The organism is Pseudooceanicola sp. DL12 (genome assembly GCF_056270665.1).
The window spans coordinates 4,374,766-4,416,842 of the sequence record NZ_CM149884.1 but is presented as its reverse complement, the minus strand read 5'-3'; the positions used below and the strand labels follow the sequence as shown (position 1 = coordinate 4,416,842).

General features: G+C 66.4%; 34 protein-coding genes (1 of these 34 running past the window's edge). 22 read left to right on the top strand and 12 right to left on the bottom strand.

Annotated features, from left to right (window positions below; translation table 11 throughout):
* Positions 1-83: 83 nt before the first annotated feature.
* The 5 genes from AC0WR5_RS20640 (at position 84) to gyrB (ending at position 7,891) form a co-directional block, all read left to right on the top strand.
* Positions 84-2,162, top strand: coding sequence for a methyl-accepting chemotaxis protein (locus tag AC0WR5_RS20640; RefSeq protein WP_475865836.1), 2,079 nt, complete (start codon positions 84-86; stop codon positions 2,160-2,162).
* Between the two features lie 481 nt (positions 2,163-2,643).
* A complete protein-coding gene (gene dnaN, locus AC0WR5_RS20635) occupies positions 2,644-3,762 on the top strand; it encodes a DNA polymerase III subunit beta (protein ID WP_475865834.1) in 1,119 nt (372 codons plus the stop codon).
* A gap of 64 nt (positions 3,763-3,826) precedes the next feature.
* Positions 3,827-4,939 (top strand): DNA replication/repair protein RecF, encoded by a 1,113-nt coding sequence (gene recF, locus AC0WR5_RS20630; RefSeq protein WP_475865832.1) that lies wholly within the window; start codon positions 3,827-3,829, stop codon positions 4,937-4,939.
* Positions 4,936-5,367, top strand: a complete 432-nt coding sequence (locus AC0WR5_RS20625; RefSeq protein WP_475865830.1) for a VOC family protein — start codon at positions 4,936-4,938, stop codon at positions 5,365-5,367. Before recF ends, AC0WR5_RS20625 begins: the two co-directional genes overlap by 4 nt.
* A gap of 106 nt (positions 5,368-5,473) precedes the next feature.
* Positions 5,474-7,891, top strand: coding sequence for a DNA topoisomerase (ATP-hydrolyzing) subunit B (gyrB, locus tag AC0WR5_RS20620; protein WP_475865828.1), 2,418 nt, complete (start codon positions 5,474-5,476; stop codon positions 7,889-7,891).
* Between the two features lie 64 nt (positions 7,892-7,955).
* Here gyrB and AC0WR5_RS20615 read toward each other — a convergent pair whose 3' ends face one another.
* Entirely contained in the window at positions 7,956-9,029 is a 1,074-nt protein-coding gene (locus AC0WR5_RS20615; protein WP_475865826.1) for a bifunctional transcriptional activator/DNA repair enzyme AdaA, read from the bottom strand.
* A gap of 49 nt (positions 9,030-9,078) precedes the next feature.
* The gene (locus tag AC0WR5_RS20610; RefSeq protein WP_475865824.1) at positions 9,079-10,071 is read right to left on the bottom strand and encodes a pirin family protein; all 993 of its coding nucleotides are present in this window, start codon (positions 10,069-10,071) and stop codon (positions 9,079-9,081) included.
* A 129-nt stretch (positions 10,072-10,200) separates the two neighbouring features.
* On the opposite strand from AC0WR5_RS20610, the gene AC0WR5_RS20605 reads away from it, so the two are divergent.
* The 14 genes from AC0WR5_RS20605 (at position 10,201) to AC0WR5_RS20540 (ending at position 27,127) form a co-directional block, all read left to right on the top strand.
* Positions 10,201-10,848: a CerR family C-terminal domain-containing protein gene (locus AC0WR5_RS20605; protein WP_475865822.1), complete on the top strand. Its 648-nt coding sequence runs from the start codon at positions 10,201-10,203 to the stop codon at positions 10,846-10,848.
* The gene (locus AC0WR5_RS20600) at positions 10,845-11,789 is read left to right on the top strand and encodes an HlyD family secretion protein (protein ID WP_475865820.1); all 945 of its coding nucleotides are present in this window, start codon (positions 10,845-10,847) and stop codon (positions 11,787-11,789) included. Before AC0WR5_RS20605 ends, AC0WR5_RS20600 begins: the two co-directional genes overlap by 4 nt.
* Complete coding sequence (locus AC0WR5_RS20595) at positions 11,786-12,709, top strand: ABC transporter ATP-binding protein (protein ID WP_475865818.1); 924 nt, start codon at positions 11,786-11,788, stop codon at positions 12,707-12,709. Before AC0WR5_RS20600 ends, AC0WR5_RS20595 begins: the two co-directional genes overlap by 4 nt.
* A 34-nt stretch (positions 12,710-12,743) precedes the next feature.
* On the top strand, positions 12,744-13,880 hold the full coding sequence (locus AC0WR5_RS20590) for an ABC transporter permease (RefSeq protein ID WP_475865816.1): 1,137 nt from the start codon (positions 12,744-12,746) through the stop codon (positions 13,878-13,880).
* A 93-nt stretch (positions 13,881-13,973) separates the two neighbouring features.
* Positions 13,974-14,558, top strand: a complete 585-nt coding sequence (locus AC0WR5_RS20585; RefSeq protein ID WP_475865814.1) for an ANTAR domain-containing response regulator — start codon at positions 13,974-13,976, stop codon at positions 14,556-14,558.
* Positions 14,555-15,739 carry a CmpA/NrtA family ABC transporter substrate-binding protein gene (locus tag AC0WR5_RS20580; protein ID WP_475865812.1) on the top strand — a complete coding sequence of 395 codons (1,185 nt, stop codon included), beginning with the start codon at positions 14,555-14,557 and terminating at the stop codon, positions 15,737-15,739. Before AC0WR5_RS20585 ends, AC0WR5_RS20580 begins: the two co-directional genes overlap by 4 nt.
* A gap of 280 nt (positions 15,740-16,019) precedes the next feature.
* Complete coding sequence (locus AC0WR5_RS20575; RefSeq protein WP_475865810.1) at positions 16,020-17,387, top strand: CmpA/NrtA family ABC transporter substrate-binding protein; 1,368 nt, start codon at positions 16,020-16,022, stop codon at positions 17,385-17,387.
* A gap of 122 nt (positions 17,388-17,509) precedes the next feature.
* Entirely contained in the window at positions 17,510-18,604 is a 1,095-nt protein-coding gene (locus AC0WR5_RS20570) for an ABC transporter permease (protein WP_475865809.1), read from the top strand.
* A gap of 5 nt (positions 18,605-18,609) precedes the next feature.
* Positions 18,610-20,292, top strand: a complete 1,683-nt coding sequence (locus tag AC0WR5_RS20565) for an ABC transporter ATP-binding protein (protein ID WP_475865808.1) — start codon at positions 18,610-18,612, stop codon at positions 20,290-20,292.
* A gap of 4 nt (positions 20,293-20,296) precedes the next feature.
* On the top strand, positions 20,297-20,722 hold the full coding sequence (locus AC0WR5_RS20560; protein ID WP_475865806.1) for a globin family protein: 426 nt from the start codon (positions 20,297-20,299) through the stop codon (positions 20,720-20,722).
* Between the two features lie 45 nt (positions 20,723-20,767).
* Complete coding sequence (gene nirB, locus AC0WR5_RS20555) at positions 20,768-23,203, top strand: nitrite reductase large subunit NirB (RefSeq protein ID WP_475865803.1); 2,436 nt, start codon at positions 20,768-20,770, stop codon at positions 23,201-23,203.
* Positions 23,200-23,532: a nitrite reductase small subunit NirD gene (gene nirD, locus AC0WR5_RS20550; RefSeq protein WP_475865801.1), complete on the top strand. Its 333-nt coding sequence runs from the start codon at positions 23,200-23,202 to the stop codon at positions 23,530-23,532. The genes nirB and nirD overlap by 4 nt, the downstream gene beginning before the upstream one ends.
* Positions 23,532-26,165: a molybdopterin-dependent oxidoreductase gene (locus tag AC0WR5_RS20545; RefSeq protein WP_475865800.1), complete on the top strand. Its 2,634-nt coding sequence runs from the start codon at positions 23,532-23,534 to the stop codon at positions 26,163-26,165. Before nirD ends, AC0WR5_RS20545 begins: the two co-directional genes overlap by 1 nt.
* Entirely contained in the window at positions 26,162-27,127 is a 966-nt protein-coding gene (locus AC0WR5_RS20540) for a glycosyl transferase family protein (RefSeq protein ID WP_475865798.1), read from the top strand. Before AC0WR5_RS20545 ends, AC0WR5_RS20540 begins: the two co-directional genes overlap by 4 nt.
* On the opposite strand, the gene glmM is transcribed toward AC0WR5_RS20540, so the two are convergent.
* From glmM to AC0WR5_RS20510, 6 genes are all read right to left on the bottom strand, one after another.
* Positions 27,124-28,464, bottom strand: coding sequence for a phosphoglucosamine mutase (gene glmM, locus AC0WR5_RS20535; RefSeq protein ID WP_475865797.1), 1,341 nt, complete (start codon positions 28,462-28,464; stop codon positions 27,124-27,126). The two genes, AC0WR5_RS20540 and glmM, sit on opposite strands and share 4 nt — an antisense overlap.
* Positions 28,465-28,972: 508 nt before the next feature.
* Entirely contained in the window at positions 28,973-30,073 is a 1,101-nt protein-coding gene (locus AC0WR5_RS20530; RefSeq protein WP_475865795.1) for a flagellar basal body P-ring protein FlgI, read from the bottom strand.
* Positions 30,073-31,080 (bottom strand): flagellin, encoded by a 1,008-nt coding sequence (locus AC0WR5_RS20525; protein ID WP_475865793.1) that lies wholly within the window; start codon positions 31,078-31,080, stop codon positions 30,073-30,075. The genes AC0WR5_RS20530 and AC0WR5_RS20525 overlap by 1 nt, the downstream gene beginning before the upstream one ends.
* A 2-nt stretch (positions 31,081-31,082) precedes the next feature.
* Positions 31,083-32,537, bottom strand: a complete 1,455-nt coding sequence (gene flgK, locus AC0WR5_RS20520; protein ID WP_475865791.1) for a flagellar hook-associated protein FlgK — start codon at positions 32,535-32,537, stop codon at positions 31,083-31,085.
* 74 nt (positions 32,538-32,611) lie between these two features.
* Positions 32,612-33,916, bottom strand: coding sequence for a flagellar hook protein FlgE (locus AC0WR5_RS20515; protein ID WP_475865789.1), 1,305 nt, complete (start codon positions 33,914-33,916; stop codon positions 32,612-32,614).
* Positions 33,917-34,072: 156 nt separating this feature from the next.
* Positions 34,073-34,909, bottom strand: coding sequence for a flagellar motor protein MotB (locus AC0WR5_RS20510; protein ID WP_475865787.1), 837 nt, complete (start codon positions 34,907-34,909; stop codon positions 34,073-34,075).
* Between the two features lie 178 nt (positions 34,910-35,087).
* On the opposite strand from AC0WR5_RS20510, the gene AC0WR5_RS20505 reads away from it, so the two are divergent.
* Genes AC0WR5_RS20505 through AC0WR5_RS20495 form a run of 3 tightly spaced genes read left to right on the top strand, consistent with a single transcriptional unit; the run spans position 35,088 to position 38,564 of the window.
* On the top strand, positions 35,088-35,990 hold the full coding sequence (locus tag AC0WR5_RS20505) for an NAD-dependent epimerase/dehydratase family protein (protein WP_475865786.1): 903 nt from the start codon (positions 35,088-35,090) through the stop codon (positions 35,988-35,990).
* Positions 35,987-36,634 (top strand): sugar transferase, encoded by a 648-nt coding sequence (locus tag AC0WR5_RS20500; protein WP_475865785.1) that lies wholly within the window; start codon positions 35,987-35,989, stop codon positions 36,632-36,634. Before AC0WR5_RS20505 ends, AC0WR5_RS20500 begins: the two co-directional genes overlap by 4 nt.
* 52 nt (positions 36,635-36,686) lie before the next feature.
* On the top strand, positions 36,687-38,564 hold the full coding sequence (locus AC0WR5_RS20495; protein WP_475865784.1) for a polysaccharide biosynthesis protein: 1,878 nt from the start codon (positions 36,687-36,689) through the stop codon (positions 38,562-38,564).
* 3 nt (positions 38,565-38,567) lie between these two features.
* Here AC0WR5_RS20495 and AC0WR5_RS20490 read toward each other — a convergent pair whose 3' ends face one another.
* From AC0WR5_RS20490 to folD, 4 genes are all read right to left on the bottom strand, one after another.
* Complete coding sequence (locus tag AC0WR5_RS20490; protein ID WP_475869086.1) at positions 38,568-39,620, bottom strand: dipeptidase; 1,053 nt, start codon at positions 39,618-39,620, stop codon at positions 38,568-38,570.
* A gap of 84 nt (positions 39,621-39,704) precedes the next feature.
* Entirely contained in the window at positions 39,705-40,457 is a 753-nt protein-coding gene (locus tag AC0WR5_RS20485) for a siderophore-interacting protein (RefSeq protein ID WP_475865782.1), read from the bottom strand.
* Positions 40,458-40,720: 263 nt separating this feature from the next.
* The gene (purU, locus tag AC0WR5_RS20480; RefSeq protein ID WP_475865780.1) at positions 40,721-41,605 is read right to left on the bottom strand and encodes a formyltetrahydrofolate deformylase; all 885 of its coding nucleotides are present in this window, start codon (positions 41,603-41,605) and stop codon (positions 40,721-40,723) included.
* 39 nt (positions 41,606-41,644) lie between these two features.
* On the bottom strand, positions 41,645-42,077 hold the final stretch of the coding sequence (gene folD, locus AC0WR5_RS20475) for a bifunctional methylenetetrahydrofolate dehydrogenase/methenyltetrahydrofolate cyclohydrolase FolD (RefSeq protein WP_475869085.1). It continues 467 nt past the right edge of the window; 433 of the gene's 900 nt are visible here — the last part of the coding sequence; the start codon falls outside the window, past its right edge; its stop codon occupies positions 41,645-41,647.

The window sequence follows — 42,077 nt, the reverse complement described above, 5'->3', positions numbered from 1 at the left end:
CGGAAATAGAGTCAAGTTTATCGCTTAACGGCCCATAAATCGTCTGAGGGCTACGGTCCGCCTGCCGTGAATGGAGAGGCCAGATGCTCAAGCTGTTTCGCAAGAAACCCGACGACCATACCCTGATGCGCGAGGCCGAGCTGGCCGCCATCTCCCTCAGTCACATGATCGTCCGATACGACATGGATGGCACCATCCGCGAGGTTAACGAGGCCTTCTGCAAGACCACCGGGTTCGCCGCCGAGGACATCATCGGCAAGAGTTACCTGACCATCGTCCGCCCCAAGGACCATGACCTGCCGGAGCTCAAGCAGCTCTGGGCGGAAATGGCGCGCGGCAAGACGCAGAACCGCATAGTGCCCCGGCTGAACAGCGCCGGAGAGGAAATCTGGCTCGACGTCACCTATACGCCGGTGCCGGATGTTACCGGTCGGTTCACCCATGTGCTGGGCATCGCGCGCGAGATCTCCGATTTCCACCTGCGCCGCCGCGACAACCGAAGCCAGGTCGACGCCGTGCGTCGCACCATGGCGGTGGCCGAATATGACCTGCAGGGCAATCTCGTCGACGCAAACGAGAAATTCCTCAAGGTCATGGGCTATCGGCTGCAGGACATCCGCGGCAAGCATCACAGCCTGTTCATGCCTCCCGACCAGGCCGAGAGTGCCGAACATGCGGCCTTCTGGGACCGGCTGCGCAAGGGCGGTTCCGAACACGGCCAGATCCAGCGCCTCGACCGCTCCGGGCAGACCCGCTGGTTCGAGGCCACCTATGAAACCCTGATCGACCCCGAGGGGCGGCCCTTCAAGGTGGTCGAATATGCCTTCGACATCACCGAGGCCAAGAACCTTGCCGCCGACGCCAGCAGCCAGATCAACGCGATCCACAAGGTGCAGGCGGTCATCGAGTTCGACATCCGGGGCAACGTCCTGAGCGCCAACGACAATTTCTGTCAGGCCATGGGCTATGACCGGTCCGAGATCATCGGCAAACCCCATGCGATGTTCGTCTCTCGCGAATTCGCCGAGTCGCCGGATTACCAGGCCTTCTGGAATGACCTGCGCGCGGGCCGCGAGAAGGTCGGCAAGTTCACCCGCCTCGGCAAGGGCGGAAAATCCGTCTATATCCGCGCCAGCTACAACCCGATCTACAACGCCGCCGGCGAAGTGGTGAAGGTTGTGAAATACGCCATCGACACCACGATCCTGGAACGCGCGGTGAACCACATGCAGCGCGCCCTCGACCAGTTGGCGCGGGGCGACCTCTCGGTGCGAATCGACCGCGACCTGGGCGAGCTCGACGCAATCCGGCAGAAGTTCAACGAGGCTGTGAGCATCGTCGACGACGCCATGAAGGCCGTTCTGACCCGCGCCACCGACGTCCATGCCGAAACCGGCGCCATCACCGGCGCCACCAACGAGCTCTCCATCCGTACCGAGCATCAGGCCTCCACCCTCGAGGAAACCGCCGCCGCCCTGAACGAGCTTGCCGTTTCCGTGGAACATGCCGCCGAGGCGGCCATCGCCGCCCAGAAAAAGGCCGACCTGGCCCAGAACCAGACCGAGGACTCTGGCCGCGTCGTCGGCAATGCCGTCTCTGCCATGAACGAGATCTCCGAGAGCTCGAACCGGATCTCGAAAATCACCTCGGTGATCGACGACATCGCCTTCCAGACCAACCTCCTGGCACTGAACGCCGGGGTCGAGGCCGCCCGGGCCGGGGATGCCGGCCGCGGATTCGCCGTGGTCGCCCACGAGGTGCGCGCCCTGGCCCAACGCTCTTCCGAGGCCGCCAAGGAGATCGCCGAGCTGATTTCCGCCTCAACCTCCCAGGTCAACAAGGGCGTCGACCTGGTGGGCCAGGCCGGGACCTCGATCAAGACGATCGATTCCATGGTGCGTGAAATCAACGACAGCATCACCCAGATCGCCGGCTCGGCCCGCGAACAATCGCTCGGCATCAACGAGATGAACGCGGCCATCGCCCAGCTCGACCAGGCGACACAGGAAAACGCCGCCATGGCCGAAGAGACAAACGCCGCCACCCAGACCCTCGCCGAGGGGATCGCCGACGTGCAAAAGGCGGTCTCCTATTTCGGCGCTACCGAGGTGACCGAGCGCGACGGCGGCAGCCGCGGCGGCGGGCTCCGCCGCGCCGGCTGAACGGTCCGCGCAGCCCCGGAGGGGCCCTGCCCCTCCCGGCCCGTCGGGCTTTCCGCCCCACCGTATTTTTCCCAGGATGAAAAGGCGGCCGCGAGGGCCAGCCTCCGGTTGCGCGCGCAGCATTAACCGGGCGTCTCAGGCCCTGCCGCACCGACGCGATACCGACGTGATACCGACGTGATACCGACGGGCATGTTTCGGCCCCAATCGCCTTGTTAACCTGGGCGATGCGCTGATTCGCACGCTTCCCGTGCAGGGGTGTGTAGCGGCCCCGAAAGGATCCCTTCAGCCTTCCGCCGCCCCCGCAGGCGCCTTCCGCCGGCGACGACCGCCCTGTGGCAAAGGCGCCGCGCCCTGCTTGACCTCTCGACCGATCCGTCGGAAAAACGCAAAAACCCGTTGTGTTGCGGGCAGAAACGGGTAGCTTTCGGATCCCGGCATGACCCGGGCCGGAGCCGCGATTTGCACAGGGACGAACGCCATGAAACTCAGCATCGAACGCGCAGCACTGCTCAAGGCAGTGGCCCAGGCCCAGTCGGTGGTCGAACGGCGCAATACCATTCCGATCCTCGCCAACGTGCTGATCGAGGCCGACGGCAATGACGTGATGTTCCGCGCCACCGACCTCGACATCGAGGTCGTGGACAAGGCCCCCGCCATGGTCGAACGCGCCGGATCCACCACGGTCTCGGCCGTAACCCTCCATGAAATCGTCAGAAAATTGCCCGACGGCGCCATGGTCACCCTGGCGGACGACGGCACTGCGGGGCGGCTGACGGTGCAGGCCGGGCGGTCGAACTTCAACCTGGCGACCCTGCCCAAGGAGGACTTCCCGGTGATGGCCTCCTCGGAATACTCCTCGAACTTCAAGGCGCCGGCCCCCGTGCTGCGCCGTCTCTTCGACAAGTCGAAATTCGCGATTTCCACCGAGGAAACCCGCTATTACCTGAACGGCGTCTACATGCACGTGGCCGAGGCCGAGAGCGGCCGGGTGCTGCGCTGCGTGGCCACCGACGGTCACCGCCTGGCCCGGATCGATGCCGAGCTGCCCGAAGGTGCCGAGGACATGCCCGGCGTAATCGTGCCGCGCAAGACGGTTGGCGAACTGCGCAAGCTGCTGGACGATGACGAGATGGAGATCGCCGTTTCGGTTTCCGAAACCAAGGTGCGCTTTGCCACGCCGCAAATCACCCTGACCTCCAAGGTCATCGACGGCACCTTCCCGGATTATTCCCGCGTGATTCCCGTGAACAACGCCCGCCGTCTGGAGGTTGACGCCTCCGAGTTCGCAAAGGCCGTCGATCGCGTGGCGACCGTCAGCTCGGAGCGTTCGCGTGCCGTCAAGCTGAGCCTCGACGAGGATCGCCTGGTGCTGTCCGTCAATGCGCCCGACAGCGGCGCGGCCGAGGAGGAACTTGCCGTGGCCTATGGCGACGAACGGCTGGAGATCGGCTTCAACGCCAAGTACCTGCTGGAGATTGCCAGCCAGGTCGACCGCGAGAATGCCGTCTTCATGTTCAACTCTTCCGGTGATCCGACCCTGATGCGCGAAGGCAATGACACCAGCGCCGTCTACGTCGTTATGCCGATGCGCGTGTAAATCGCCGCGCGGCGGCGATGCCGCCGGCGGGGATATTTCTACAGGGAAACAAGGGGATTCGGTCGTGGGGAAGCTATGTCTGACCCGGCTGAACCTGTCGCACTTCCGCTCCTGGAGGCGGGGCGAGATCACCGCTGACGGACGCCCGGTGGCGATCTGGGGGCCGAATGGCGCCGGCAAGACCAATATCCTCGAAGCGGTCTCGATGTTTTCGCCCGGTCGCGGGCTGCGTCGTGCCGCGGCCGACGAGATGGTACGCCGCCCCGAGGGCCTCGGCTGGAAACTGACGGGGATCCTGCGCTCTCTGCACCAGGTGCACGAGGTCGAGATGCAGACCGAAGCCGGGCAGAGCCGCAGCCTGCGGATCGACGACAAGGCCGCAGCGCAAATTGCGCTCGGCCGGATCGCGCGGGTGCTCTGGCTGGTGCCTAGCATGGACCGTCTCTGGATCGAGAGCGCCGAGGGCCGGCGGCGGTTTCTCGATCGGATGGTGCTCAGCTTCTTTCCCGCCCATGCCGATGTCTCGCTGACCTACGAAAAGGCAATGCGCGAGCGCAATCGCCTGCTCAAGGACGGCATCGGCGACAATCACTGGTACGCCGCGCTGGAACGGCAGATGGCCGAAGCCGGAGCGGAGATCACCTCCAACCGGCTGAAGGCGCTGCAGCTGATCGCGGTGGCGACCGAGGAAGCCGAGACCGCCTTTCCCGCACCCGACCTGTCACTGACCCACCCGGAGGGCGATCTGCCCGGTTCGGAGGCCGAGCTGCTGGGCGCCCTGCAGGAAGGACGGCGCCGCGACATGGCGGCCGGACGCACCCTGATGGGGCCTCATCGCATCGACATGGAGGCCTTTTGGTCCACGAAGGGGATAAATGCGCGGGATGCCTCCACCGGCGAGCAGAAGGCGCTTCTCGTCAGCCTGATCCTGGCGAATGCCCGCGGGCTCTCGCGTGATTTCGGGGCCCCGCCCATCCTGCTTCTCGACGAGGTTGCCGCCCACCTTGACGCAGGCCGCCGCGCCGCGCTCTATGACGAGGTCTGCGCCCTTGGCGCGCAGGCCTGGATGACCGGCACCGGCCCCGAGCTCTTTGCCGAGCTCGGCGATCGCGCGCAGTATCTCGAGGTCGGCGAGGAGAACGGCGAGAGCCGGGCAGAGGAGAAGGACAGGGCATGACACCCCAGCGCGTCTCGCTGATCACCCTAGGCGTCGAGGACCTCGAAAGGGCGCGCGCCTTCTACGGCGCGCTCGGCTGGAGCCCCGTGGCAGAGCAGCCCGGCGTCAGCTTCTACCAGATGGACGGCATGGGCCTCGGCCTCTTCGGCCGGGCCGACCTCGCGACCGACCAGGGTCGCCCCGGGGCGACCCTCGGCACCGGGGCGATGACCCTGGCACAGAACTTCGACAGCCGCGCGGAGGTGGATACCGCATATGCCGCGGCGCTGGCCGCAGGCGCCACCGCCCTCAAGGCGCCGGAGGCGGTGTTCTGGGGCGGGTATTCCGGCTATTTTGCCGACCCCGACGGCCATGTATGGGAGCTTGCGCACAACCCGTTCTGGCCCCTCGACGCGGCCGGCAGGCTGACCATTCCCCCGGCGGGCTGAGGCCGCTCTCGCCGAGGCGTTTTTCCGCCTCCAAAATCATGTCGCAAGCGTGACATTCCCCCCGCAAACGCATAGATTGGCAACAGAAATTCCAGAGGGGACACGCATGGCCGAGGCCCAGCAGACTACGCCTGAATACAACGCAGATTCCATCAAGGTTCTCAAGGGCTTGGATGCCGTCCGCAAACGTCCGGGCATGTACATCGGCGATACGGACGACGGCTCGGGTCTGCACCACATGATCTACGAGGCCGTCGACAACGGCATCGACGAGGCGCTGGCCGGTCATGCCGACTTCGTGAAGGTAGTGATCCACGCCGACAATTCCGTTTCCGTGCGTGACAACGGGCGCGGAATTCCGGTCACGATCCACTCCGAGGAGGGGATCTCGGCGGCCGAGGTCATCATGACCCAGCTGCACGCCGGCGGCAAGTTCGACCAGAACTCCTACAAGGTCTCAGGCGGGTTGCACGGCGTGGGTATCTCCGTGGTGAACGCCCTCTCCGACTGGCTGGAACTGCGCATCTGGCGCGACGGCAAGGAGCATTACGTCCGCTTCGAACATTCCGAGACGGTCGAGCCGCTCAAGGTCGTGGGCGACGCCAATGGCGAGAAGGGCACCGAGGTGCGCTTCCTCTCCTCGACGCAGACCTTCTCGAACCTCGAATACAATTATGCCACGCTGGAAAAGCGCCTGCGCGAGCTGGCCTTCCTGAACTCCGGCGTGCGCATCGTGCTGGAAGATCATCGCCCGGCCGAGCCGCTGCACACGGAACTGCATTACGATGGCGGCGTGAAGGAATTCGTGAAATACCTCGACCGCTCCAAGCAGTCGATGATGCCCGAGCCGATCTTCATGACCGGCGAAAAGGACGGCATCGGCGTCGAGGTCGCGATGTGGTGGAACGACAGCTACAATGAAATGGTGCTGCCGTTTACCAACAACATCCCTCAGCGCGATGGCGGCACGCACATGGCCGGCTTCCGCGCCGCGCTTACCCGCAGCCTGACGAAATACGCCCAGGAACATGGCATCGGCAAGCGCGAGAAGATTTCCTTTACCGGTGACGACGCGCGCGAAGGCCTGACCTGCGTGCTCTCCGTCAAGGTGCCCGATCCGAAATTCTCCAGCCAGACCAAGGACAAGCTCGTCTCCTCCGAGGTGCGCCCCGCGGTCGAGAGCCTTGTGAACGAGAAGCTGAGCGAGTGGTTCGAGGAGAATCCGAACGAAGCCAAGATGATCACCGGCAAGATCATCGAGGCGGCCATGGCCCGCGAGGCCGCGCGCAAGGCGCGCGAGCTGACGCGGCGCAAGACCGCCCTCGACGTTAACTTTCTTGCCGGCAAGCTCAAGGACTGCTCCGAGAAGGATGCCTCCAAGACCGAAGTCTTCCTCGTCGAGGGTGACTCGGCCGGTGGCTCTGCCCAGACGGGCCGTGACCGCCGCACCCAGGCGGTCCTGCCCCTGCGCGGCAAGATCCTGAACGTGGAACGCGCCCGCTTCGACCGGATGCTGTCGAGCCAGGAGATCGGCAACCTCGTCATGGCGCTCGGCACCGGCATCGGCCGCGACGAGTTCAACATCGAGAAGCTGCGCTACCACAAGGTCGTCATCATGACCGACGCCGACGTCGACGGCGCGCACATCCGGACCCTGCTGCTGACCTTCTTCTACCGGCAGATGCCCGAGCTGATCGAGGGCGGGTACCTCTATATCGCCCAGCCGCCGCTCTACAAGGCGTCGCGCGGCAAGTCCGAGGTCTACCTCAAGGACCAGGCGGCGATGGACGACTTCCTGATCGATCATGGCGTCGACGGGGCCATCCTGCGCCTCGGCAACGGCAATGAACTCGCCGGCCAGGATCTCAAGCGCGTGGTCGAGCAGGCCCGCCAGCTCAAGCGCGTGCTGGAAGCCTTCCCGACGCATTACCCGCGTCACATCCTGGAGCAGGCGGCCATTGCCGGCGCCTTTGCTCCCGGCGCCGTGGCCAACGACCTTCAGGGCGTCGCCGATCAGGTTGCCGCCCGGCTGAACCTGATCGCGCTGGAATACGAGAAGGGCTGGCAGGGTCGCATCACCCAGGATCATGGCATCCGCCTGGCCCGCATCCTGCGTGGCGTCGAAGAGGTGCGCACCCTCGACGGTCCGATGCTCCGCTCGGGCGAGGCGCGCCGCACCGGCAGCTTCACCCGTGACCTGCAAGAGGTTTACAACGTGCCCGCCACGCTGGTCCGCAAGGACAAGCCGCAGGCGATCTACGGGCCTCTGGAACTGCTCAAGGCAATCCTGACCGAGGGCGAAAAGGGTCTCTCGATCCAGCGCTACAAGGGCCTGGGCGAGATGAACCCCGAGCAGCTCTGGGAAACCACGCTCGACCCCGATGCCCGCACCCTGCTGCAGGTCAAGATCGACGACGTGGCCGAGGCCGACGACATCTTTACCAAGCTGATGGGCGACGTGGTCGAACCGCGCCGAGACTTCATCCAGCAAAACGCACTGAACGTGGAAAACCTCGACTTCTGAGCCGGTTGACGGCCCCGAAAACCAAGCAGCCCGCCCTGTTTCAAGGGCGGGCTGCTTTGCATTTTCAGGCCATGGACCGGGCCGCCGGGGCCGCGTAATGGCGCTCGATCTCGAGCAATCTCTGCTTGCGCCAGAGCCCCCCGCCATAGTCCGTCAGTGATCCGTCGGCGCCGATCAACCTATGGCAGGGAATGACAAGCGCGATCTGGTTGGCTCCATTGGCCCGCGCCACTGCGCGCACCGATTGCGGCCGCCCGATGGCCCGCGCAATGTCGCTGTAGCTCCGGGTTTCGCCCGGTCCGATCCGCAGCAACTCGTCCCAGACCGCGCGTGTAAAATCCGTTCCGTGCATCGCCAGCGGCGTGGTGAACCCGGCCCCGTCACCCGCGAAATACCGGGCCAGCTCGGCCCGGATCCGTGCGCCCGGCGGGTGGCTGCCAAGGCCGAGGGAGCCCTTTGCGTGCAGGCTCAGCCGCTCGATTTCGCGGCGCAGCGCGCGCCGGTCGGCAAACTCCAGCAAGTGCAGCTGACTGGCCGAGGTGACGGCGATCATGTCGCCCAGCGGCGTCTCGATCCACTCCGCCCGCAGCAGGGCGTCCTTCGGCAGGCTGCCCGGACTGCGACCCAGCAGGCGCGCAAAAGCCTCGCGGAAGGCACTCGGCGAGTCGAACCCCGCGTCCAGCTGCGCCTCGATCACCTTGCCGCCACCGGCCAGCGTCAGAAAGCCGTCGCGTAGCCGTCGCTGCCGCGCCATCTCCAGGAAAGTCATGCCAAAGGCCCGCCGGAAACTGCGCCGTGCGGTCGAAGGGTCGATCCCCATGGCGGCGATGTCTCCCTCGCGCCAGCGATACTCCGGCCGCGCCTCCAGCGCCTCGAGCAACCGGGCCACCACCGGATCCGCCTGGGCCTGAGGGGTCAACGGATGACAGCGCTTGCAGGGTCGGAAACCGGCCTCGATACAGGCGCCGGGCGTCGCGTAGAAGGCGCAGTTCCGCGCCAGCGGCTTGCGCGCCGGACAGGTCAGCCGGCAGAAGATGCCGGTCGAGCGGACCCCCACATAGGCGCGCCCGTCATAACTGGCGTCGCGCCGCAACAGGGCATCATAGAGCGTTTCGGGATCAGGCAGGTCAAACATCATGGCCCGATCCTACCCCGGCTGGCGCATCCTGCAGCCGGAAATCGGGCATCTATTTCGTGGCAGGGTCGCGCGGCCCGGCCTGCATCGGCGTCATGCGGCCCGGAGTGTCTCCGGGCGCCTCGATGAACTCGGCCTTGTCGCCCACCGGCAGGTCGAACAGCCCCTGCCCCCAGTGCGCGGCGCGCCATTCGATCTTGGCGGCCTCGATCCGCCCGGGGTCGGAAGACACGAAGTTCCACCAGATATAGCGCGGCCCGTTCAGCGTCGCCCCGCCCAGCACCATGAATCGTGCGCCCTGCTCGCCCGCCCGCACGGCAATGCGGTCGCCAGTGCGAAACACCATCATCTGCCCCGGGCCATAGGTCTCTCCCGCCACGCCGATGCTGCCGTGGGTCACGTGCAACCCGCGATCCTCGTGATTGTCGGGCAGCGGAAAGATCGCCCCCGGCTTCAGCGTGACATCGAGATAGAAGGCCTCGGAAAAGAGCGTCACCGGCGCCCGTTCCCCAAAGGCATCGCCCAGAATCAGCCGGGCGGTGATCCCCTCGGCCTCGAGCAGCGGCAGCGCCTCTCGCCCGTGGTGTTCAAAGAGCGGTGTCCGCGCCTCCTCTTCCTCCGGCAAGGCGATCCAGGTCTGGATGCCATAGAGCGCCCGCGGCCCCTTCTCCTCGACGCTGGGCGAGCGCTCGGAATGGCTCACGCCCCGCCCCGCCACCATCCAGTTCACCTCGCCCGGCAGGATCAGCTGGTCGCTGCCGATGGAATCGCGGTGATGGAAAACCCCGTCATAGAGATAGGTGACCGTGCCCAGCCCGATATGCGGATGCGGCCGCACGTCGATCCGGTCGCCGGTCAGCAGTTCCGCCGGCCCCATCTGGTCGAAGAAGATGAACGGCCCCACCATCTGCCGCCTCGGCGCCGGCAGGGCGCGCCGCACCTCAAAGCCGCCGATATCGCGCGAACGCGGCACGATCAGTGTCTCGATGGCGCCGGGCGCCACGTCATCCGGGGTCAGCGGGTCGAGTGCGGGGTTCCAGCTCATGTCGCTCTCCTTCTGTCCCCTGCAATCTATGCCTTTTCCCTCATCGCGCATCCTGCATTCCCGCACAGATGTCGCGTGGCTTGCCTTTAATCAAACGTTTGATTAATTTTTCCCGACATAGGAGTACCCATGACCGAATCCACGCCTCTATCGCCGTCCGACGACACCCGCAGCCGCCTGATCACGGCGGGCCTGACCCTCTTCGGGCGTAACGGCTTTGCCGGCACCAGCACCCGCGCCATCGCGGCCGAGGCGCAAACGAACGTCGCCTCGATCTCCTATCACTTCGGCAACAAGGCCGGTCTGCACGAGGCCTGCGTTCAGGCCGTGGCCGAGAACGTGCTGCGCGCCACCGGCCCCACGGTCGATCCCGCCGGGCTCACGCCCGACGAAGCCCGGCACCACCTGCACGTGATGCTGCAGGGCATGACCGATTTCCTCGTTGCCGCGCCCCAGGCGGCCGGCGTCGCCGCTTTCGTCCTGCGACAGTTTTCAGAGCCCGGCGACGGCGTCGACAGGATCTACGAACTGGTCTTCGAGCCCCGACACCGGGAGGTCTGCGCGCTCTGGTCTGCGGCCACCGGCGCCCCGGCCGACAGCGAGGAAACCCGCCTGCGCGTCTTCGCCCTGATCGGCCAGATCATCTATTTCCGCATTGCCCAGCATTTCGTCCAGCGCCGCATGGACTGGCCCGCCATCGGCCAGCCACAGGCCGAGGCCATCGGTGCCATCCTGGCCGACAATCTCGATGCCCTCCTCGAAAGGCAAAGATCATGATCCTCTGCGCCATCCCGATCCTGTCGGCCTTTTTCGCCACCTGCGCCGATCAGCCTTTCGCCACCGGATATGTCGAGGGCGACTATACCCTCGTCGCCCCCATCGCCAGCAGCCAGATCCTCGATATCGCGGTCAAGCGCGGCGACGTCGTCACGGCCGGCCAGACTCTCGCGCAGATGGAGGAGAGCGACACCCGGATCGCCCTAGCCGAGGCCGAGGCCGCCCTGGCCAATGCCCGGTCGAACCTGGCCGACCTGACCGAGGGCAAGCGCCCAGAGGAGATCCAGGTGCTCGAGGCCACCCTGGCCTCGGCCCGGGCCCAGGCCGAGGATGCCCATACCAGCATGGACCGTGTCGTCAGCCTCGCCGATCGCGGCGCCGCCACCCAGGCCGACCGCGACGAGGCCGTCACCGCCGCCCGCGTCGCCGATGCCGCCGTGGCCCAGGCCGAGGCAGAGCTTTCGGTGGCCCGGCTGCCCGCCCGCGAACAGGAGATCGCCGCTGCCCAGGCCAGCGTCGACGGCGCCGTAGCCGCCCGCGACCTGGCGCAATGGCAGCTGCAGCAGCGCGTGCTCACCGCCCCTGCCGCCGGCCGGATCGACGACATCATCCGCCAGCGCGGCGAGATCGCCGGCCCCTCGGCACCGGTGCTGTCGCTGCTGCCGCTCGGCGGCGTCAAGCTTCGGCTCTATGTCCCCGAAACCGCCGTGTCGCAGATCTCTCCCGGCTCGAAACTCGCGGTGTCCTGCGATGGCTGCCCCGAGGGGCTGACCGCCACGGTCAGCTATGTCTCCGACTCGCCCGAGTTCACGCCCCCCGTCATCTACTCCCAGGACAACCGGCAAAAGCTCGTCTACCTGATTGAGGCCCATTCCATCGCCCCCGAGCTGAAACCCGGACAAATCGTCGACGTGCGCCGTGTCACGGATGACGCCAAATGAGCGAACCGGCCATCTCCGTCCAGGGCCTGACCAAGGCCTTTGGCCATCGCAAGGTGGTGGATGACGTCACCCTCTCGGTCGAGCAGGGCGAGATCGCCGGCTTCCTCGGGCCCAACGGATCGGGCAAGACCACGACGATCCGCCTGATGTGCGGGCTGCTGACGCCCGATGCCGGCAGCGGCCGCGTGCTTGGCCGCGACATCCTGACCGAGGGCAACGCCATCAAGCGCGAAGTGGGCTACATGACCCAGCGCTTCTCCTTCTACGAGGACCTGACGATCGAGGAGAATCTGCGCTTCGTCGCCGGTCTCTACGACCTGCGCCCGATCCGCGACGTGGTGCGCGACACGCTCGAGGATCTCGGGCTGACTTCGCGCAGGGCTCAGCTTGCAGGCTCGCTCTCCGGCGGCTGGAAACAGCGCCTGGCCCTTGCCGCCTGCACCATGCACAAGCCGCGCCTGCTTCTCCTCGACGAGCCCACCGCCGGCGTCGACCCAAAGGCCCGGCGCGAATTCTGGGACGAGATCCACACCCTCGCGGGCGACGGCCTCACGGTGCTGGTCTCGACCCACTACATGGACGAGGCCGAGCGCTGCCACCGCATCAACTACATCGCCTACGGCAAGCTGGTGGCCCATGGCACGGTCGATCAGGTGGTCCGCGATGCCGGCCTTACCACCGTGCTGCTCTCCGGCAGCGGCACCGCCCGGGCGGCGAAACAGCTGCGCGGCATGCCGGGCGTCGAACAGATCGCCCCCTTCGGCAACACGCTCCACGTGGTGGGTGCAGATGGTGCCGCGCTCCATGCCTCGGCCCGTCAGGTCGCCGCCGCAACCGGCACCGAGATGGCCGAGGCCGAGACCAGCCTCGAAGATGTCTTCATCCGCCTGATGGGCCAGAGCACGGACAACATGGCATGAGCCGCGCGACCACCTCCTGCACGGGGCGCGGCCAATGACCCGCTTCCTCTCCTTCATCCGCCTGCGCGCCCTGCTGACCAAGGAAGTCATCCAGATGCGCCGCGACCGGCTCACCTTCGGGATGATGCTCGGCCTGCCGCTGGTGCAGTTGATGCTCTTCGGTTTCGCCATAAACACCGACCCAAAGGAACTGCCCGCCGCGCTCGTCGCCACAGAGCAGGACCGTTTCACCCGCGCCATGGTCACGGCGCTCGAGATGACCGGCTACTACCGTTTCATCGCCCCCGATGCGACGGCAGAGCAGGCCGAACAGCTGATCCAGACGGGCGAGGTCTCCTTCGTGGTCACCGTGCCCTCGGATTTCGGCCGCCGGGTCGAGCGTGGCGACACCCCCCAGATCCTGATCGAGGCCGACGCCACCGATCCCTCCGTGGCCTCCGGCGCCATTTCCACCCTGTCGACCGTCGCGCAGCAGGCCCTGGCCCGCGAAACCGGGCAGGACATCCAGACCCCGGAGGAAGAGGCCGCCCAGACCGAGATCGTCGTGCACCGCCGCTACAACCCCGAGGGCAACACCCAGTACAACATCGTGCCGGGCCTGCTCGGGGTGATCCTTCAGCTGACCATGGTGATGATGACCTCCATGGCGCTCACCCGTGAAACCGAGCGCGGCACCATGGAAAACCTGCTCTCCATGCCCGCCACACCCTTCGAGATCATGCTGGGCAAGATCATGCCCTATCTCGCCGTGGGCGCGGTGCAGGTCGTGGTCGTGCTGCTGGCGTCAAAGGTGATCTTCTCGATTCCCTTCGTCGGCGCGCTCTGGCTCCTGCTGCTGGGCATCCTGCTCTTCGTGCTGGCGCTTGTGATCCTGGGATACCTGATCTCCACCCTCGCGCGCACCCAGATGCAGGCGATGCAGCTCACCTTCTTCTTCTTCCTGCCCTCGCTCCTGCTCTCGGGGTTCATGTTCCCCTTCCGCGGCATGCCCACCTGGGCACAATGGCTGGGAGAGATCTTTCCCCTCACCCATTTCCTGCGCCTGATCCGCGGCGTCATGCTCAAGGGCGCCACCCTGCCCGAGGTCGCAGGCCCGCTGCTCGCGCTCTGCATCTTCGTCGGGGTCCTCTCGGGCGCGGCACTCATGCGCTTCCGCAGGACGCTCGACTGATCCCGCCGGTTTTTTCAGCGTCCCCCGGGCATTTCCCTGCGGCCCTGCAAAAGGCGGTTTACAAGCACCGGCCCAGACCCACATTTCAGAGCCATGGCGGACAAGCTCTCAATCATTGTCGTCGAACCCGACCGCGATCGCGCCACGCTGATCGTGGACAGCCTGCGTCAGGCGGGCGACTACGACATCCACATCATCTCCGAGGCCACCGGGCTCGCCCGGTCTATCCGGTCGCACAATCCCGACATGGTGCTGATCGACATCACCAACCCCTCGCGCGACACGCTGGAGGAGCTGACCCTCGCCTCGGGCCCCCTCGACCGCCCCGTGGCCATGTTCGTCGATCAGACCGACGACAGCATGACCCGCACCGCGATCGAGGCCGGCGTCTCGGCCTATGTCGTGGACGGCATGGCGCCCGAGCGGGTGAAACCCGTGCTCGATGCCGCCGTGGCGCGCTTCAACATGTTCCAGCGCATGCGCACCGAGCTCGCCGCCACCAAGAAGGCCCTGGAGGAGCGCAAGGTCATCGACCGCGCCAAGGGCCTGCTGATGAAGGCCCGCGGCGTCGACGAGGACCAGGCCTACGCCCTGCTGCGCAAGGCCGCGATGGATCAGAACCGGCGCGTCGCAGAGGTGGCACAGGCCCTGGTCAGCACGGCGGGCCTGCTTGGATGAAGGGAACGACGCTTTCCCTGGGCTACATCCCCCTGGTGGATGCCGCGCCGCTCATTGCCGCGCAGGAGATGGGCTTTGCCGCCGAGGAGGGGCTCGACCTCGACCTCGTCAAGGCACCCTCCTGGTCCGCCCTGCGCGACATGCTGGTCTTCGGCCGGGTCGAGGCCGCGCATATGCTCTCGCCCGTACCCGTGGCCTCCGCCCTCGGTCTGGGCGGCATCGGCGCCGCGCTCTCGGCCGTCTCCGTCCTGAGCGTCAACGGCAATGTCATCGGCGTCTCGAACGAGCTTGCGAGCCGCCTGCGGGGGGTCGGTCACGACTTTGCCTTCAACGATGCCCGCAGCGCCGGCGAGGCGATGCTGGACGTGCACGAGGCCGGCCATGCGCTGCGCCTGGGCGTGCCCTTCCCCTTCTCCATGCATGCCGAGCTGCTCTATTACTGGCTCTCCGCCGTCGGCCTGCCCGCGCCGCAAAGCGTCTCGATCCGCACCGTACCGCCGCCGCTCATGGCCGATGCCATCGCCGCCGGCGAGATCGACGCCTTCTGCGTGGGCGAACCCTGGGGCTCCATCGCGGTGGAAAACGGCGTCGGCGAGCTGCTCCTCCCGGGCCGCGCGATCTGGGAGTTTGCCCCGGAAAAGGTCCTCGCTCTGCGCACCGACTGGGCCGAGAGCGAGAGCGAGCTCACCGGCCGGCTGATCCGCGCCCTCTGGCGGGCCGGGCGCTGGCTGGCAGATCCGGCCTCGAAATCCCTGACCGCAGAGATCCTCGCCGATCCGCGCTATCTCAACCTGCCGTCAGAGGTGCTCGACCGGTCGCTCTCCGGCCGCATGATCATCACGCCGCGCGGCGACCTGCGCGAGGTGCCGGGCTTCATCGGCTTCCACCGCGGCACCGCAACCTTCCCCTGGCGGTCCCAGGCCGAATGGATCGCGCATCAGCTCGCCACCCGCACCGGGCTCGACCGCGATGCCGCCCTGCGTGCCGGGCGGGCCGCCTTCCGCACCGATCTCCACCGCCAGGCGCTGAGCGGCACAGAGGCCGATCTGCCCGGCGCCTCGATGAAGATCGAGGGCGCCATTGCGGCCGAAACCTCCATCGCCTCGGAATCGGGCCGGCTGTCGCTTCTGCCCGACCGCTTCTTCGATGGCCGCGTTTTTGAGCCGTCCGGCGAAATCTGACCTGTTTTTGTGCAGTTTTCAATGCAACCCTGACGCGACCCGCAAAAACGCAATCTCGGTATTCATAATTTCTTTGCAAAGCCCCTCGAATCCCTCATTCAGGGTCTCAGGTAGGCAATGGCGCCCACCCGACGAATTCTCCCATTGATTGGGTAAAGCTGAGCAAAGTCGCTCGACACGTTGATGCATGTCTTTCTGCATCCACGATTGTCAGCGGCTTTTTTTCGTTTTGCCCGGGAGGAGAACATACCCCGGGCGCAGACAGACGGGGTACGAACCAATGAAGAAACTGCTTCTTTCGCTCGCAGCCACCACCGCCATGGTCGCGCCGGCACATGCCGAAATGCTCGACCTGGAAAAGGACGTGCTGACCTTCGGCTTCATCAAGCTCACCGACATGGCCCCCCTGGCCGTGGCCTATGAACAGGGCTTTTTCGACGACGAGGGCCTCTTCGTCACGCTCGAGGCCCAGGCCAACTGGAAAGTCCTGCTCGACGGCGTGATCTCCGGCACCCTCGACGGCGCCCACATGCTGGCCGGCCAGCCGCTCGCCGCCACCATCGGCTATGGCACCGAGGCCCACATCATCACCCCCTTCTCCATGGACTTGAACGGCAACGGCATCACCGTGTCGAACGAGGTCTGGGAGATGATGAAGCCCGCCCTGCCCACCGACGCCGATGGCCTCGTGCAGCATCCGATCTCGGCCTCCTACCTCAAGCCGGTGATCGAGCAGTTCAACGCACAGGGCAAGCCCTTCAACATGGGCATGGTCTTCCCGGTCTCCACCCACAACTACGAGCTGCGCTACTGGCTGGCCGCCGGCGGCATCGAGCCGGGCTACTACTCCCCCGACAACGTCTCGGGCCAGATCGGCGCCGAGGCCTTCCTCTCCGTCACGCCCCCGCCGCAGATGCCCGCCACGCTCGAGGCCGGCACCATCTCCGGCTACTGCGTCGGCGAACCCTGGAACCAGCAGGCCGTCTTCAAGGGCATCGGCGTTCCGGTGATCACGGATTACGAGCTGTGGAAGAACAACCCCGAGAAGGTCTTCGGCATCTCCGCCGCCTTCGCCGAGGAAAACCCCAATACCACCCTCGCCGTGACCAAGGCGCTGATCCGCGCCGCCCAGTGGCTCGATGAAAACGACAACGCCAACCGCCCCGAGGCCGTCGAGATCCTGTCGCGCCCCGAGTACGTTGGCGCCGACCAGGAAGTCATCGCCAACTCGATGACCGGCACCTTCGAATACGAGAAGGGCGACAAGCGCGAGGTCCCCGACTTCAACGTCTTCTTCCGCTACAACGCGACCCAGCCCTATTACTCCGACGCCGTCTGGTACCTCACCCAGATGCGCCGCTGGGGTCAGATCGCCGAGTCCAAGCCCGACAGCTGGTACGATGAAGTGGCCAAATCCGTCTACAAGCCGGAAATCTACCTCGAAGCCGCCCGCATGCTGGTCGACGAGGGCCTGGTGAACGAAGCCGACTTCGACTGGGACAGCGACGGCTACAAGGCGCCGACGCCCGCCGCCGACGTGATCGACGGCATCGGCTACGACGGCAAGGCGCCCAATGCCTACCTCGAGAGCCTGCCCATCGGCCTCAAGGGCGACCAGACGGTCGTCGGCAACGAGATCCAGGGCTGATCCTGTCGGGGCGGCGGCCCTCTGCGCCGCCGTCCCGACCCCGCAAAACGCACCGACGCGATACCGACGTCATACCGACGCAATACCGACACGGGTTTTGCCCGACAGATTGAGAGTTGACCATGACCACAGTCGATCCCGATTTTGCCCGCGAGCAGGCCCGTTCAAAGGCCCGGGAAGAGCGCCGCGCCCGCCGCTTCACCCGCATCAACAACGCCGATAAATGGCTTTCCGTTCTGGGGCTTGCATGGGTCACCCCGATGCTCAAGGCCGCCGCCGGCGACAATCCGAAGGCCCAGATGGGCGAGATCTGGCGCCTGCTTCTAGTGCCCGTCCTGGCCATTCTTGTCTTCCTGATGGTCTGGGCCACGCTGGCCCCCAAGGTCCAGACCTCCCTCGGCGCCATCCCCGGCCCCGCGCAGGTCTGGTCCGAGGCCGTCACCCTGCACGAGAGCGCCTTGCAAACCGCTGCAGACAAACGCGAATTTCAGGATCGCGTCGACGCCCGCAACCAGCGTTTCATCGACAACGGCCAGCCCGAGCGCGTCAAGGAGATCCCCTATACCGGCGCGCCCAGCTACTATGCCCAGATCTGGACCTCGATCACCACCGTCTTCTTCGGCTTCCTGATCGCCTCCGCCATCGCCATCCCGCTCGGCATCCTCGCGGGCCTCTCGGTCACGGCCAACTCGGCCCTCAACCCCTTGATCCAGATCTTCAAACCGGTCTCGCCACTGGCCTGGCTGCCCATCGTCACCATGGTCGTCTCGGCGATTTTCGTCGGCAACGACGGCTTCTTCTCCAAGAGCTTCCTGGTCTCGGCGATCACCGTCACCCTCTGCTCGCTCTGGCCCACGCTGATCAACACTGCCCTCGGTGTCGCCTCCATCGACAAGGATCTGATCGCCGTCTCCAAGGTGTTGAAAATGAACACCTATACCAAGATCACGCGCCTGGTCCTGCCCTCGGCCCTGCCGCTGATCTTCACCGGTCTGCGCCTGTCGCTCGGGGTTGGCTGGATGGTCCTGATCGCCGCCGAAATGCTGGCGCAGAACCCGGGCCTCGGCAAGTTCGTCTGGGATGAATTCCAGAACGGCTCCTCCTCCTCGCTCGCGCGGATCATGGTCGCCGTCTTCACCATCGGCATCATCGGCTTCCTGCTGGACCGCGTGATGTTCACCCTGCAGTCCCTCTTCACCTTCTCGAACAACCGGTGAGCGCCATGAGCATCCTCAAGTTCGAAAATGTTTCCAAGAGCTTCGGACAGGGCACCTCTGCCACCTCCGTGCTGAAGAACATCGACCTCGCGGTCGAGGAAGGCGAGTTCCTCGTGCTCCTCGGCTTCTCCGGCACCGGCAAGACCACCCTCATCAATCTGATGGCCGGTCTCGAGATGCCCAGCTCCGGCACCGTCACCTTCAAGGGCGCGCCGGTCGAGGGCCCCGGCCCCGAGCGCGGCGTGATCTTCCAGAACTACTCGCTGATGCCCTGGCTGACCGTGGGCGGCAACGTCCAGCTCGCGCTCGACGCTGTCTTTCCAGGCATGTCCAAGGCCGAAAAGGCTGACAAAACCGCGCACTACGTCAAGATGGTCGGCCTCTCCCACGCCATCAACCGGCGCCCGGCAGAGCTCTCCGGCGGCATGCGTCAGCGCGTCAACGTCGCCCGTGCGCTGGCCATGAACCCCGAAGTTCTGCTGCTGGACGAGCCGCTCTCGGCCCTCGATGCCCTCACCCGCGCCAACCTCGCCGACGAGATCGAGGCGATCTGGGACGCGGACAAGAAGACCTGCGTGCTGATCACCAACGACGTGGACGAGGCCATCATCCTGGCCGACCGGATCATCGCGCTGAACCCCGACGGCACCCTGGGCGAGGAATTCAGCGTCTCGCTGCCGCGCCCCCGCGACCGCACCGCGATGAACACCGACGAGGGGTTCAAGGCCCTGCGCGCCCGCGTCACCACCTACCTGATGGACGTCGGCATCCAGGCCAAGGTCGAAGGCACCCGCAACCTGCCCGACATCACTCCGATCCATGGTGTGCCCGCCGCCGTCCGCGACGCGCAAAAGGGCCTGCTCGACGAGAAATTCCTGACATTCGAACAGCTTCACAAGATCTACCCCACGCCCAAGGGCCCCCTGACTGTGGTCGAGGATTTCAACCTCAAGGTCGACCGGGGAGAGTTCATCTCGCTGATCGGCCACTCCGGCTGTGGCAAGTCCACCGTGCTGACCATGGCCGCCGGCCTCAACGACATCTCCAAGGGCGTGATCAAGCTCGACGGGCGTGGCGTGCAGGGTGCGGATCCCGAAAGGGCGGTGGTCTTCCAGTCGCCCAACCTCTTCCCCTGGCTGACGGCCAAGGAGAACGTCGCCATCGGTGTCGACAAGGTCTATCCCCGCGCCTCCCAGCCCGAGAAGCAGGACGTGGTGGAATACTACCTCGAGCGCGTCGGCCTGGCCGATGCCATGGACCGCCCCGCGCATTCCATGTCGAACGGCATGAAACAGCGCGTCGGCATCGCCCGGGCCTTCGCCCTCTCGCCAAAGCTGCTGTTGCTCGACGAGCCCTTCGGCATGCTCGACAGCCTCACCCGCTGGGAGCTTCAGGAGGTGCTGATGGAGGTCTGGTCGCGCACCAAGGTCACCGCGATCTGCGTCACCCACGACGTCGACGAAGCGATCCTGCTGGCCGACCGCGTGGTGATGATGACCAACGGCCCCCAAGCCACGATCGGCAAGATCACCGAGGTAAAACTGCCCCGGCCCCGCACTCGAAAGGCTCTTTTAGAACATCCCGATTATTACCACTACCGCCAGGAGGTGCTCGATTTCCTCGAGGAATACGAGCACGGCGCCAAACCGCGGCCGAAACCGGCCGCCCCTAAAATCGCGGCGGAGTAATCACATGGATACCAACGACATCACCCTCGTTCAGAACAGCTTTGCAAAGGTCTGGCCGATCAAGGGCCAGGCAGCGCAGATCTTCTACAGCGATCTCATGGAAACCACCCCCGAGGTCAGCCCGATGTTTGCCGACACCGACATGAAGGCCCAGGGCGACAAGCTGATGACCACACTCAACATGGTGGTCCGGGGCCTCAGCGACCTGCCCGCCACGCTCTCCGTGGCCGAGAAACTGGCCATTCGCCACCTCGATTACGGTGTGCGGCCCGAACATTACGATGCCGTTGGCGCCTCGCTGCTGCGCACCCTCGAAACCGGCCTGGGCGACAGTTTCACGCCCGAGGTCCGCGCGGCATGGATCCGCGCCTATGCCACCCTCGCCGGCGTCATGCGCGACGCCGCCTATCCCCCGCCCGCCGTTCACTGACCCTGTCAGCACGGCCTCACCTCAACTCCCTCTGGAGGTAAGACCATGACTCGCAAACTGATCGTCATCGGCGCCGGAATGGCCTCGGGGCGGATGCTCGAACACCTTTACGACGCCGGCGGCGACTGGGACGTGACCCTGTTCAACGCCGAGCCGCGCGGCAACTACAACCGCCTCATGCTCTCGCCCGTCCTCTCGGGCGAGAAGACCTACGAGGAAATTGTCACCCATGACGAGGCCTGGTACGAGTCCCATGGCGTGATCTGTCGCTTTGGCGAAAAGATCGTGGACATCGACCGCGCAGCGCGCACCGTCACCGCCGGGAACGGCGATGTCCTTTCCTACGACAAGTTGGTGATCGCCACCGGCTCCAATCCCTTCATCATCCCCATGCCGGGCCATGACCTCGACGGCGTGATCGCCTATCGCGACCTTGAGGACACCCGGCGCATGATCGACCTCGGCCAGCGCTCCGGCGCCCGGGCCGTGGTGATCGGCGGCGGGCTCCTCGGCCTCGAAGCCGCCGCCGGCCTGCATGCCCGTGGTGTCGACGTGACCGTGGTGCACCTGATGGGCCACCTGATGGAACGTCAGCTCGACGAGGCCGCCGGCTATCTGCTCCGCAAGGAACTCGTCGGTCGTGGCATCAAGGTGCTCTGCTCCACCAACTCCAGGGAAATCGTCGGCGAGAATGGCAAGGTAACCGCCCTGCGCCTCGAAAACGGCACCGAACTGCCCTGCGACCTGCTGGTCATGGCCGTGGGCATCCGGCCGAACACCGCGCTCGGCCAGCAGGCCGGGCTGGCCGTGGGCCGCGGCATCCAGGTGGATGACCAGATGGTCACCTCCGATGCCGACATCCTCGCCCTCGGCGAATGCGTGGAACACGACGGCGCTCTCTTCGGCCTTGTCGCGCCGCTCTACGATCAGGCCAAGGTGCTTGCCGCCACGCTCGACGGCAAGCCCGCGAAATTCGTGCAAAAGGACGTTTCGACCAAGCTCAAGGTCACCGGCTGCGATCTCTTCTCCGCCGGCGATTTCGCCGAAGGAGCCGACCGAGAGGACATCGTCTTCCGCGACCCAGCCCGTGGCGTCTACAAGCGCCTCGTGCTGAAGAACGACGCCATCATCGGCGCCGTCATGTACGGCGATACCGCCGACGGAAGCTGGTTCTTCTCCAAGATCAGGGACGGCGAATGCGTGGCCGAGATGCGCGACACGCTGATCTTCGGCCCGGCCTTCCAGGGGGGCGCCTCGGCGGACCCTTTGGCAGCCGTTGCAGCCTTGGCGGATGACGCCGAAATCTGCGGCTGCAACGGCGTATGCAAGGGTCAGATCGTTCAGGCCATCAAGGATGGCGCCGGCACCCTCGGCGACATCAAGGCCATAACCAAGGCCTCCGCCTCCTGCGGCACCTGCACCGGCCTGGTCGAGCAGGTCATGGCCTCCACCCTGGGCGATGATTTCGTCATCCCCGCCGCGGCCTCCGTCTGTGGCTGCACCGATCTCTCCCACGAGGACGTGCGCCGGCTGATCAAGAGCCAGGAGCTCAAATCGCAGGAGGCCGTCTGGCAGGAACTGGGCTGGAAGTCGGTCAACGGCTGCCACGTCTGCCGCCCCGCGGTGAACTACTACCTGCTGGCCGATTGGCCGCTGGAATACCAGGACGACCGGCAGTCGCGTTTCGTCAACGAACGCAACCACGCCAACATCCAGAAGGACGGCACCTATTCCGTCGTGCCCCGGATGTGGGGCGGCATGACCACCCCGGAGGAGCTGATCGCCATCGCCGAGGCCGGCCGCAAGTACGGCGGCACCCTGCATGTGACCGGCGGCCAGCGCATCGACATCCTCGGCATCCGGAAAGAGGATCTGCCCGCCATCTGGGCCGACCTGAACGCGGCCGGCATGGTCTCCGGGCACGCCTATTCCAAGGGTCTGCGCACCGTAAAGACCTGCGTAGGCAAGGAATTCTGCCGCTTTGGCACTCAAGACAGCTCCGGCCTCGGCATCAAGCTCGAAAAGAAGCTCTGGGGCGCCTGGACGCCGCACAAGGTCAAGCTCGGCGTCTCCGGCTGTCCGCGCAACTGTGCCGAGGCCACCTGCAAGGATATCGGCGTGGTCTGCGTCGACAGCGGCTATCAGCTGGGCGTCGCCGGGGCCGCCGGCATGGACGTCAAGGAAACCGAGCGCCTGGTCGACTGCAAGACCGAGGAGGAGGTGATCGAATGGACCGCTGCCTTCATGCAGCTCTACCGCGAGAACGCCAGGTACCTCGACCGCCCCTACAAGTGGGTCGCCAAGGTCGGCCTTGACTGGGTCCGTGACACCCTCTCCGATCCCGAGACCCGCGCCGCCCTGAACGAACGTTTCGAAATCTCGCAATCCGTCTACCGCAAGGATCCCTGGGCCGAGCACGCCGAGAAGCGTGCCGACATCTACCAGCCCCTTGCAGACCTGACCCTGGAGGCCGCGGAATGAACTGGATCGACATCGGACATATCGACGACATCCCGCTGCGCGGTGCGCGGCTGGTGAAAACCCCCGTGGGCTGTGTCGCGGTCTTCCGCACCGGCGAGGCCGAAGTCTATGCCGCCTCCGACCGCTGCCCGCACAAGGGCGGCCCCCTGTCGGAAGGCATCGTGCACGGCAACAAGGTCACCTGCCCGCTGCACAACTGGGTCTTCTCGCTCGAAACCGGGCAGGCCCAGGGCGCCGACGAGGGCGCCATCGCCACCTTCCCGATCCGGCTGGACGAAGGGCGCCTGCTCCTCGACGCCACCTCCGTCGGCAAGAGGAGCGCCGCCTGATGAAGGACGTCTCCGCACCCGGGATCCGCTCGACCTGCGCCTACTGCGGCGTCGGATGCGGCGTGCTGCTCTCGCCCGACGGGCAGGGCGGGTTGAGGGTTGCGGGCGACCCGGAGCATCCTGCCAATCGCGGGCGTCTCTGTTCCAAGGGCACCAACCTCGGCGAAACCGTTGGCCACGACGGGCGCCTGCTCACCCCGATGATGGGCGACAGGCCCGTCAGCTGGGATCATGCGCTCGACACGGTGGCGGCGCGGTTTCGCGACGCGATCACCAATCACGGGCCCGACAGCGTGGCGCTCTACGTCTCCGGTCAGCTCCTGACCGAGGATTACTACCTCGCCAACAAGCTCACCAAGGGCTTCTTCGGCACTGCAAATATCGACACGAATTCAAGGCTTTGCATGGCCTCCACCGTGGCGGGGCACAAACGCGCCTTCGGCACCGACACCGTGCCCGGCACCTACGAGGATCTGGAGCTCGCCGACCTGATCGTGCTGACCGGATCGAACCTCGCCTGGTGTCACCCGGTGCTCTATCAGCGCATCGTCGCGGCGCGTGCGGCGCGGCCCGAGATGAAGATCGTCGTCATCGACCCACGCCGTACCGCCACCTGCGACATCGCCGATCTGCATCTGCCGCTGAAACCGGGCAGCGACGTGGCGCTCTTCAACGGGCTGCTCTCGGCCATCCACGATGCCGGCGCCGTCGACAGCACCTTCATGGCCCATGTCGAGGGCTTCAACGAGGCGCTCGCCGCCGCCTCCACCTCCGACACCGGCCTGACCGGCCTCGATCCGGCGCTGCTGCGGCATTTCTTCCGCCTCTGGATCGGCACCGAGCGGGTCGTCACCGTCTTTTCCCAGGGCGTGAACCAGAGCTCTTCCGGCTCCGACAAGGTCAACGCCATCATCAACTGCCACCTCGCGACCGGCCGCATCGGCCAGCCCGGCATGGGGCCCTTCTCCGTCACGGGTCAGCCCAACGCCATGGGGGGGCGCGAGGTCGGCGGTCTGGCCAATACCCTGGCCTGCCACATGGACATCGAGAACGCCGACCATCGCCAGGCCGTGCGCAGCTTCTGGGATGCCCCCGCGATGCCCCGGCACCAGGGGCTCAAGGCCGTCGACATGTTCCGCGCTGTCGGCGAGGGCCAGATCAAGGCGCTCTGGATCATCCATACCAACCCCGCCGTCTCGATGCCCGATGCCGATGCCGTGCGCGCCGCCATCAAGGGCTGCGACTTCGTCGTGGTCTCCGACATCACGGGCGAGACCGACACCGCCCGGCTGGCCGACGTGCTGCTGCCCGCCGCCGCCTGGGCCGAGAAATCCGGCACCGTCACCAACTCCGACCGCACCATCAGCCGCCAGCGCGCCGTGCTGCCCGGGCCCGGCCTTGCCCGCCCCGACTGGTGGGCCCTCGCGCAGGTGGGCCAGCGGATGGGCTGGCGCGATGCCTTTGACTATGAACAACCTTCCGAGATCTTCCGGGAATATGCCGCGCTGTCCGGCATTGCCGGCGGCTTCGGGCTAGATTTCGACATTTCCGACCTGGCCGATCTCTCCGATGCCGCCTACGACGGTCTCCCCCCCACCCGCTGGCCCGTCACCAACGGGCGGCAGGGCGGGCGCTTCTTCGGCGATGGGCGCTTTTTCACCGCCTCGGGCAAGGCACGGATGCTGCCCCTCACGCCCCGTCCGCCAGAGGCACGGACGGAACCGCGCTATCCCTTCCGCCTGAACACCGGGCGCATCCGCGACCAGTGGCACACGATGACCCGCACCGCGAAATCGCCTCGGCTCTCCGGCCACCTGGCCGAGCCCTTCCTGGAAATCCACCCCGCCGATGCCACCCGCCTCGACATCGCGGCCGCCGACCTCGTGCAGGTCGACAGCCCCAATGGCCGCGCCATCCTGCGGGCGCTGATCACCGACCGGGTGCAGCCCGGAGAGGTCTTTGCGCCGATGCACTGGACGGGCGAAAACGCCCCCTCGGCCCGGATCGACGCCCTCGTAGCTCCGGTCACCGATCCGGTCTCGGGCCAGCCCGAGAGCAAGGCCGCCGTCGCCGCCGTGCGACCCTATCGCGCCGCATGGTACGGATTTGCCGTCTCCGCCCGGTCTTTCACGCCGGCGACGGCCTATTGGGCACAGTCGAAAACCACCACCGGCTGGCGTGCCGAGCTTGCAGGCGAGACTTGCCCCGGGAACTGGGAAGAATATGCTGAGGCTCTCTTCGGGCTGAAAGGTGCTCAGATGCAGGTTCTTTCCGATCCCCGCCGCGGCACCTTCCGCGCGGCTTTCCACGCCGATGGCGCGCTTCAGGCGGCACTCTTCGTGGCGCCCGAACCCGTCGCCGTCATGCGCGATTACCTGGCCACCCTGCCGGGCACCCCGGCACCCGCCGCCCTTTCGGGCCGGTCCGGTGCCGACATGCCCGATCCCGGCCCGGTGATCTGCGCCTGCTTCGGCGTGGGCGTCAACACGATCCTCGCCGCGATCGAGGATCAGGGCCTGATGTCCGTCGATGCCATTGGCAAGGCGCTTCAGGCGGGCACCAATTGCGGTTCCTGCCGCCCGGAACTCGCGAATCTGCTTGCGAAACTCCCCGCGCGCGAGGCCGCGGAATGAGCCTTGCGCCCCATGTCCGCACCCTCGGGCGTGGTCCCGGACGCTCGCGCTCGCTCACCTTCGACGAGGCCTTCGATTCCATGCGCATCATGCTGGCCGGAGAGGCCGCGCCCGAAAGCATCGGCGCCCTGCTGATGCTGATGCGCATGAAGGGCGAGGTGCCCGAGGAGATCGCCGGGTTTGCCGCCGCCGCCCGCGATACCCTGCCACAGATCCCGCCGCCCGCGCTCGACTGGCCCAGCTATGCCGCCGGGCGCACCCGCGGCCTGCCCTTCTTCCTGCTCTCTGCGCGTCTTGTTGCCTCTGCCGGGCATCCGGTCCTGCTGCACGGCTGGAATTCAGAGGCCCACATGGCCGAGGCCGCCTCGGTCCGCACAGCGCTGCCCCATGCCGGCATCACCGCTGCGCATTCCGTCGATCATGCCGGCGAGCTTCTCGCACGTGAGGGTATCGCCTATCTCCCGCTCGAAGCCTTCCACCCCGGGCTGCTGCACCTGCTGCAACTGCGCGACAAGTTCAACCTGCGCTCCTGCGTGAACACCGTGCTACGGGTGCTGAACCCGGCCAAGGCGCCCGCCTCGGTGCAGGGTGTCTTCCACCCGCCCTACCGAGAGCTTCAGGCAGACGCGGGCAAGCTCCTGGGCCAGCAGGCCCTGACAGTGATCAAGGGCGGTGGCGGCGAGTTCGAGCGCAACCCCACGAAATCCATCGCGCTTTTCGGCCTGCGCCGGGGCGAGAGCTACGAGGGCACTGCCCCCCAGCTCATCGAGGATACCGCGAAACTGAACCAGGGCTGGACCGATCCGGCCCGGCTCTCCGCGCTCTGGTCCGGCAACTGGCACGATCCCTTTGCCGAGGCCGTCGTCACCGGCACGGCCCAGCTCGCCCTCGACACGCTGGGCGCCCCCGCCGATGCGGCGCGCCTCTGGGCCGAACGCCCCGGTCAGACGGCCCGCGTTTAGCTCTCGGTCTGCACCGCCTCGACGATGTTGTTCAGCACCCCGTCGAGCAGGGCCATGTCCTCTGCCTCGCCCATCACCCGGATCAGCGGCTCGGTGCCCGATTTCCGGATCAGCAGCCGCCCGCCACTGCCAAGCTTCACCTCGCCGTCACGGATGCTCTGCTGTACCGCGTCGTTCTCGAGAGGCGCCTTGCCGTCGGCATAGCGTACGTTGATCAGCTTCTGCGGAACGGGCTCGAACACCGTCGACAGTTCGCTGGCCTTCCGTCCGGTTTCGACCATCGCCGCCAGGAATTGCAGCGCCGCCAGCAGCCCGTCGCCGGTGGTCGCGTGGTCGGTCATCACGATATGGCCCGATTGCTCGCCCCCCAGGTTGAACCCGCCCTGCAGCATCCGCTCGACCACGTAGCGATCGCCTACCGCGGTACGTTCCAGCGCAATGCCCTGCTGTTCCAGCCAGCGCTGCAGCCCGAGGTTCGACATCACCGTCGCCACCAGCGTGTCATTGGCCAGGCGCCCCTCGGCCTTCCAGCGGCTGGCAATCAGCCCCATGATCTGGTCGCCGTCGGCCACCCGGCCGGTCTCGTCGATCAGGATCACCCGATCGGCATCGCCATCCAGGCAGATGCCGATATCGGCGCGCGTTTCGCGTACCTTCTGGGCCGCGGCCTCGGGGCTGGTCGAACCGCAATTGTCGTTGATGTTGAAGCCGTTGGGCTCCACCCCCAAGGGGAACACCTCTGCGCCCAGCTCCCAGAGCACTGCCGGCGCCGCGCGGTACGCGGCACCGTTGGCACAATCGAGCACCACCCGCAGCCCGTCCAGCCGCGTGCGTCGCGGCAGGCTCGATTTGGCATATTCCACATAGCGGCCGCGGGCATCGTCGTAACGCCGCGCTCGGCCGATGTTCTCGGGCTGCGCCGGCGGCACCCCCTCTTCCATCAGCCGCTCGATCTCGGCCTCCGCCTCGTCCGAAAGCTTGAACCCGTCCGGGCCGAAGAACTTGATGCCGTTGTCCTCGGCCGGGTTGTGACTGGCCGAGATCATCACCCCCACGTCGGCCCGCAGGCTGTGGGTCAGATAGCCGATCGCCGGTGTCGGTACCGGGCCGAGCAGGAAGACATTCATGCCGGTCGAGGTGAAACCCGCCGTCAGCGCGTTTTCCAGCATGTAGCCCGACAGCCGGGTGTCCTTGCCGATGACCACGCGGTGCTCCTGGTTGTCACGACGGAAATAGCGACCGGCGGCGGCGGCCAGCTGCAGCGCTACCTCTGCCGTCATCGGCCATTTGTTGGCCTGTCCCCGTACGCCATCGGTTCCGAACAGTTTTCCAGCCATGCTTGTCTCCGAAGTTCTTGCCGGTCGTTCCCGCCGGTCGGACCAATGCCCGTTGCCTCTGATCCGACGCATATAAGCGCAGCCGGCGTTTCTGTCCATTTAACCGCATTTCGCGGGCCTGGGCACCGCCCGTCCTGCCACACCGGCGGGCCTTCGCCGCTGTCGCGCCACCGCGCCTTTCCCCGGATTTCGCCCCGGTCCAGCCCGCCCGGCGCGCCGGGGCCTCCCAGACAGGCCAATCAGGCACGGCTTGCCCCTGTCCGATCCTCGCCGGACAGGCGCCTGCCATCTCGAGCCGCGCCTCCCGGCACCATCCGGGCACGCGAATACCGGGGGCGGGCATTGCCCGACCCCGGCTTCATTCCTTTCCCCGGGCTTCTGCCCGTCTTCGGACGCAGCCCGGGTTTTCCGGGCCTCCTCGTCCGTCTTCGTCACATCCCGCCCGATCCGGCGCGCTTTGGCGCCCACGGCGGGATGGGGTGCGGGGCCTCTTCGAAGCCCCCGCCGGCTACCGCACGATGAATTCCGCGTGCAGTGCCCCGGCAGCCTTTATGCTCTTCAGGATGTCGATCATGTCACGCGGCGACACGCCCAGGGCATTCAGCCCCGCGACCACCTCGGACAGCGACGTCCCCTCGTTGATTTCCGCCAGGCCGATGCCCGGCTCTTCCTGGATCTCGGCATTGGTGCGCGGCACCACCACCGTCTGCCCCTCGGAGAAGGGATTCGGCTGTACCACCATCGGTTCTTCCTGGATGCGCAGGGTCAGGTTGCCCTGGCTGACGGCCACGGTGCTGATCCGCACGTCCTGCCCCATCACGATGGTACCGGAGGCCTGATCGACCACCACCCGCGCCTTTGTCTCGGGTTCGACCAGGATGTTCTCGATCCGCCCGATGGCATGGGCCGGAGAGGCCATGCGCGTGCTGCCGATGTCGAGGCGCACGGTGCCGCTGTCCAGCATCACCGCCACGGGGGCGCCGAAGTTCTGGTTTATGGCCTGCTCGATACGGCCCGCGGTGGTGAAATCCGGCTCGCGCAGCGCAAGGCGCAGCGTGTTGAGCGAGGAGAGCTGGAAATCCACTTCCCGCTCGACCCGCGCACCGGAGGGGATCACCCCCGCCGTCGGCACACCCTGCACCTCGGTCGCGCCATCGCCCTGGGCCGCCACGCCCCCGGCGATCACCGTGCCCTGTGCCACCGCATAGATCTGCCCATCGGCGGCGTTCAGCGGCGTCATGATCAGAGTCCCGCCCAGCAACGACGAGGCATCGCCGATGGCGGAAACCGTGATGTCGACGGTGCCGCCGGCACGGGCAAAGGGCGGCAGGGTCGCGGTAACGAAAACCGCGGCCACGTTCTTGGGTCGGTACTGCTCTCCCGTCACGTTCACGCCCAGCCGCTCGAGGATGTTCGTCATGATCTCCTCGGTGAAGGGTGCATTGCGGATGCCGTCGCCGGTGCCGTTCAGCCCTACCACGAGGCCATAGCCCACCAGGTCGTTGCCGCGCACCCCGTCGAATTCCACCAGGTCCTTGATCCGGATCGGCGTGGCATGGGCGAGACCCGGCAGCAGGAGGGCAAGGCAGAACAGGAGGCGTGTCAGCATCAGAGATAGTCCATCAGCGAAAGGCGCGAGAGTTTGACGGTCACGTTGTAGAGCGCCTCGAGCTGGTACTGGACATCCTCGAGCTGCATGGCCCCCTCGTAGGGGTCCACCTCGAGGAGCTCGGTCCGCGCCATCAGGAAACTGGTGCGCTCGGCGGAGATCCGGGTCGAGGCCTCCGCGGTGCGCTGCTGGGCATAGCCCAGGTCGGCGCGCACCCTGACCAGCCCCTCCTGCTCCAGCGTCAGGCCCTGACCGGCGGCCATGACCATCTCTTCCTGCAGCGCCGGAGCAAAGCCCAGTGCCGAATCAGAGGCCAGCGCGGCCATGGCGGTATGCTTCAGCAGCACCCGCAGCGACATGTCGTCGGCCCGCAGGTCGAGGTCGATGGTTTCGCCCGCGCCCAGGCGGAAGGGCTGCAGAGAGGTCGTCGCCCCCTGGTAGGCGAGGGTCTCGTAGCCACCGCCCGTGCCCTCGAACCAGGTGTCGAGGATCGATTCGATGCCCGCCAACGTGGTCTGGCCCGCCACGAGCGTGCGCAGGTCGGTCAGCATGTCCTCGGCACTGATCAGCGGCGCCTGGTCCGGCGTCACGCCGGAAAACAGCGCCCGGCCGGCCACTTCCTTGTTCAGCGCGCTGACCATCGACACCATGTCGCCGGCCGCCCGGTCGGAGAGGTTGGAGATCACCTCGGTCACCTTGGCATTGGCCGCGCTCAGGGCACTGATCCCGAGATCCGAGACCAGGGTCTGGAACTGCTCCAGCGCCGCCTGCATGCCGTCGGTAAAGACGATCGCCTCGTTGGTGGCGGTCTCGTATCCCTCCAGTACGGTCAGGTTCCGCTCGATGTCCGAAAGATAGGAGTAGCTGCCCGACAGGTGCCGCGCCACGTCGGCGGTGCGGCCGCTGGCCAGCTCCTCGACCAGGGTGCCCATGCGGGTCTTCAGATCAACGTTGTGCTGGCGCAGCATATAGCCCTGGGCCAGATCGCCTATGGAAACAATGGCCATGTTCAGATCCTCATCAGCATGTCGAGCATGTCCTCGATGGTTTGCACCAGCCGCGCGTTGGCGGCATAGCTCTGTTCGATCAGGAGCAGGTTCTGCGTCTCCTGATCGGTGTCGACCCCGTCGCTCAGCATGCGGGATTTCAGCTCGCTCTCTCGGGTGTTGGCAAAGGCCACGTCCTTGTCGGAGGTGTTGCGCTCGCTGCCCACCAACGTCAGCAGGCTCGAAGCCAGCCCCGAGGCGCTGATCCCCGAGGCGCCGAAGACCGAGGCGCTCGGCGCGCGTTTCTCCGACAGGGCGTCGATCATGTCGTAGATCAGCCCGGCCTCGCCCACGGAACCCTCGGTGAGGGCGCCGAGACCGTCGCGGATGCGCCAGACGGCACCGCCCTGCTCCGGATCCACCAGCGCGTTCACCTCGATGCGGGCCGACAGCCCTACCTCGTCGGCGGCATTGAAATAGGCTCCGCCATCGGTGAACAGCCCCGGATCGCCCGCCGCCCGCGTGGCATCGAGGCCCGCGTCCTGAAAGCGTTCGACCATGTCGCGGGCAACGCTGTCGATGCGGGTCTGCGCCTCGACCGCGAGGCCGTCCCGGATGTCGAAGAGCGCCGCCAGGCGCGCGCCGTATATCGGCCCGGTGGAGGTGGAGGTATTCACGGCCACGCCGTCGATGGTCAGAGCTGAGAGCAGCCCGGCGCCCAGGGTCATGTCGGCGGTGATCGTGTTGGTGCGCTGAAAACCAAGCTCCGCCGCCTCGCTGTCGACCAGCACCGCGCCCCCCGGGGTATATAGCGCGATCGCGCCGCCCTCGCGCGGGGTCTCGATCACCGGGATGATCTCGGACAGCTCGTTGATCGCCGCCTGCCGGTGATCCATGAGAGAGGCGGTGTCGCCGCCGGTATGGGTGGCGTGGCTGATCTGTTCGTTCAGCGTATCCACCTGACGCATCAGGGAATTCGCGCGATCCACGGCCGCCGCGATCTCTGCGTCGGCCTCCTCGCGCAGCTTCTGTATGCCGTCCGAGGTGTCGTTCAGCGTGCTGGCCAGCTTCTTTGCCGCGCCCAGCACGTCGGTCAGCCGCTCCGGCAGGTCGGGCCGGGAGGAGGCCGCCACCAGCGCGTTCTCGAAGGTCGCATTTCGCCCCGAGATCGAGAAGTAGTCCTCCGGCGTGCCCATCATGGTTTCAAGCCGGGTGTAATAGGTGTTGGTCGTGTCGATATAGGCCAGGTCGGACTCGGCGTTGCGCCAGTCGCCGACCAGGTAGCTGTCGACATAGCGCACCACCCCGTCGATCATCACCCCGCCGGAGGTGCCCCCGGCGCGGGCCGAGATCTCCAGCTCGCGGCGGCCATAGGCCTCGTTGGTGGCATTGGCGATGTTCGAGGACACCACCGTGGCGGCGCGCGAGGCTGCCGTCAGCCCGGATAGGGCGTTGGAAAGGGCTCCGGAGAGGCTCATGGCTCTGTCCTTCCGTCAAAGGAGGAAATGGCGGCGCCCCGCCATTGAAGGGTCGCGGGGGGCGCCTGCCGTCATCAGCGCTTGATGTTGGTGGTTTCCTGCAGCATCTCGTCGACCGTCTGGAACACCTTGGCGTTCGAGGAATAGGCGCGCTGGGTTCGGATCATGTCCGTCAGCTCGCCGGCCACGTCGGTCGAGGATTCCTCGCGGGCAAAGGCCGCGATCTCGCCGGTGGGGCCGTCGCCGGCATCCCAGAGGAAGAAGGGCCCGCTCTCCATCGTCACGGCGTAGGTCTGATAATCGATGGATTCCAGGCCGTTGAGGTTCGGCACGTCGACCAGCGGCACCTGGTAGATCGTCAGGCTGGCGCCGTTGTCGTAATAGGCATGGACGAAACCGTTGGCATCCACCTCGACCGAGCTGACGCTGCCCACCGGCGTGCCATCCTTCGAGATCAGCTTGGGCACATAGGTATCCGACAGCTGGGTCATGCCGGTGGAGGTGCCGCTGATGCCGATATCGACCTCCAGCGGGCCGCCGGCGGCGGTGATGATCACGGTGCCGGTCGTGGCGTTATAGGCGCCGCCGGTGGTGGCGGTCACCGTATCCAGCGTGCCACCCGCGGTGCGGCTGTCGTTGAACGTCATGGCATATTCGCCGATCGGCGTGCTGCCGGTGGCACTGTCGACGATCGACATCGACCATTCGTTGCTCGCGCCGGTGGCCGGCACGTTCGGGGTAAAGGTGATCGTCAGCGTCTCGGACTTGCCGAGGTTGTCGTAGTATTCCACCACCATCTGCCGGGTGTCGCCGCTGGCGCCGGCCTCGGTTTCGGTGGCGGGCAGGTTCACACCCAGGTGCACCTGGGTCGTCGGCTCGCCCGACAGCGCGTTCAGGTCCACCTTGACCGGCTCGAGCCCGTCATCGGTCTCGCGTGGCGAGAGCGGCACGGTGCCATCGGGATCCGCCGGCCAGCCCAGCAGCATCAGACCCGATTCAGTGCGCAGGTAGCCCTCTTCGTCGGTGCGGAACGAACCGGTGCTCGTCATCATCATCGTTTCGAAGGTGCCGGTCGCATCCACCTCATAGGCCGCCGCCACGGGCAGCATGCCGCGGCCACGCACGGCCAGGTCGGTCGAGTTGGAGGTGGAGACCAGCGTACCGCGCTGATCGATCATGCGCTGGGTGGTGGCACGCACACCGCCGGCGGAATAGGATCCGCCCCCGTTCGTACCCACGACCATGGAATGAAAATCCGCTTCGACCCGCTTGTACCCGTAGGTCTGCGAGTTCGAAATGTTGTCCGCGATCGTCGCCAGCCGCGTAGAGTTCGCAGTCAGCCCGGACACCCCCGCATTGAGGGAGGAGGAAATAGTCATGAATACGCCTTTCTGCTGCATCGACCTTTCGTCGCTGCACAGAGCTAAGCGCGCCGCCTTAACATGCGGCTAACAACTAAAATCCTCACCACTTCTGCGATTATGATGCCGGCCCGGATGCTTCGACCCGGGCCCCTTGCAATCCCTGCCCGGCGCCTAGCGCCCGGCGCGCAACAGGATGATTTCCAACCGGTTATTGCGCTTCGACATCGGATTGCGGGCGGCCAGCTCGCGGTCTGCATGGCCGGTGATGCGAGAGATCCGATTGGCCGGCAGGTGTTGCTGCACCAGAAGCGCCCGCATGGCATCCGCCCGTTCCGTCGAAAGTTCCCACACGGGATTCTGGCTCACCACCACCGGACGGGACCGCACGTGCCCCTCGATTGCGATTTCATTGGTGACAAGCGAGGTCACCCGCACCAGCATTCCGGCCAGCGCCTCCAGCAGCGCGGTCGGCTCGGCCGTCTCGCCCTGGAACAGGTCGCCCTCGTCGGTTTCGAACAATTCGATCACCAGGCCCTCGTCGGTGACCCGCGTGATGATGTGCTTGAAGGCATCGGGGTGCACGTCGCTCTCCCCCGCCTTGCCGAGCAGCATCTTCTCAAGCTCTTCCAGCTTGTCCTGCTCGCCGTCGCCCGCCTTCTCATCGGCGTCGCGGCCGCTGGCCTTGACGTCCGGCGTCGGGTTCAGCGAGGTTGCGCCGGTGCCCACCTGGGGCTGCGCGATCTCCGAGAAGACGCTCTCGCCGCCAAAGGCGCCGTCTCCCCCGCCCGAGACTCGGTTGATCGGAATCGTCGGAGAGAAGTAATCCGCGATCCCCTTGCGTTGCTTTTCCGTTGTTGCGTTCAGCAGCCACATCAGCAGGAAGAAGGCCATCATGGCCGTCACGAAGTCTGCATAGGCAACCTTCCAGGCCCCACCATGGTGCCCGTCGCCGCCAGCGACTTTCTTCCGTTTGATGATGACCGGCGCGACAGGATTCTGCCCAGCCATTACCACCACCTTTTAACTCACCCGGGATCAGATCTAGCGGCGCTTGGTTGTGATCCGCTTAACAGTCGCAATTGTCCATATTCCGGCGGCACCCGGGCACGCGGTGCAGCAGGGGAGCGGGAAAAGCGAAAATTAACTTTTCGCCCGCATACCCGGAAGATGACTGACGGAGATACGGATGACTGACGGCCTGTTGTTTCTCGGGTCCAACGGCCGCGTGGGGCCTCTCTTGCGGCGTCCCGAAACCGAGGGGCTGCTGCCGCCCGGAACACGTGTCACATGGCAGTCGCGCCGCTGGCCCCGCGCCCGGCCGGGAGGGCCCAGGGGCACCACGCAGGGGATCACCTGGTCGCCCGGTCAGCCCTGGACCGGCCCCGTACCCGAGGTCATCGTCGCGCTCTGGGGCGTGACCGCCGGCACCGAGGCGCAACTCGACGTGAACGCGACCCTGGCCCGCGCCGCCCTCGATCTGGCACGCGAAACCGGTGCGGGGCGCGTGCTGCACATGTCCACCGCGGCCGTCCATACCGGTGCCTTCGGCGACCCGGTCACCGAATCCACGCCACCCCGGCCCGTCTCGGCCTATGGCCGCGCCAAACTGCAGATGGAACAGGCCATTGCCGACTGGCATGCCGACCATCCCGGCGGCCCGCGCAGCTGCATCCTGCGGCTGGCCAACGTGGCGGGGGCCGACATGCTCTTCGGCAACATGCGCCGCCCCGGGGCCATCACGCTCGATCGGTTCGCCGACGGATCCGGCCCGCGGCGCAGCTATATCGCCCCGCGCGACCTGATGCGCGCCATCTCCGCGCTCGCCTTCTGTCCGGCTCAGGACCTGCCCCGCGTGGTCAATGTGGGCGGGCTGAAACCCGTTGCCATGGAACAGATTCTCGCCGCCGCGGGCTGGCCCCTGCGCTGGCGCCGGGCGCCCGACAACGCGCTGCCGCTGCTCTGGCTCGACACCACGCTGCTGCACGGGCTGACCGGTCCGCTGCCCGACAGCATCGACCCGGAGGCCCTGGCGGCCCAGGGTCTCGGTCAGGGCGGGCGCGGCGACAGTTCCAGGGGACTGGCCTCATGACCCGGCGCAAGCGGATCTTCGACCTCGTGTTGGCGCTCTGCGCCCTCGCGGTGCTCTGGCCGGTGATCCTGCTGGTGGCCCTCGCGGTGCTGATCCGCGACGGCCGGCCTGTCTTCTACGTTGCCGAACGGATGCAGAGCCCGGAGCGCGGCTTTGCGCTGGTGAAATTCCGCACCATGCGACCGGTGCGTGACGACAGCGGCGTCTCCGGCGGCAACAAGGCCGACCGGATCACCGCCACCGGGGCTTTCCTGCGTCGCTGGCGCCTGGACGAGCTGCCACAGCTCTGGAACATCCTGCGCGGCGACATTTCCTTTGTCGGGCCGCGCCCGCCACTGCGGCAATATGTCGAAGCCTTTCCAGAGGTTTACGCCCAGGTTCTGGCCTGTCGTCCGGGGCTGACCGGCCTCGCCACCGTGGAATTCCACCGCACCGAGGCCGCCTTGCTGGCGCGCTGTACCACGGCCCAGGAATGCCACCGCGTCTATGCAAGGCGCTGCGTACCCGCAAAGGCGCGGCTCGACCTGCTCTATCGCCGCAATCAGTCGCTGCGCCTCGACGCGTTGCTGATCCTGCGCACGCTCAGCCGGCGGGTGCCGATCCGGCGGCGTTATCGGAATGATAAGGGGTTTCGCGTTAGCTGACCGCGATCCGCCGGGAGGGGCCCGGCGGCGGCCAGGGGTTTTGAGTCCGCGCATGTCTTCCCGTCCGACCCTGCGCTTTCTGACCGTGCTTGCGCCGCGGCAAAAGGCGGCGATCCTGCTGTCGCTCGACGCGGGCGTCACGCTGCTTGCACTCTGGTCCGCCGGCGTCGTGCTTCAGGCCGGCGGGTTTCCCGCGCTCCGCTTTGTCCTCGCCATGCTCGCCGCCGTGCTGACCACCGGCGGCTATCTCGGCCTGCACCGGATGAAGCTTCAGGATTACGGCCGCCACGGGGTGGTCGAGACCTTCCTTACCGCCGCCTCGGCCGGGGCGGCGCTGGCCCTTGCCGGTGCGCTGACCGGCGGCATGGCACCGGCGCAGATGCTGCTTACCGCGCTGCTCTTCCTCGCTCTTTCCTATGTCGCGCGGTTGCTGCTGCTGCAGCTTGCGGTGCTGGCCTACCGGATGGCACAGGCCCATCGCCGGGTGCTGATCTACGGCGCCGGCCCCACCGGACAGAAAATCGCCGCCGTGCTCGCGACCGACGATGCGCTGCATCCGCTGGCCTTCGTCGATGACAACCCGGCACGGCAGGGCCTGGTCGTCGCCGGGCTGCAGGTGCATTCCCAGCTGCGCCTGGCCCAGCTGGTGCAGCGCCTCGATATCGACCTGGTCGTGCTCTCGACCCCCGATGCCGGCCCCGCCGATCTCGCCCCGCTGCTCTCGGGGCTGGGCTGCGAGATCCTCTCGCTCGCGGATTTTGCCGAGCAGATGACCGGCACCCGCCGTCCCGGCACCCAACCCCTGCGCGAGCTGCTGGGGCGCGAGCGCCTAGAGCGGCAACTGCCGGAGAGCGGGGCCAGCTATCGCGGCAAGCGCATCCTGGTCACCGGCGCCGGTGGCTCGATCGGCGGCGAACTCTGCCGGCAGCTCTCCCGCCACCGGCCCGCACGCCTCGTCCTGCTCGATCATTCCGAGCTCGCGCTCTATTCGATCACGCAGGAACTCTCGCGCATTGCCCCCGACCTGCCGCTGGTGGCCTGCCTGGGCTCGGTCTGCGACCCCGATCTGGTGGCCGAGATCCTGAAGGACCAGCAGATCGACACGATCTTTCACGCCGCCGCCTACAAGCACGTGCCGCTTGTGCAGCAGAACGTGATCGAGGGGCTGCGCAACAATGTCATGGGCACCCGTACCCTCGCCGATCAGGCCGTTCGCGCCGGCGTGGCGGATTTCATCCTGATTTCAACGGACAAGGCCGTGCGCCCCAGCTCCGTCATGGGGGCCACGAAACGCCTGGCCGAGGAGATCGTGCAGGATCACGCGCAGCGTTCCGGCGGCACCTGCTTCTCGATGGTGCGCTTCGGCAATGTCATGGGCTCCTCCGGTTCGGTGATCCCGCTCTTCGAGCAGCAGATCGCCCGTGGTGGCCCGGTCACCGTCACCCATCCGCAGGTCACGCGCTATTTCATGACCATCCCCGAGGCCGTGCGCCTGGTCCTGCTCGCCGGCAGTTTCGCCCGCGGCGGAGAGGTCTTCGTGCTCGACATGGGCGCGCCGGTCTCGATCCTGCAGGTGGCGCGGCAGATGATCCGCGGCGCCGGCCTGACCGAACGCACGGCCGACCACCCGGAGGGCGAGATCGAGATCATCTTCACCGGTTTGCGCGAGGGCGAGAAGATGCACGAGGAGCTGCTGATCGGCGACGACATGCTGCCCACGCCCCATGCCCGCATCCTGCGCGCGCAGGAGGATCACCTGTCCCAGATCGAGCTGGCCGCCGCACTTTCCGACATCCGCCGCGCCATCGAGGCCCGCGACCACGAGGGCGCCCATGATGCGCTCGACTTCTGGGTCAGCACCCGCGCGGCGCCCGCCCCGGTGCAGCAGCGCAGCCGCCGCAAGCCCCGGATCCGCGCCGACGGGCCCTGAGGCTCACGCGTCCCAGGTCTTGTCCAGCACCCGCATCCAGTTGCGCCAGCACAGTTTTTCCATCAGCGCCGCGTCCACGCCATGGGCCGTCATCACCTCGCGCAGGTTGGGCAGGCCGGCGACGTCGCCGATGCCCTCGGGCACGATCGCCCCGTCGAAATCCGAGCCAAAGCCCACGCGATCCTCGCCCAGCTTCGAAATCAGGTAATCGACGTGGCGCATCACCATGTCGACACATACGTCGCCGTCCATCTGCCCGTCGGGGCGCAGGAAACCGGCGGCGAAATTGATCCCCACCATACCGTCGCTCTCCCGGATCACGGCCAGCTGCCGATCCGTCAGATTGCGGGCATGGGGGCAAATCTCCCAGGCATTGGAATGGGTTGCCACCAGGGGCGCGTCGCTGATCGCGGCCACGTCGTCGAACCCGTTCTCGTTCAGGTGCGACAGGTCGATCATGATCTTCAGCCGGTTGCACTCCCGTATCAGGTCGCGGCCCAGGTCGGTCAGCCCCGGCCCGGTGTCGGGGCCCGCGGGATAGCGGAAGGGCACGCCATGGCCGAACTGCGTCGGCCGGCTCCAGACCGGGCCCAGGCTGCGCAGACCGCGCGCATGAAAAGCCTCGAGCATGCGGAACTGGTCGTCGATCGCCTCGGCGCCCTCGATATGCATCACCGCGGCCATCTTCTCGCCGGCCGCCATCACCGCCTCGATCCGGGCTGTATCGGTGCACAGCTCGATCACACCGGCCTCTTCCAGAACCTCAAGCGCGGCACAGCCCTTCAGCGTCATGTCGAGCGCATGGGCCTGCCCCAGCTGCTCGGGCAGCGGCATGTCGTATTCCGGCTTCAGGAAATCGTCAAAGCTCAGCCCCTCTTCCGCCGGGCTGGGCACGAAAATGGCGAACATGCCGCCGCCGAATCCGCCGGACTGCGCGCGCGGCAGGTCGATATGGCCGCCCGCGCTGCCCTCCAGCACCTCCGGCGCCGTCACCTTGCCGGTGATCAGCCGCAGCACCAGGTCGTTGTGACCATCGAAAATCGGGGGGGTCGTCAGGCCAGCCATCTGCACTCCTCTGCGCTCAATTGCATGCAGAAAAGCGCGAATGCGGATGAATGACCAGCCCCGACGACGTTGCTGTCAGTCGAAATTCACCTTGGCGTCGGCCTGCCCCGCGGTCCAGTAGCCGGCACATTTCGTCCAGACCAGAGGATGGCCGCGCTCTGCCAGCGCCTCGCGCAGGATCTTTGTCACCCCGCCCTCGGTGGCGATCCAGACAAAGGTGCCTTCGGGCAGCTCGACCTGCTCCAGCGCCGCAAGCAGCGGTGCCGCATCGGTGGCCGCCTCGCCGCGATGGATCCAGCGCAGGTCCAGCGCCGCCGCGCTTTCAAAGGTCTGCTCCTCGGCGGCGTCGCGCACCGCGCCGATCATGGTGATATCGGTGCCGGCGCCGGCCTCTTCGGCGAAACGGCCCATGGCCGGCAGGGCGGTCTCGTCGCCGATCAGCACCCATTTGCGGATCTCGCCGCCGATCCGCCGCGACCCGCGCGGCCCGCCGATGCCCAGGGTGTCACCCACTTCGGCCTTCACGGCCCAATCGGTTGCAGGCCCTGCCGCATGCACCGCGAAATCGATGACGATCTCTTTCTTTTCAGTGTCATAGCGGCGCGGAGTGTATTCCCGCATCAGGGGCTTTTCCTCGCCCGAGGGGAAGATCAGCTTGATATGGTCATCAAAGGAGGAGGACACGAAGCTGTCCAGGTCCTCGCCCGTCAGGGTGATCCGGATCATGTTCGGCGTCACCATCTCGCGGGCGGCAACCGTCAGCGTGCGGCGCACCAGCTCGTGGCGGATGCGTTCGATCACGGGGGTGGGAAGGGATGCGGTCGTCATCTGTCGTCCTTTCATATGCCCGTCCCAGGGCTGCGAAGACAGACGCACGCGCAAGGGACGGACGGGGGGTAAACCGTTCGTTCTTACGCGTTGGTTGACGTTAACGCTTACGTGCCTGGTGTCAGACAGTTTCACTCGGGAATATGGACGCCCCGTGCCTTCGAGGCAAGAAAAACGCCTGCGCAGTATGACCTGCGCAGGCGCACATCCGCCGAAACGGCAGAAATATCAGCGGTTTGCCTGCCGGATTGCGCGACGGGCGATCAGCCCATCCGCTCGCTGGCATAGCTGCCCGGGCTGGCCGGGAACACGACGGTCTTGTTGCCGTTCAGGAAGACGCGGTGGTGGATATGGGCGTGAATCGCCCGGGCCAGCACCTGGCTCTCCACGTCGCGGCCGAGGCTCACGTAATCCGAGGGGCTCTGGGCATGGGTCACGCGCACGGTGTCCTGCTCGATGATCGGCCCCTCGTCGAGGTCGGCAGTGACGTAATGCGAGGTCGCCCCGATCAGCTTCACGCCGCGCTCATAGGCCTGCTTGTAGGGGTTCGCGCCCTTGAAGCTCGGCAGGAAGGAATGGTGGATGTTGATGATCCGCCCAGACATGGTGCGGCACATCTCGTCCGAGAGGATCTGCATGTAGCGCGCCAGCACGATCAGCTCGGCACCGGTGTCGCGCACCACGTCCATGATCGCGCGCTCGGCCTCGGGCTTGTTCTCCTTGGTCACCTTGATGTGGTAGAAGGGCACGTCGTGGTTCACCACTTCCTTCTGGTAATCCATGTGGTTGGAGATCACCGCCACGATGTCGATCGGCAGGGCGCCGATGCGCCAGCGATAGAACAGGTCGTTCAGGCAGTGCCCGAAGCGGCTGACCATCAGGATCACCTTCAACTTCTTGTCGGGGTCATGCACCTCCCACTGCATGCCGAATTCCTCGGCGATGGGCGCAAAGGCCGCGCGCAGGTCATCGGGCGCCTTGCCCTCTTCGCTGATGAAGGTCGTGCGGGAAAAGAACTGTCCGGTTTCCAGGTCGTCGAACTGGGCCAGGTCGCGGATGTTGCAGCCCTGGTCGGCCAGGAACCCCGAGATCCTGGCCACGATGCCGCGCTTGGTCGGGCAGGTCACCGTGAGGATGTATTCGCTCATCTTGTTGTTGTCCTTGTTGAATCCTGTTGGATAGGTGGCTCAGGCCGTCAGGCCCTCGGGTTCCGCCAGCCCGTTGGCGCGGCAGCAGGCGGTCAGCGTGTTTGCCAGCAGGCAGGCGATGGTCATCGGCCCCACGCCACCGGGCACCGGCGTGATGGCGCCGGCCACCTCCACCGCACTGTCGAAATCGACGTCGCCCACCAGGCGCGTCTTGCCCTCGCCCTTTTCCGGGGCGGGAATGCGGTTGATGCCCACGTCGATGACGGTCGCACCGGGCTTGACGTAATCGGCGGTGATCATCTGCGGCCGGCCCACCGCCGCCACAAGGATGTCAGCCCGCCTGCAGACCTCGGCCAGGTCCTTCGTGCGCGAATGGGCGATGGTCACGGTGCAGCTGTCGCGCAGCAGCAGCTGCGCCATCGGCTTGCCCACGATGTTCGACCGGCCCACCACCACGGCGTTCAGCCCCGAG

Excerpts from the sequence above, each read along its gene's own strand:
- AC0WR5_RS20560 (WP_475865806.1), top strand. The coding sequence starts at position 20,297 with ATGGATACCAACGACATCACCCTCGTTCAGAACAGCTTTGCAAAGGTC.
- AC0WR5_RS20515 (WP_475865789.1), bottom strand. The coding sequence starts at position 33,916 with ATGACTATTTCCTCCTCCCTCAATGCGGGGGTGTCCGGGCTGACTGCG.
- AC0WR5_RS20580 (WP_475865812.1), top strand. The coding sequence starts at position 14,555 with ATGAAGGGAACGACGCTTTCCCTGGGCTACATCCCCCTGGTGGATGCC.
- AC0WR5_RS20625 (WP_475865830.1), top strand. The coding sequence starts at position 4,936 with ATGACACCCCAGCGCGTCTCGCTGATCACCCTAGGCGTCGAGGACCTC.
- AC0WR5_RS20590 (WP_475865816.1), top strand. The coding sequence starts at position 12,744 with ATGACCCGCTTCCTCTCCTTCATCCGCCTGCGCGCCCTGCTGACCAAG.
- AC0WR5_RS20565 (WP_475865808.1), top strand. The coding sequence starts at position 18,610 with ATGAGCATCCTCAAGTTCGAAAATGTTTCCAAGAGCTTCGGACAGGGC.
- glmM (WP_475865797.1), bottom strand. The coding sequence starts at position 28,464 with ATGGCTGGAAAACTGTTCGGAACCGATGGCGTACGGGGACAGGCCAAC.
- AC0WR5_RS20495 (WP_475865784.1), top strand. The coding sequence starts at position 36,687 with ATGTCTTCCCGTCCGACCCTGCGCTTTCTGACCGTGCTTGCGCCGCGG.
- AC0WR5_RS20485 (WP_475865782.1), bottom strand. The coding sequence starts at position 40,457 with ATGACGACCGCATCCCTTCCCACCCCCGTGATCGAACGCATCCGCCAC.
- purU (WP_475865780.1), bottom strand. The coding sequence starts at position 41,605 with ATGAGCGAATACATCCTCACGGTGACCTGCCCGACCAAGCGCGGCATC.
- dnaN (WP_475865834.1), top strand. The coding sequence starts at position 2,644 with ATGAAACTCAGCATCGAACGCGCAGCACTGCTCAAGGCAGTGGCCCAG.
- AC0WR5_RS20510 (WP_475865787.1), bottom strand. The coding sequence starts at position 34,909 with ATGGCTGGGCAGAATCCTGTCGCGCCGGTCATCATCAAACGGAAGAAA.
- flgK (WP_475865791.1), bottom strand. The coding sequence starts at position 32,537 with ATGAGCCTCTCCGGAGCCCTTTCCAACGCCCTATCCGGGCTGACGGCA.
- AC0WR5_RS20605 (WP_475865822.1), top strand. The coding sequence starts at position 10,201 with ATGACCGAATCCACGCCTCTATCGCCGTCCGACGACACCCGCAGCCGC.
- AC0WR5_RS20595 (WP_475865818.1), top strand. The coding sequence starts at position 11,786 with ATGAGCGAACCGGCCATCTCCGTCCAGGGCCTGACCAAGGCCTTTGGC.
- AC0WR5_RS20500 (WP_475865785.1), top strand. The coding sequence starts at position 35,987 with ATGACCCGGCGCAAGCGGATCTTCGACCTCGTGTTGGCGCTCTGCGCC.
- nirD (WP_475865801.1), top strand. The coding sequence starts at position 23,200 with ATGAACTGGATCGACATCGGACATATCGACGACATCCCGCTGCGCGGT.
- AC0WR5_RS20525 (WP_475865793.1), bottom strand. The coding sequence starts at position 31,080 with ATGGCCATTGTTTCCATAGGCGATCTGGCCCAGGGCTATATGCTGCGC.
- AC0WR5_RS20640 (WP_475865836.1), top strand. The coding sequence starts at position 84 with ATGCTCAAGCTGTTTCGCAAGAAACCCGACGACCATACCCTGATGCGC.
- AC0WR5_RS20545 (WP_475865800.1), top strand. The coding sequence starts at position 23,532 with ATGAAGGACGTCTCCGCACCCGGGATCCGCTCGACCTGCGCCTACTGC.
- AC0WR5_RS20530 (WP_475865795.1), bottom strand. The coding sequence starts at position 30,073 with ATGCTGACACGCCTCCTGTTCTGCCTTGCCCTCCTGCTGCCGGGTCTC.
- AC0WR5_RS20575 (WP_475865810.1), top strand. The coding sequence starts at position 16,020 with ATGAAGAAACTGCTTCTTTCGCTCGCAGCCACCACCGCCATGGTCGCG.
- gyrB (WP_475865828.1), top strand. The coding sequence starts at position 5,474 with ATGGCCGAGGCCCAGCAGACTACGCCTGAATACAACGCAGATTCCATC.
- AC0WR5_RS20615 (WP_475865826.1), bottom strand. The coding sequence starts at position 9,029 with ATGATGTTTGACCTGCCTGATCCCGAAACGCTCTATGATGCCCTGTTG.
- AC0WR5_RS20585 (WP_475865814.1), top strand. The coding sequence starts at position 13,974 with ATGGCGGACAAGCTCTCAATCATTGTCGTCGAACCCGACCGCGATCGC.
- AC0WR5_RS20505 (WP_475865786.1), top strand. The coding sequence starts at position 35,088 with ATGACTGACGGCCTGTTGTTTCTCGGGTCCAACGGCCGCGTGGGGCCT.
- nirB (WP_475865803.1), top strand. The coding sequence starts at position 20,768 with ATGACTCGCAAACTGATCGTCATCGGCGCCGGAATGGCCTCGGGGCGG.
- AC0WR5_RS20570 (WP_475865809.1), top strand. The coding sequence starts at position 17,510 with ATGACCACAGTCGATCCCGATTTTGCCCGCGAGCAGGCCCGTTCAAAG.
- AC0WR5_RS20610 (WP_475865824.1), bottom strand. The coding sequence starts at position 10,071 with ATGAGCTGGAACCCCGCACTCGACCCGCTGACCCCGGATGACGTGGCG.
- AC0WR5_RS20600 (WP_475865820.1), top strand. The coding sequence starts at position 10,845 with ATGATCCTCTGCGCCATCCCGATCCTGTCGGCCTTTTTCGCCACCTGC.
- AC0WR5_RS20540 (WP_475865798.1), top strand. The coding sequence starts at position 26,162 with ATGAGCCTTGCGCCCCATGTCCGCACCCTCGGGCGTGGTCCCGGACGC.